The 57,671-nt window shown below is 60.9% G+C and carries 48 protein-coding genes and 5 pseudogenes (2 of these 53 cut by a window edge); 12 read left to right on the top strand and 41 right to left on the bottom strand.

What is annotated here, in order from left to right; genetic code table 11:
* Positions 1-1,298, top strand: the 3' portion of a protein-coding gene (locus NUH86_RS24550; protein ID WP_267253233.1) for an AAA family ATPase. 958 nt of this gene lie to the left of the window's left edge; the window shows 1,298 of its 2,256 coding nt (coding positions 959-2,256); its start codon lies off the left edge, out of view; its stop codon occupies positions 1,296-1,298.
* Between the two features lie 46 nt (positions 1,299-1,344).
* On the opposite strand, the gene NUH86_RS24545 is transcribed toward NUH86_RS24550, so the two are convergent.
* The 3 genes from NUH86_RS24545 to NUH86_RS24535 are packed head-to-tail and all read right to left on the bottom strand — an operon-like array spanning position 1,345 to position 5,809.
* Positions 1,345-2,655 (bottom strand): McrC family protein, encoded by a 1,311-nt coding sequence (locus NUH86_RS24545; RefSeq protein WP_267253232.1) that lies wholly within the window; start codon positions 2,653-2,655, stop codon positions 1,345-1,347.
* Positions 2,655-5,456 carry an AAA family ATPase gene (locus NUH86_RS24540; protein WP_267253231.1) on the bottom strand — a complete coding sequence of 934 codons (2,802 nt, stop codon included), beginning with the start codon at positions 5,454-5,456 and terminating at the stop codon, positions 2,655-2,657. Before NUH86_RS24540 ends, NUH86_RS24545 begins: the two co-directional genes overlap by 1 nt.
* Before the next feature lie 8 nt (positions 5,457-5,464).
* Positions 5,465-5,809, bottom strand: a complete 345-nt coding sequence (locus NUH86_RS24535) for a DUF4268 domain-containing protein (RefSeq protein WP_267253230.1) — start codon at positions 5,807-5,809, stop codon at positions 5,465-5,467.
* A gap of 208 nt (positions 5,810-6,017) precedes the next feature.
* Between NUH86_RS24535 and NUH86_RS24530 the strand changes: the two are divergent.
* The 9 genes and pseudogenes from NUH86_RS24530 to NUH86_RS24490 form a co-directional block, all read left to right on the top strand.
* Positions 6,018-6,107, top strand: a pseudogene (locus tag NUH86_RS24530) (DUF3768 domain-containing protein); the annotation flags it as partial.
* Positions 6,108-6,292: 185 nt separating this feature from the next.
* Entirely contained in the window at positions 6,293-6,469 is a 177-nt protein-coding gene (locus tag NUH86_RS24525; RefSeq protein ID WP_267253229.1) for a hypothetical protein, read from the top strand.
* Between the two features lie 13 nt (positions 6,470-6,482).
* Positions 6,483-7,247: a ParA family protein gene (locus NUH86_RS24520; protein ID WP_267253228.1), complete on the top strand. Its 765-nt coding sequence runs from the start codon at positions 6,483-6,485 to the stop codon at positions 7,245-7,247.
* Positions 7,247-8,179, top strand: coding sequence for a ParB/RepB/Spo0J family partition protein (locus tag NUH86_RS24515; RefSeq protein ID WP_267253227.1), 933 nt, complete (start codon positions 7,247-7,249; stop codon positions 8,177-8,179). Before NUH86_RS24520 ends, NUH86_RS24515 begins: the two co-directional genes overlap by 1 nt.
* Before the next feature lie 250 nt (positions 8,180-8,429).
* Positions 8,430-8,966, top strand: a complete 537-nt coding sequence (locus tag NUH86_RS24510; protein ID WP_267253226.1) for a plasmid mobilization protein — start codon at positions 8,430-8,432, stop codon at positions 8,964-8,966.
* Positions 8,959-10,065, top strand: a complete 1,107-nt coding sequence (locus tag NUH86_RS24505) for a relaxase/mobilization nuclease domain-containing protein (RefSeq protein ID WP_267253225.1) — start codon at positions 8,959-8,961, stop codon at positions 10,063-10,065. The genes NUH86_RS24510 and NUH86_RS24505 overlap by 8 nt, the downstream gene beginning before the upstream one ends.
* A 145-nt stretch (positions 10,066-10,210) precedes the next feature.
* Positions 10,211-10,813 (top strand): DUF6088 family protein, encoded by a 603-nt coding sequence (locus tag NUH86_RS24500; RefSeq protein ID WP_267253224.1) that lies wholly within the window; start codon positions 10,211-10,213, stop codon positions 10,811-10,813.
* Positions 10,814-10,938: 125 nt separating this feature from the next.
* On the top strand, positions 10,939-11,172 hold the full coding sequence (locus NUH86_RS24495) for a helix-turn-helix transcriptional regulator (protein WP_017503541.1): 234 nt from the start codon (positions 10,939-10,941) through the stop codon (positions 11,170-11,172).
* A complete protein-coding gene (locus tag NUH86_RS24490; RefSeq protein WP_267253223.1) occupies positions 11,169-12,443 on the top strand; it encodes a type II toxin-antitoxin system HipA family toxin in 1,275 nt (424 codons plus the stop codon). Before NUH86_RS24495 ends, NUH86_RS24490 begins: the two co-directional genes overlap by 4 nt.
* Positions 12,444-12,639: 196 nt before the next feature.
* Here NUH86_RS24490 and NUH86_RS24485 read toward each other — a convergent pair.
* From NUH86_RS24485 to NUH86_RS24445, 9 genes and pseudogenes are all read right to left on the bottom strand, one after another.
* Positions 12,640-14,048: pseudogene (locus tag NUH86_RS24485) on the bottom strand (ISNCY family transposase).
* Between the two features lie 193 nt (positions 14,049-14,241).
* The gene (locus NUH86_RS24480) at positions 14,242-15,243 is read right to left on the bottom strand and encodes an IS30 family transposase (protein WP_267253222.1); all 1,002 of its coding nucleotides are present in this window, start codon (positions 15,241-15,243) and stop codon (positions 14,242-14,244) included.
* A gap of 261 nt (positions 15,244-15,504) precedes the next feature.
* A complete protein-coding gene (locus NUH86_RS24475; RefSeq protein WP_267253037.1) occupies positions 15,505-16,920 on the bottom strand; it encodes an ISNCY family transposase in 1,416 nt (471 codons plus the stop codon).
* Between the two features lie 231 nt (positions 16,921-17,151).
* Positions 17,152-20,163 carry a type III restriction-modification system endonuclease gene (locus NUH86_RS24470; protein ID WP_416365409.1) on the bottom strand — a complete coding sequence of 1,004 codons (3,012 nt, stop codon included), beginning with the start codon at positions 20,161-20,163 and terminating at the stop codon, positions 17,152-17,154.
* Positions 20,096-20,929, bottom strand: a complete 834-nt coding sequence (locus tag NUH86_RS24465) for an IS5 family transposase (RefSeq protein WP_267249579.1) — start codon at positions 20,927-20,929, stop codon at positions 20,096-20,098. Before NUH86_RS24465 ends, NUH86_RS24470 begins: the two co-directional genes overlap by 68 nt.
* 54 nt (positions 20,930-20,983) lie before the next feature.
* Positions 20,984-21,178, bottom strand: coding sequence for a hypothetical protein (locus tag NUH86_RS24460; RefSeq protein WP_267253220.1), 195 nt, complete (start codon positions 21,176-21,178; stop codon positions 20,984-20,986).
* A 10-nt stretch (positions 21,179-21,188) separates the two neighbouring features.
* Positions 21,189-21,677 (bottom strand): annotated as a pseudogene (locus tag NUH86_RS24455) (site-specific DNA-methyltransferase); the annotation flags it as partial.
* 224 nt (positions 21,678-21,901) lie between these two features.
* Positions 21,902-23,251 carry an IS1380-like element ISSp1 family transposase gene (locus NUH86_RS24450; protein WP_013039775.1) on the bottom strand — a complete coding sequence of 450 codons (1,350 nt, stop codon included), beginning with the start codon at positions 23,249-23,251 and terminating at the stop codon, positions 21,902-21,904.
* Positions 23,252-23,351: 100 nt separating this feature from the next.
* Entirely contained in the window at positions 23,352-23,747 is a 396-nt protein-coding gene (locus tag NUH86_RS24445; RefSeq protein ID WP_323749051.1) for a DNA methyltransferase, read from the bottom strand.
* Positions 23,748-24,034: 287 nt separating this feature from the next.
* Here NUH86_RS24445 and NUH86_RS24440 point away from each other — a divergent pair, with 287 nt between their 5' ends.
* Positions 24,035-25,384: an IS1380-like element ISSp1 family transposase gene (locus NUH86_RS24440; protein ID WP_013039775.1), complete on the top strand. Its 1,350-nt coding sequence runs from the start codon at positions 24,035-24,037 to the stop codon at positions 25,382-25,384.
* 55 nt (positions 25,385-25,439) lie between these two features.
* On the opposite strand, the gene NUH86_RS24435 is transcribed toward NUH86_RS24440, so the two are convergent.
* From NUH86_RS24435 to NUH86_RS24395, 9 genes and pseudogenes are all read right to left on the bottom strand, one after another.
* The gene (locus tag NUH86_RS24435) at positions 25,440-26,483 is read right to left on the bottom strand and encodes a site-specific DNA-methyltransferase (protein ID WP_267253219.1); all 1,044 of its coding nucleotides are present in this window, start codon (positions 26,481-26,483) and stop codon (positions 25,440-25,442) included.
* Positions 26,476-27,243, bottom strand: a complete 768-nt coding sequence (locus NUH86_RS24430; RefSeq protein WP_267253218.1) for a DUF4391 domain-containing protein — start codon at positions 27,241-27,243, stop codon at positions 26,476-26,478. The genes NUH86_RS24435 and NUH86_RS24430 overlap by 8 nt, the downstream gene beginning before the upstream one ends.
* Positions 27,240-28,244: pseudogene (locus tag NUH86_RS24425) on the bottom strand (C-terminal helicase domain-containing protein); the annotation flags it as partial. The gene NUH86_RS24430 and the pseudogene NUH86_RS24425, both read right to left, overlap by 4 nt.
* 21 nt (positions 28,245-28,265) lie before the next feature.
* A complete protein-coding gene (locus tag NUH86_RS24420) occupies positions 28,266-29,099 on the bottom strand; it encodes an IS5 family transposase (protein WP_267249579.1) in 834 nt (277 codons plus the stop codon).
* A gap of 37 nt (positions 29,100-29,136) precedes the next feature.
* A pseudogene (locus NUH86_RS24415) lies at positions 29,137-31,443 on the bottom strand (SNF2-related protein); the annotation flags it as partial.
* Positions 31,430-32,284 carry a WYL domain-containing protein gene (locus NUH86_RS24410; RefSeq protein ID WP_267253217.1) on the bottom strand — a complete coding sequence of 285 codons (855 nt, stop codon included), beginning with the start codon at positions 32,282-32,284 and terminating at the stop codon, positions 31,430-31,432. The gene NUH86_RS24410 and the pseudogene NUH86_RS24415, both read right to left, overlap by 14 nt.
* A gap of 228 nt (positions 32,285-32,512) precedes the next feature.
* The gene (locus tag NUH86_RS24405; RefSeq protein WP_267253216.1) at positions 32,513-35,143 is read right to left on the bottom strand and encodes an AAA family ATPase; all 2,631 of its coding nucleotides are present in this window, start codon (positions 35,141-35,143) and stop codon (positions 32,513-32,515) included.
* Positions 35,140-36,249, bottom strand: coding sequence for a metallophosphoesterase family protein (locus NUH86_RS24400; protein WP_267253214.1), 1,110 nt, complete (start codon positions 36,247-36,249; stop codon positions 35,140-35,142). The genes NUH86_RS24405 and NUH86_RS24400 overlap by 4 nt, the downstream gene beginning before the upstream one ends.
* A 3-nt stretch (positions 36,250-36,252) precedes the next feature.
* The gene (locus tag NUH86_RS24395; RefSeq protein WP_267253213.1) at positions 36,253-39,552 is read right to left on the bottom strand and encodes a TM0106 family RecB-like putative nuclease; all 3,300 of its coding nucleotides are present in this window, start codon (positions 39,550-39,552) and stop codon (positions 36,253-36,255) included.
* Between the two features lie 104 nt (positions 39,553-39,656).
* Here NUH86_RS24395 and NUH86_RS24390 point away from each other — a divergent pair, with 104 nt between their 5' ends.
* Complete coding sequence (locus NUH86_RS24390; protein WP_267253212.1) at positions 39,657-40,640, top strand: helix-turn-helix transcriptional regulator; 984 nt, start codon at positions 39,657-39,659, stop codon at positions 40,638-40,640.
* Between the two features lie 36 nt (positions 40,641-40,676).
* Here the strand turns inward: NUH86_RS24390 and NUH86_RS24385 are convergent, their stop codons facing one another.
* From NUH86_RS24385 to NUH86_RS24295, 20 genes are all read right to left on the bottom strand, one after another.
* Positions 40,677-41,510 carry a DUF3883 domain-containing protein gene (locus tag NUH86_RS24385; RefSeq protein WP_267253310.1) on the bottom strand — a complete coding sequence of 278 codons (834 nt, stop codon included), beginning with the start codon at positions 41,508-41,510 and terminating at the stop codon, positions 40,677-40,679.
* 3 nt (positions 41,511-41,513) lie between these two features.
* Positions 41,514-42,206 (bottom strand): HEPN domain-containing protein, encoded by a 693-nt coding sequence (locus tag NUH86_RS24380; protein WP_267253309.1) that lies wholly within the window; start codon positions 42,204-42,206, stop codon positions 41,514-41,516.
* Between the two features lie 45 nt (positions 42,207-42,251).
* A complete protein-coding gene (locus tag NUH86_RS24375; protein WP_267253308.1) occupies positions 42,252-43,115 on the bottom strand; it encodes an LPD7 domain-containing protein in 864 nt (287 codons plus the stop codon).
* Positions 43,105-45,066 carry a type IV secretory system conjugative DNA transfer family protein gene (locus NUH86_RS24370; RefSeq protein WP_267253307.1) on the bottom strand — a complete coding sequence of 654 codons (1,962 nt, stop codon included), beginning with the start codon at positions 45,064-45,066 and terminating at the stop codon, positions 43,105-43,107. Before NUH86_RS24370 ends, NUH86_RS24375 begins: the two co-directional genes overlap by 11 nt.
* Positions 45,050-46,054 (bottom strand): P-type DNA transfer ATPase VirB11, encoded by a 1,005-nt coding sequence (gene virB11, locus NUH86_RS24365; protein WP_267253306.1) that lies wholly within the window; start codon positions 46,052-46,054, stop codon positions 45,050-45,052. Before virB11 ends, NUH86_RS24370 begins: the two co-directional genes overlap by 17 nt.
* Positions 46,055-46,057: 3 nt before the next feature.
* Complete coding sequence (gene virB10, locus NUH86_RS24360; protein WP_267253305.1) at positions 46,058-47,281, bottom strand: type IV secretion system protein VirB10; 1,224 nt, start codon at positions 47,279-47,281, stop codon at positions 46,058-46,060.
* Positions 47,282-47,284: 3 nt separating this feature from the next.
* Entirely contained in the window at positions 47,285-48,142 is an 858-nt protein-coding gene (gene virB9 / locus NUH86_RS24355; protein WP_267253304.1) for a P-type conjugative transfer protein VirB9, read from the bottom strand.
* Positions 48,139-48,837 (bottom strand): virB8 family protein, encoded by a 699-nt coding sequence (locus NUH86_RS24350; protein WP_267253303.1) that lies wholly within the window; start codon positions 48,835-48,837, stop codon positions 48,139-48,141. Before NUH86_RS24350 ends, virB9 begins: the two co-directional genes overlap by 4 nt.
* A gap of 334 nt (positions 48,838-49,171) precedes the next feature.
* Complete coding sequence (locus NUH86_RS24345) at positions 49,172-50,116, bottom strand: type IV secretion system protein (protein ID WP_267253302.1); 945 nt, start codon at positions 50,114-50,116, stop codon at positions 49,172-49,174.
* Between the two features lie 16 nt (positions 50,117-50,132).
* Positions 50,133-50,351, bottom strand: coding sequence for an EexN family lipoprotein (locus NUH86_RS24965; RefSeq protein ID WP_416365408.1), 219 nt, complete (start codon positions 50,349-50,351; stop codon positions 50,133-50,135).
* Positions 50,348-51,061, bottom strand: coding sequence for a type IV secretion system protein (locus NUH86_RS24340; RefSeq protein ID WP_267253301.1), 714 nt, complete (start codon positions 51,059-51,061; stop codon positions 50,348-50,350). The genes NUH86_RS24965 and NUH86_RS24340 overlap by 4 nt, the downstream gene beginning before the upstream one ends.
* Before the next feature lie 3 nt (positions 51,062-51,064).
* Positions 51,065-53,476, bottom strand: a complete 2,412-nt coding sequence (locus NUH86_RS24335) for a VirB4 family type IV secretion/conjugal transfer ATPase (protein WP_267253300.1) — start codon at positions 53,474-53,476, stop codon at positions 51,065-51,067.
* Positions 53,469-53,819 (bottom strand): type IV secretion system protein VirB3, encoded by a 351-nt coding sequence (locus NUH86_RS24330; RefSeq protein ID WP_267253299.1) that lies wholly within the window; start codon positions 53,817-53,819, stop codon positions 53,469-53,471. The genes NUH86_RS24335 and NUH86_RS24330 overlap by 8 nt, the downstream gene beginning before the upstream one ends.
* Positions 53,816-54,154, bottom strand: a complete 339-nt coding sequence (locus tag NUH86_RS24325; RefSeq protein ID WP_125723801.1) for a TrbC/VirB2 family protein — start codon at positions 54,152-54,154, stop codon at positions 53,816-53,818. The genes NUH86_RS24330 and NUH86_RS24325 overlap by 4 nt, the downstream gene beginning before the upstream one ends.
* Positions 54,151-54,819, bottom strand: a complete 669-nt coding sequence (locus NUH86_RS24320) for a lytic transglycosylase domain-containing protein (RefSeq protein ID WP_267253298.1) — start codon at positions 54,817-54,819, stop codon at positions 54,151-54,153. Before NUH86_RS24320 ends, NUH86_RS24325 begins: the two co-directional genes overlap by 4 nt.
* Positions 54,816-55,157 (bottom strand): hypothetical protein, encoded by a 342-nt coding sequence (locus tag NUH86_RS24315; protein WP_267253297.1) that lies wholly within the window; start codon positions 55,155-55,157, stop codon positions 54,816-54,818. The genes NUH86_RS24320 and NUH86_RS24315 overlap by 4 nt, the downstream gene beginning before the upstream one ends.
* A gap of 50 nt (positions 55,158-55,207) precedes the next feature.
* Positions 55,208-56,152, bottom strand: coding sequence for a phytanoyl-CoA dioxygenase family protein (locus NUH86_RS24310; protein WP_267253296.1), 945 nt, complete (start codon positions 56,150-56,152; stop codon positions 55,208-55,210).
* A gap of 10 nt (positions 56,153-56,162) precedes the next feature.
* Positions 56,163-56,768 carry an acyl-homoserine-lactone synthase gene (locus tag NUH86_RS24305; protein ID WP_267253295.1) on the bottom strand — a complete coding sequence of 202 codons (606 nt, stop codon included), beginning with the start codon at positions 56,766-56,768 and terminating at the stop codon, positions 56,163-56,165.
* A 72-nt stretch (positions 56,769-56,840) separates the two neighbouring features.
* Positions 56,841-57,584, bottom strand: a complete 744-nt coding sequence (locus NUH86_RS24300) for a LuxR family transcriptional regulator (RefSeq protein WP_267253294.1) — start codon at positions 57,582-57,584, stop codon at positions 56,841-56,843.
* A gap of 16 nt (positions 57,585-57,600) precedes the next feature.
* A protein-coding gene (locus tag NUH86_RS24295; RefSeq protein WP_267253293.1) for a helix-turn-helix transcriptional regulator crosses the window boundary here: on the bottom strand, positions 57,601-57,671 show its 3' end. The gene runs 691 nt beyond the window's last position; only the last 71 of its 762 coding nucleotides appear in the window; its start codon lies beyond the right edge, outside the window; its stop codon occupies positions 57,601-57,603.

Here is a 57,671-nt window from a genome sequence, read left to right as displayed (position 1 = left end):
ATGCGCTTGGCAGGACGGCGCTGCCCGATCGTCTGATGTTCTATTCCGAACTTCGAGCAGATTACGACGCCGCGCAGACATCGGTTGAAGCTGAGCTCGCGACCCTGCAGCTGAGCCTGGAGAAGATCGATGGGATCCTGACCGAAAAGCTGACCTTGCGGACCACGGCTTATGAGCCGGAAATCGCCTGTGATACGATACAGCTGACCGCAGCGCTGGGCATGATTAAGGCGCTCATCGCGCGCCATAATGACAAAACGGCAGGCTTCGAGCGAGAGAAGCGGGCGGCCCGCGACGCCATTGAGGCGCATCATCTTCTGTCCATCAAAGCCGATGTCGAAGAATTAACTGACAAGGCTGCAAAGCTGAATGCTGAAATCGAACTGTGGCAAAACGGCGGTGAGGATCTTGAGGACAAACGCGGGATCGAGGCTCTGTCTCAGTCAATTCGAGAGAAGCAAGCCAAGGTTTCAAGTGCACATGCGGGCGGGCTTGGCCTGACCGACCTTCTCAAACAGTTCCTTGGCAGGACGGAGCTACGCTTTGAGTCCGGCGATGAGGGCTATCGCGTCCTGCGGCGCGGCAAGCCGGCCAAGCGCCTGAGTGAGGGCGAAAAGACAGCCGTCGCCTTCATCTATTTCCTCGTGCAACTTAAGGATCAGGATTTTAACATTGGCGAAGGAATCGTCGTCATCGACGATCCGATTTCCAGTCTTGATGCTTCGGCGATCTATCAGGCCTTCGCATTCCTCAAGAACGAGACCCAGCGCGCGAAGCAACTATTCATCCTGACCCATAATTTTGAATTCCTTAAGTTAATCATAAACTGGCTGCAGAATGTGCGCGGCCAAGAAAATACGAAATCCTATTCGATGGTGCTATGCACGGAGACTGAAGAAGGTCGATCTGCGAGGATAACTCCGTTGGATAGGCTTTTGATCGATCATGCGACCGAGTATCACTATCTCTTCAAGGTGCTCCATACATTCAAATCAGATGGAACGATTCTCGGTTGTTACCATGTTCCAAATATTTCTCGTAAAGTACTTGAGACGTTTCTCGACTTCCATGTTCCATCGCGCAAGTCGCTTTATCAGAAAATGGATGACGTGGATTATGACCCGATCAAAAAGACGGCAATTTATAAATTTGCAAATGACCTGTCGCACCATACAGGAAAGAGTTTTGATCCTGCCCTCGTGGCAGAGGCGCAAAAGAACGCAGAATATTTATTGGATATGATTAAGTCTGTGGCGCCGCTTCACTACGAAGGCTTGAGAAAACTCTCCGAGACGTAATCTGGTTCTCCGTCCCCATCTGTTGAAGTGCATTGTCTGTCAGCGTTTAGGATGCGCTGAGGGCGGCATCTTCGCACAGGAGCAGGCGGCGCAGGCGCGCAAGCATGTCGACGCTGCTCGACACATCGACGGTCGCTGTCTCTAAAAGGGTTGTGTGGCCGGTGATGCGGTGCTGGGCGTGGACCGCCTCTGTCATGCCCAAGCCTGGATGGTGCGGATATAGCAGCGTTAGCCGCGGAGCATGATAAAGCTGCGCATAGGCCATCATCTGATAGATGTCGGCTTGGGAGACCCCCTGCTTGGGATCATCCATTCGTGATGCGATCCTTTTCCATTTGGTGTCGATCACATGTACCACGACGCCCGAACGACGGATCAGAATGTCCGGTTTGGTCTGGAACAGGCCGCGGCCGCTGTCCTCGGCAGAGAGGCAGAACAATCGCCCGCCCTGCAGAGATACGGTAAACTCCGTTCCGGCAAGCGCGCGTGCTATCAGCCGCCCGACATACTCCTCAAACAAGGTGTTCATTTCGAAGAGGAGGGCGGTCCCCTGACCGGTGCCGCCGGTCGTTGTTTGGTAGCGGCTCTGGAGGAGAAGCCGGGCCATGCCGAACAAGTCTCGCCAAGGACGATTGGTGCGATCGATGACCGCTTCATCCCATCGTAGGCCCGACACCGGTACATCGGTTATGTCCGCGTAGACGAAGGCGAGTTCGCGCAATCGCTGTTGGTTGGCCGGACGACGCGATATGCGGGACACGTGCGAAATGGCCGCCTTCATGATGCGGTTGAGCGCTATGTCCTCCGACAGAAGATCGAAGCGGCAGGCCAGGCGGGATGGGTTGACGGCATGGCGGGTGAACTGCCGGGTAATGTCGAGCCTGCCGCGCAGTGTCGGCAGATCTTCCTCATGCCCGACATAGCGACGCGGCGTGCCCTTGCGCAGGGCTTCGGTCAGCTTGTCGCAGAAGATGCGGATCAGGATTTCAAGCAGCGTTTCGCGCTGCCAGGCAAGATCAGTCACCGCACCAAGGTCGATTTTGAGATCGAGCGCGACAGCCAGCATGTGGATCAGGCGTTTTCGGATCGCCGCATTTTGATGATCGATCGTTTCGCCTGGCGCTACGTCTATCTTGGGTAGAATCTCCAAGCTGCAATCGCGGGCCGCCAGAATTCCTACCACGCCCCGCGCGCGCAAGGCGTGTCGACCGTGGTCGAGCACGCCGCCTCCGCCCCGCCCGGCAAATGCCGATTGGGCGGCTAGGCTGGCCAGCTTATCAGCGTGGTGCGGGGGAATCTGGACCGCGCCGTCGCCATAAGTGAGTTTGTCCCACTCGCGAACGATGTAGGATGGCATCAGATTTCGAATTCCGAAAAATCGAAGCTTGCCTTCACGCTCCAGCGCAGCTTGTCGCCCCCAAATTCATCTTCAGCAAAGCTCGCCGGCGTGGAAAGCCTTTTTGCCCCAATGAACCGAGCACCCGCCGCGCCGTCGCTGTCGCCGAGTACGGCAGCGACCTTTGACCAGTCCTCATAGAAATACTCGGCCAGAAGCGGGATGACCTTGTGGCGCATGACGTCCTCGACGTCCGCACGTCTGCGGCATCCTGTGAAATAGGCGTGACCGATTTGGTGTTCTCGATCGAAAAGATACTCGATCCGTTCATTGATGGTTCGCATCAGTTTGCACAGATCGATTCCGTCGACATTATTGGCGTCGATTTGCTTTGCCGCCAGCGCTCCGCGAAGCGCTTCGGTGTCTGGCATCAACTCGCGGAACGTGAACCGGCGGCGCAGCGCGGTGTCGAGCAGCGCGATTGAACGGTCAGCGGTGTTCATGGTGGCGATGATGTGAAGGTTCGACGGTACGCCGAAGCTTGTTCCGGAATAGGGTAGCCGGACCCTTACTTCGTTCTCGCAGCCCAAGCGTTTGTCCACTTCGAGCAACGTAATCAGCTCGCCGAACACCCGCGAGATGTTGGCCCGGTTGATTTCGTCGATGACCAGCACATGTGGCCGTGCGCCAGCGACGGGGCGCTCCGCGTTGGGGCCAATGACGACGGTTTCCAGCGCATCCCAATCGATCTCGTCCGGATCCAATCGATAGGCGGACTGCCGCCGAAAGTTCCGCGGGTAGAAGGCGCTTCGCTCTGCGCCCTCGTCATCGCGCCATATCCATTTGACGCTGCGGCGGTGGGGATGGAAACTGGCATCGGGATCGAACCGATATTCGCCGGTCACCTGCCCAAAGGCGCGATAGCTATCCCGTCCATCAGAAATGACCACATAATCATCGATCTGAAGGCCCGATCGGAAAGCGTAGGTCATCTCGATATTGGGGTCCTTGCCGGAGGCATCGGGATCCTTTTTCTCGTTCCACTCCTTCCGAATTTCTTCGAAATCGTCGAAGCGTTCGTCGGACCAGTCGATATCGCCACCCCAGCCCAGATGGATCAGCGCGCCGTCGAGCCCTTCCTTAATGCGATCCTCTTGATTGCCGCGCTGTCCGAGGGCGATCTTATAAATCGATCTCGAGCGGTCGAGCCGGCGCGTGGGCGCATCACCCGTGTCGAGCCGCGCCCTTTCGCTGATGAGCTTGAAGACACCGGCATGCGGCTTGAGGCTGAAGCCGCCTGATGCGGTAACATCCTGCTCCTGGTCACCCTCCAGCTCGGTTCGGGTCGTCGGCCTCAATCCTTCGACGAAATCCTCATAAGAGAAGGACTGGTGGAAGGTGACGAACTCGATCTGCCCTTCGCCAGCGAGGCGGCGATATTCGGCCATCAGGCGATCCCTGTCGTGGCGCAATTGCGCCGCCGCAGCGTCTCCGAGACAGAGCCGCACGGCTTCCCACGCCGTGGCGTAGGTCTTGCCGGTTCCGGGCGGGCCGTACAGGATCAGGTTCGTGGTTTGCGGCAGTTGTTTTTCCGGTAGCAACGGCTCGTCCGACGGTGTTGTATCTTCCTGGGCGTTGCGGTCGATCACGAGAAAACCAAGCCGCGTAAGCATGTCGCGCGACCGGGTTGCATCGACGATTTTCGTTGATGGCCCGAGGATCGCGCGTAACCCGACATTGGCAATCGCCTTTGCAGGATAATGCCTGCCCTTTTCCTCCACCCAATAGCTGTTGGGATTTCTGAAATCATGCGTGGTGAGAAACTGCTGAACGCCTAGCGCATCGCATTCAGCCATTGCCTCAATGACGGCCTCGCGGGTCAGTTGCATAATATCCTCGTGGATTGCCTCGTACCAGTCCAGCACGGCGGTCAGCGTCGATAGCTGGGGAATAACTGCTTTGATGACACGTCGCGCTTGCATGTCGCCCGGCGGATTGTGCCGCAAGCGGCTCGGAAGATTGGTTTGACGGCCTTGGCTCGGAAGATAGGTGTCGAATTTCTCGCAAGGCGGCGGCGGTGCGTCCGCATCGTCCTCTAGCCACAGGCGGACGCTTTTCCCCTCTAGTTCAAGAGCAATCTGTCTTTCATCATGCAGGGCGAAGCTGATGATCTTCTGGTTGCCTTCGGGTTTGATCGTGGGAATGGGATCGCCATAGCGTCGGCGTAGCTCTCGATCGGCTGCGGCGATGTCAAAATTGCCGTCTGGGTGAAAGGCAAAGGTAAATTTGACCGTCGAGCTATTGGTGGGACCTGCGCGCTCGGCAAGCTCGGCATCAATCATCGCAGTGAATTTCTTGGACCCAAGCGCGCTGCAGATAGCGGGCATGGCGTTGTGAAGATTCATGTCACGATGCACCTGACCTGAGATCACCGTGAAGTGCTTGCGCCCCTCCTGGCGCGCGCTATCGGCATAATGTCTCGCAACAAACTGGCGGATGCGGTCAGCCTGGGATTCATCGACATTAGTCTGTGATGCGTTCAAAAAACGAATATAGGCCGATAAAGCCGATCTGTAGCTGCTCAGGGAATCATAGAGATTTCCCTCAATGGGCATGCCCGAAGGATTGGCCCTACCTGCCGCTTGGTCCGAAGTCGTATAGGTCAGCGCCTGCATGATCGCGGCGCAGCCATCTCGGGCAAAGGCGGCATCAAGATCACCGAAATGCTTTTCTATACGACGCGCATCGGAGAGCCGGGTGGAGATGCTGGAGGTAGCTTGTCCCTCGGCACTGAGCGCAGCCTTGAACGCATGGTCCTGCATAAAGTCAGTCAGCCGAAGCGCGCAAGGCGCGGACCGAATTGATCGATGAAGGCCTTCATCATCGTGATGGCCCATTCATGCTGCTCGTCCCAGTCGGAAACGTCATATCCTCCGTCACGCGTCGCGCGGATAACGGTCTTTTTGACGCTGCCTTCCTTCTCCCATTTCAAACCCATGCCGATGGCCGTATCGATTGTGGCGCGATCAACGACGAGCGCGTTGTAGCGCTGCCGATCTTCGTCGCGATCATTATTGAGATTCACCTGGACCTTATCCTTGGTGACGCTGGTGCTGATATGTGTACCGCGAATCAGGGGTCGCATTGGCGCCCAGTTTGAACCGGGCTTCGCCATGTCCAGACCGGCGGCTTGAGCTTTTTGCGTCAGTTCGCTCAGATAGCGTTCGATTGGTCTTGTCATTCCGTGTCGCTTTCCTCCGCATGAAACTGAAGTTCGAGCAGATTTTAGTTCTGTCGATCTTTCATCTTTCTAGATAGGCAAATTATAGCTCAATGGGGTGACAAACTCTGTCGGGGTCAATGGAGCGCGCGGCTCGTGACGTGATCTCGAGCTTGCCTGGGGCTCACCCGATCCAGCCAATCCCGACGTCACCACTCGGGTTCTGACGATCCTACTCGCCGAGGAATACTGATCGGCACGGCCTCCCCCCGACCGGGGGGATGGCCGTGAAAAGTCTGCTTGAGCAGACTGCGCGCAAAGGATGTCCACGCACCAAGTGCGCTCGGGGAGGGGAGGGTGCACCGGAGCATCGCCCCCGTGCGGCCGATGCAAAGCTGTGAACCGGCGCGGGATCAGACCATTTGAGGAGTTAACGCCATGTCCGCCTATTTCGCCGCGCATCCCGATCACGCGATCCTCTTTGCGTTCGGCTGTTTCGCGCTCACCGTCTACCTGTTCCGCTATGTCGGTCCCGGCATCGGCGGCGGCGGCGACTGGTTATCGCGCGACCATTATGAGCGCAATCTGCGCGACGGTCCGGACGACTATTGCTGAGCTGGCCGCACCGATGAGAACGATCGCCGTGAGCCTTCTCAAGGGCGGGGTAGGCAAGACCTTTCTCGCCACGCATCTCGCCTGGTATCTGGCCGAAGCGGCAGGGCGCCGGGTCGTGTTCGTCGACCTAGACCCGCAAGGCAGTTCGTCGCGCCGTCTAGCCCGCGAGCGGCCGGGTGGCTTCGCGGCCGATCTCTTCGATCCGTCGGCGGCGCTTGCCGCCGACGGTCGGGTCGGTCTCACTTTGCTCGCCGCCGATCAGCGTTTGCAAATGATCAAGGCGGCGCAGGATGTGCGCGACTTTCTCGGCCGCTTTCCTGCGCTCGCGCCCCATTTCGACCTGTGCGTGATCGATACCGGTCCCAAATGGGATGAGCTGACCCTGAGCGCTCTCGCGGTCGCCGACGCAGTGATCGCGCCCGTCCAGGTCGCCGAAGATTCGGTCGAGTGCGCCAAGATGCTGCTGACCGCGCTGCGCAAGGCCGAGGCGGCGAGGGCAGGGCGCAAGATCGATTTCCTCGGATTGCTGCCATCGATGGTCAACCCGTTCGACCGGCGCGAAATAGACAATGCCGTCAAGCTCGCGCACGCGGTGGGCGAGCGGCTGATGTTCCCGGCCTTTATCAAGGCGCGACCGACCTACAAGCATGCCGCGGAAAATCATCGGCCGGTCTGGATGGAGGGTGGTGGCGGCGCCAAGGCGGCGGCCGAGGAAATTCGGCCGATCCTCGCCGAGATCGAACGGCGGCTCGGTTCAGCGCCAGCGGCCGCCATCTGATGGGTAAGTTCGACGAACGCATCGAGGAGTTCGGCCTGCTCGTCGGCGCGCATGAAACAGCGCGCCGGATCGAGGAAATCCCTCTGGATCGAGTCATCCCCGACCCCGGCAATCCCCGGCGCAGTTTCGACGATGACGCCCTGGCCGAGCTTGCGGCCTCCATAGCGGCCCGCGGGCTCTTGCAGCCGATCACGGTTGCGCCCGCCGACGCCGCCGGCTTGCATCGCATCCGTTTGGGCGAGAGGCGCTTTCGTGCCTCCCAACTCGCGGGCCGGGTGACGATCCCGGCGATCATCGTGGCCGAGGGGGAGGGAACCCATCTGCTCGCCGATCAGATCGTTGAGAACGATCAGCGTGCGAACCTGTCTTCGGTCGAGCTCGCTCATGCGATTGCCCGTATGCTCAAGGGCGGCATGAGCCAGGTCGAGATCGCCGCTGCGCTGGGCCGCTCAAAGCAGTTTGTCTCGCTCTATGCAGCCTATGGGGACATGCCTGCCTATCTCCGGGAAGTGCTGCCGCGCGCGTCGATCCGGCTGCTCTACGACCTGCATCGCACAGCCAGGGATTATCCTGCGGAAGTCGAGGCCTATGTGGGCGCCTGGGATGAGAGCGGCGCGACATTGGCGGAAGGCGCACGATTCATTGCCGGACTGAAGGGAAAGACGGACGCTCCCAGTATCGAGGCAGCACAGGTGCAGGCCGCGCCGGTGCCCGCCGTCCGTCCCGAACCGCAGGCAGGGACTGAGCCAGTCGCGCGACCAGGGGCGCAAACGCCAGAGGCCAGCCTTCCCGTTGAAGTTGATGGCCGTCCCGCGCGTCTTGTTCTTGGCCCGCGTGTCGTCGTGATCTTTGGCGATGGTTCTCGGCAGGAGGTGGCGACCGAACGACTTTGCGCCGTGTCTGAGGGACGCCCCGACGCCGCGATGCTCTGACCCTCTTCCTCCGCGTTCGCATTTCCTGTTCGTGTGTATGTCGGCCGTGCCCCTTTTGGGGTGCGGCCTTTTCCGTAGATACGAGCCGGGGCGGCGCCGTCGGCGCCGCCCTCGTGGATCAGGCGTAAATGATAGGCGCATTTTGCCAAATATGGTCGAAGTCTGCTCAAGCAGACTATCAGATGAGTTGAGTGAAGGTGAGGGCCGGATAGGCGTGACGCCGGGGATGTATGACAATAGCCTTTGATGCATGTCCGTCTTCACCTTTCGTCTCGACGATGCAGTCGCTCAGCGCTTCGATGCTGTGGCGGAGAGCGCCGGTGGCCGCTCGGTTTTGCTGCGGCGCCTCGTCATGAATGCAGTGGACGCGGAGGAGGGCGAGCGGTCGGGGCCAGTCCGCCGGCGGGAGCGAGCAACACGGCGGTTTGAGATCCGGCTGAGCGATGCAGAAATTGCCGCGCTGGATGCCGAGGCTGATGCTTTGGGTATGAAGCGCACAGACTGGGTGACAAGGCTGGTGCGCCGCTGGCTGCATTCGGCGGCATCGCTGCCGCTTGAAGAGCGGGCGGCAGTGGCTCAGGCGTGGCGCGAGCTCAACCGGATCGGCATCAATCTCAATCAGGCGACGCGGGCGCTCAATGCCTCGGTGATGGTGGAATCCGGGCTCGATGTTGCCCGCGAGGCGGCGCGGGTGGCAAGCTTCCGGGCGGAAATCGGGACGGCGCTTGCCGGTCTCGGCGCCGCGCTCAAGGGCGATCTTGCCTATTGGGACAGCCTCGATGCTTGAGGAGGAGGGCATCCTGCCGCTGCCCAGCCTCATGGAGGCATGGCGGCCGCCCACCGGCGGGAAACGGATACTGCGGGGGGCTTATGTCCGCGTCGGGCGAGGCGGATCGGGCCGGGGAGGGCCGGGGCGGCCCGTGCCGCTGAGCCAGGCCGAGGCTCGGGCCAAGCTCGAGCGGATCGTGCGCAAGGCCCCGGAGGTCATGGTCAAGGTCTCGGGAAAGCAATATGGCGCGCATCATCTATCCGAGCATTTCGGCTATGTTGCGCGGCACGGGAAGCTTGCGGTACGCTCAAGCGAAGGCGAGATCATTGATGATCCCAAGCGCCTGAAGGAGATCGCGCAGGACTGGGCTATGCTCGACGAGGCGATGAACGAGCATGGCCGCGATCGGCCGACCTCGCTGTCGCTGGTCCTCTCCATGCCCGGCGGTTCGACCGATCCCGAGACGCTGCAGGACGCCGTCCAGGCGTTCGCCCGGATCCTGTTCGAGGACAATCACGCCTATATGCTGGCGCTCCACACAGATACCGATCATCCGCATGTCCATCTGACGGTGGCCACAGAAGGTGCGGACGGCACGCGGTTCAATCCGCGCAAGGCCGACCTCCATCATATGCGAGAGACATTCGCGCATGAGCTACGGGCGCGCGGCATCGCGGCTGAGGCGACGCCCAGGCGGGCGCGCGGTCACGTTCAAAAGCGTGTGCGCTCTGCAGCGCTGCATCTCGATGCTCGGATCGGTCAGGAGGGGCGCCGGCTCAATATGGATGAACTCAACGTGCTGCGCGCCCGGGCCTTTGCGCACGCGCGCGATGAGGAACGGCGGCCGCAAGACGTGATGGCGCTGGTTCGCCAGAAGCAGATACGCGGTGCTTATGCCGAGGCGGCGGTGGCGCTTGCACGTACCGGCGAGGCCGACGACCAGGCGCTTTCCGACGAAATTGCGGGTTTCTTGGCGGCTATGCCGCCGGCGGTCTCCCGACGTCTCGCCCTGGCCCGCGAGATGATGCAGGGGCGGCAAGCGACACAGCCGACGCGCGAGCTGGAGGGTGGAGCTGGTCCCGAGCGGCCAGCGCCGGAGCGTGGGCGGGAGCGTTGATTCGCATGGGGCGGTTTATCTTGCGAAGGGATGCTCCCAACACCAAGTGCTATAATATCTTGGAAAGTCGAGGGAATTAGCGCTTTTTGCGGCCAAATCTTGTTAGAAAAAACCATGTTATTACCTAACAGATAGGAGCATCGACATGCCTGCGGTGGCTGATCGGATTATGAAGCGTGTGCGCGGCAAGGGCCGTGGCTGGGTGTTTACGCCCAAGCAGTTCGTCGACTTCGGTACACGCGGCTCGGTCGACATGGCGCTGTCGCGTCTCGCGCATGCCGGCGACATCCGCCGGATCGGTCGCGGTCTCTACGACTATCCCCGCCAGCATAACACGCTTGGTGCCCTGAGCCCGGATCCCGGGCAGGTGGCCCAGGCGCTCTCCGCGCAGAGCGGCGATGCGCTCGCGCTGTCGGGAGCGGCGGCGGCCAATAGCCTTGGTCTCTCGACGCAGGTGCCCGCCCGGGTAAGCTACGCCACCAGCGGCCGTACGCGCACCGTCAGGGCGGGTGGCCGCACCGTCGCCTTGAAGCACAGCCGCGCGCCCGTGCTTGACGCGCCGGAGTCTGTGAATGCGATCGTTCAGGTGCTCGCGCATCTGGGGAAGGGCAATATAGACGCGGATGCGATCGGGCGCATCGCCGCGCGGCTTGACGATGCCGATACGCGCGTGCTCGTCGCGGGCCGTCCGGCCATGCCGGGCTGGATGGGCGACATTGTCCTGAAGGTCCAGGCAGTGCGCGGTTAAATTTCCCGATAGGGAAAGTTCGAAGACTTAGCGTATGATCGTGCCTTAAATACCCCGATCGGGAAACTTCGGACTTGAATTCTTGTGGCCAGCCGAATATTTCCCGTTCGGGAAAGCGAGGGCATATGCTCGATATGACGATGATCGGCCAGATTGTTCGAGACGAGCGAAAGGAAATGGGGCTGCGCCAGGACGAATTGGCGGCTGCCAGCGGAGTGGGCTTGCGCTTCATCGTTGAACTTGAGCGCGGCAAGGCAACGGCACAGATTGGCAAGGTTATTACGGTTCTTGCGGCTTTAGGCTGCGAGCTTCAGATCCGTCGTCCCGACGGGATCGTGATCGCGGGACAGCCAACATGACCGCCGACATTCTTGAGCGGCTTGTCGTTTGGTCGGATCAGCGGATCGCCGGTGAACTTTCCATCGACCGGGGCGGCGCGATGCATTTCATCTATGCCGACGATTGGCTGGCCGATCCAGCGGCAGGCCCGCTTTCGCACGCGCTTCCCAAGCAAGCAGAGCCATTCGGCGATGCGTTATGTAAGGCCGTCTTTGGTGGACTCCTGCCCGAAGAGGGGCAGCGAACAGCCATCGCGCGGGCGCTCGGTGTATCGCCTGACAACCCCTTTCGATTGTTGGCTGCGCTCGGCGGTGATGTTGCAGGCGCGCTCGCCTTTCTGCCCGAAGGGGAGAAACCGCCGCTGCCCCCTGAAGGTGAGCCGCCCCCTGCGCTGGATGATGCTGAGCTCGCGGTTTTGATCGGTCGCCTGCCGCGCGTACCGATGCTGGCCGGGGAAGGGGGCGCACGACTCAGCTTGGCTGGCGCCCAGGGCAAGCTCCCCGTCGTGCTTGCCGAGGGGCGGGTAGCCGTGCCGCGCGTAGGTGAGCCATCTACGCACCTCATCAAGCCGGAGCCCGATCGCTTTCCCGGCCTTGCCGCCAATGAAGCCTTCTGCCTGGCACTGGCGCGCGCAGTGGGTCTCGATGCTGCCATGGCAGAGTGGCGAGAGGTCGCTGATAAACCCTATTTGCTGGTCACTCGCTACGATCGTCTGGATCGCGAGGGCCATACGATCCGGTTGCATCAGGAGGATTTTGCGCAGGCGCAGGGCGTACCGTCCAACCGCAAATATGCCAGCGAAGGCGGGCCAACCTTCCGCGATTGCTTCGCGTTGGTGCGCCAGGCGACCACCCGGCCGGCACGCGAGGTGCTGAAGCTCGCCGACGCGGCAATCTTCAATGCGATCATCGGCAACGCTGACGCCCATGCGAAGAATTACAGCCTCCTTCGCCAGAGCAAGGGCGAGGTCGTGCTCGCACCGCTGTACGATCTGGTTGCAACCCACATGTGGCCAGAGCTGTCAGCGAAGCTCGCCATGCGTTTCGGCCGTGCCGCTACGCTGGAGGAAATAGATGCCGGAAGCTTTGAGCGCTTTGCTGGCGATACGGGATTGGCTCTACCGTTTCTTCGCCGCCGCGTGGCGGCGCTCGCAGCCCGGGTCCAAGAAGTCATTTCAGGTGGCGTCACCGTGCGAGGGTTAGATGACAGCGCCTGCCTCGGTGAACTCCCGTCAATTGTCCTCGACCGTGCTGCTCGGTTGGCACTGAAGGCACAGTCGCTGGCTTATTAAGATATTGATATCAAACAGTATGTTCGCGCCGGATAGAGAAGACACTATCTGGCCCCGATAGAAATGACACCTCTTGATCACAGCAGGGGCTGCGTGGAGCCCTCGGGATAGCGCAGCGCAGACCCTGCTGATGGCGTAACAGTGGTGGGGAAGGGCACGGACCCGCTGCGCAGCAGCGGGCTCGGTCAGAACCGCTTTAGCGCGCCTTCACGAACTCGAGCGTGCCGCGCGCCCGTAATTCCGCCTGGCTGAGCCGGGGGCCGCGCTTGAGCTTGGCCCCACCCAACCGACGCCCATCGATCTTCACCGGCACCTCCGGTTCCGGGAACAGATGCATTGGCTGGTCGCGGCGAGCAGGGGCATAGTTGTTCCGCTGCCGATGATGCGGCGCGATCGCTTGGATCTCTTTTGCTAGCGCCAGTGCCGCGTCGAGATGCTTGTTATCGACGATGGCCGGTTGATTGATCCGGGGCATCTTGTCGAACAGGCTATAGGGAAGGGAGCGCCCCTCGTGGCGGATCTCGACTGTGCCGTCAGGATATTCACAGACATCCACGCGCTTGCGCACCAGTTCCTTGCTGATCGGATTCGGCTCCAGAAGGAACAGCACTTTGTTATAGTGCAGCGTCAGCGCGGCCGTGACCGTCCGCTGTTCGCGCCAGACCATGACGGAGTGCAGATCATCCCGCAGTGCCAGAGGGCGGTGTAGATCACGACTGTCTGCGGCCGGACGAGCGAAGCGCGCATTGTGCCCAACCATGTAGCTCGGCAGAAAGACGTTCGCTTCTTCGATCGACGAGATACCTTCCAGGCGCATCGCTTTGATCAGGCGGTCCTGCAATGTGCCGTTCGCCCGCTCGACCCGGCCCTTGGCTTGGGGTGAGTTGGCGCAAATGATCTCGATGTTCAGCGCATCGAGCGCGCGCCCGAAATGCGTCATGCCGTCACCCTTGGCGGTCGCTTTAGCGTTGCGGAAGACCGTGTGCTTGTCGGAATAAAAGGCCACCGGCTTGCCGTGCCGCTCGATATATTCGCGCGTCGCTTCCATGTAGGAGAAGGTGCTTTCGCTCTCGACCATCTTGAGGTGCATCAACTCGCTGGTCGCGTCGTCTATGTAGACGAGCAGCGTGCATCGCGGTCCGCGATCCTCAAACCATTCATGATCCGAGCCGTCGATCTGGATCAGCTCGCCACGACACTCCCTGCGGTGGCGCGTGGGCGAGACCGGCGAGCTGCGCGATCCTGCCACAGACCAGCCTCAATCATCATCTGCCGCAATGTCTCACAGCCCACCGCGATATCGTGGCGCTCCGCCAGATACTCACGCGCCAGGGTCGGTCCGAAATCCCGATAATGCTCGCGGACCAGTGACAGGATCTGCTCGCGAAAGGCATCGCTGTGACGCCGGTTGCTCGGCCGACCACGCTTGCGCGACACCAGGCCTGAAGCGCCTTCGGCGCGCAGACGCTCGAGCAACCGGAAAATCTGCCGGCGCTTCAAGCCCAGCAGCGTTGCCGCATCCTTAACCCGAAGCGCGCCGCGCTCTACGCGCATCAATGTGTCAAACCGCGAAAGCTCGCCATGGCTCATCGCCACCACCGTCATAAGCGCGTCCTCCCGAACTGCCAGGAGGATCATGCCACCAAGCTCTGCTAAGGACGCCCGAGGGTGTCATTTCTATCTAGCAGAGGGGTGTCATTTCTATCCGGCGCGGCGGTTTCGATTTGAAGTGCGACACCTAAGGTGATGCGTAGCATTTCATCCGGGGTGGGGCGAGCCCCACCCCGGATGGCCAAATTTATCCGGCTTTGAGGAGGGCGATTTGCTCCCCCAAAACCTCATGCGGGGTGCGATAGCCCAGGCACTTGCGGGGTGTGCTGTTGAGGCGATCGGCAACAGCCTGGATTTCGTTGTCTGAGAGCAGTGCAAGGTCGGTGTCGGAGGGTAGGAAGCGCCGTATTCGCCCATTGCAATTTTCCACGCCGCCTTTCTGCCAGGGCGCTGAGGGAAGACAGAAATAGCTGGTGATGCCGAGCCTGTTTCGCAGGGTCGCAAAGGCAGCAAATTCCGTGCCTCGATCGAAGGTGATGCTGCGCCGGAGGGGAGGAGGCATATCGCGCAAATGTCGATCGATGCCGGCCATGACACCGGCGGAATGGCGGCTCGGATTACGCGTCAGGAAGGTGAAGCGGCTGCAGCGTTCGACCAGCGATGTGAGATTGGCTTTGCCATATTCTCTCCGGAAGATCAGGAGATCACCTTCCCAATGTCCAAAGTTGCTGCGATCCGCGATTTCCTGCGGCCGCGCGCCGATCGTGTTGGCCACGGGTATATGGAGACCGCGCGGTTTGCGGCCATAACGTTGCCGGCGCGAACGGCGGGCAACTGGCAGATGGCGCCAAAGCTTATGGTGCCGTCCCTCAGCGCCGTAGACATACTGGTAGATGGTTTCGTGGCACACCGCCTCCCGGTGACCGCGATGACGCCGAAGATAACCTGCAATCTGTTCTGGCGACCAGGCCGCCAACAAGCGATCAGCAATGTAGGCGGCGAGTTCCGGCTTGCGAGCAATCTTGCCTCCGCGCACGCGACGATTGCGGGCCATGGTCTGCGCAGCAGTCGGGAAATATCCTCGGAACAGCAGTTCTTCATCAAAATGCCGGTTGCGCTTAATCTCTCGATAAATCGTCGAAGGATGCCGTCGCAGCGCATCCGCAACTTGCTTCACTGAGCGTCCGGTTCCGATCAGTCGATAAATATCGCGTCGCTCATCCAGACCCAAATGCTGATAGCCTTCCATATCGTGCCTTCCTTGAAGGGGATCAAACCCCTATAAAACCAAGGATTTCGCACTTCGAAATAGAATCCACCCGCTTACAGTCAATGTTCGCACCGGATAGAGAAGACACTATCTGGCCCCGATAGAAATGACACCTCTTGATCACAGCAGGGGCTGCGTGGAGCCCTCGGGATAGCGCAGCGCAGACCCTGCTGATGGCGTAACAGTGGTGGGGAAGGGCACGGACCCGCTGCGCAGGCAGCGGGCTCGGTCAGCGCCGCTTTAGCGCGCCTTCACGAACTCGAGCGTGCCGCGCGCCCGTAATTCCGCCTGGCTGAGCCGGGGGCCGCGCTTGAGCTTGGCCCCACCCAACCGACGCCCATCGATCTTCACCGGCACCTCCGGTTCCGGGAACAGATGCATTGGCTGGTCGCGGCGAGCAGGGGCATAGTTGTTCCGCTGCCGATGATGCGGCGCGACCGCTTGGATCTCTTTTGCTAGCGCCAGTGCCGCGTCGAGATGCTTGTTATCGACGATGGCAGGTTGATTGATCCGGGGCATCTTGTCGAACAGGCTATAGGGAAGGGAGCGCCCCTCGTGGCGGATCTCGACTGTGCCGTCAGGATATTCACAGACATCCACGCGCTTGCGCACCAGTTCCTTACTGATCGGGTTCGGCTCCAGAAGGAACAGCACTTTGTTATAGTGCAGCGTCAGCGCGGCCGTGACCGTCCGCTGTTCGCGCCAGACCATGACGGAGTGCAGATCATCCCGCAGTGCCAGAGGGCGGTGTAGATCACGACTGTCTGCGGCCGGACGAGCGAAGCGCGCATTGTGCCCAACCATGTAGCTCGGCAGAAAGACGTTCGCTTCTTCGATCGACGAGATACCTTCCAGGCGCATCGCTTTGATCAGGCGGTCCTGCAATGTGCCGTTCGCCCGCTCGACCCGGCCCTTGGCTTGGGGTGAGTTGGCGCAAATGATCTCGATGTTCAGCGCATCGAGCGCGCGCCCGAAATGCGTCATGCCGTCACCCTTGGCGGTCGCTTTAGCGTTGCGGAAGACCGTGTGCTTGTCGGAATAAAAGGCCACCGGCTTGCCGTGCCGCTCGATATATTCGCGCGTCGCTTCCATGTAGGAAAAGGTGCTTTCGCTCTCGACCATCTTGAGGTGCATCAACTCGCTGGTCGCGTCGTCTATGTAGACGAGCAGCGTGCATCGCGGTCCGCGATCCTCAAACCATTCATGATCCGAGCCGTCGATCTGGATCAGCTCGCCACGACACTCCCTGCGGTGGCGCGGTTGATATGGGCGAGACCGGCGAGCTGCGCGATCCTGCCACAGACCAGCCTCAATCATCATCTGCCGCAATGTCTCACAGCCCACCGCGATATCGTGGCGCTCCGCCAGATACTCACGCGCCAGGGTCGGTCCAAAATCCGCATAATGCTCGCGGACCAGTGACAGGATCCGCTCGCGAAAGGCATTGCTGTGACGTCGGTTGCTCGGCCGACCACGTTTGCGCGACACCAGGCCTGAAGCGCCTTCAACTCGGAGACGTTCAAGCAACCGGAAAATCTGCCGGCGCTTCAAGCCCAGCAACGTCGCCGCATCCTCAACCCGAAGTTCGCCGCGGTCCACGCGCGACAATGTGTCAAACCGCGAAAGCTCGCCATGGCTCATCGCCACCACCGTCATAAGCGCGTCCTCCCGAACTGCCAGGAGGACCATGCCACCGGACTCTGCTAAGGACGCCCGAGGGTGTCATTTCTATCTAGCAGAGGGGTGTCATTTCTATCCGGCGCTTACAGTCAAATAGTTCGATAATAAGTATTATGTTAAATGCAAAGTCCGGCTTCAGAACGGTATCGCCGCGGGATGGGTAAGTGTGGAACTGGCGCACGAAACTGATCGCCAGCCCCTCACAGGTCAATTCACGCCAACGATTTCCATCAGCTTTCCGTAATCCGTGACCACGTCATATTTTATGCGATCGTTGGAGATCTGCTGGCTGATTTCATCGAAGAATTTCCGGGCGCACTCGATCTTCGTCTTTTCGATCTCGCGCAGCTTCATCGAGGACATCGTCCCCTTCGTTTCAGCCACGAAGTAGATGTGCCTGACGCTGCCAGCCTTAAACGATATCGCCCAGTCAGGGTTGTAATCCCCGACTGGAGTGGGGATAAGGAACCCGCGTGGCAGCTTGGCGTAGACGACGACCTCGCTGCTCGTGTCCAGTTCTTTGACGAATTCCCTTTCCACGTCCGAATCCGTGATCGCGTAATCGTAGACATGGTTCTTAAGCTTCGCCGAGGCGCGCGAGAAATCCTGACCGGTCTGGTTGGCCGTGAAGATGTCGACGTCGTATCGCTCAGCGACCTCATCGTAGGCCAGACGCTCGATCACCATGGCGGCCTTCTGTTCGGCGATGATCCGCGAGGCTTCGGAAATGAAGTGTTCGGGGTTCATTTTGAACTGCCCGAATACCGCAGCTTCGGTCTGGCCCAAGATGACTGCGGTCGTATCTCGCGTCAGCTGTGCACCTTCGGCAACCTTACCGACTAGGTCATATTTAACTAGCGAATGGATCGAACCGCCCTGTTCGGTCGTCGTGTTCGTGATCGTGAAGCCATCGCCAGCGCGGAGCTGGTCATCCCGCAAGCCGTCATTCTGGAAGCCCTCTTGGATGGTGTATTGCAGCGGTGTGACGCGCAGCTGGCTGTTAAGGGCGCTGACGCATTTCCTGATCAGCTCCGCCGAGTCAAATTCGACCCGGTAGACCGCCTTGCGGTTGATCCGCGCCCACAACTCCTGGAACTCTTTCTTCTCAAAGTTCGCATTGAGCGGATTGGTCTTGGGCTTGCGGCCATCATCCACCTTGGGCAGCTGCGCGTCGCTGAACACACTGTCGATCAGCTGGAACACCTGATCGGCATACGGCTTTAGCTCCTCGGGCAATTCCGCCAGTGCCCCGGCGGCTTTGGCCTCGTGGTAGGTGGCGGCAATCTGATCGGTATCGTCGGTGTAATCGTTCTTCACCAGATAGCGGTAGATTTGCTTTGCGATCGCGCCGGTCACCTCGACCGGCCCCTGCTCAGTGGTGATCGTCTTGCCGGTGAAATACTGCTCGGTGGCCTGACGCGGACGTGAGGACAGGGTTTCCGCGATTTCCTTCTGCAGGCCCGCCACGAAGACTTTGTAACTTTCGCTGGCTACCACCGTCAGCACGTTGATATCATGCACCACTGCGGGGTGATCCATCCGGTCGCCATGCTGGTCGACGCTCAACCGCAGCCCACGGCCCACTTCCTGGCGGCGCGAAATGGTGTTGTCGCTGTGCTTCAGCATACACATGACGAAGACGTTCGGATTATCCCATCCTTCGCGAAGCGCGGAGTGGGAGAAAATGAACCGAGTTGGTTCCGCGAAGGACAGCAGACGTTCCTTGTCCTTCAGGATCAGGTCATAGGCATCGACGTCGTCGGAATCGACCGCACGGGCACCTACCGCCGGATCCTTGAGGCGATTGGTTTTCTTGTCGATCGAGAAATAGCCGTTGTGGGTTTTGGCCCCGTCGATCGCGGTAAGGTATTTCCGGAACGCCTCGTTATCGATCGCCAGCTCGGACAGGTACTCATCCTTGAGAAGCTGATATTCTTCCTCGAAGATTCGAGCGTATTCGCCTTGCTCGTCCGGCTGGCTGTAGTCACGATACTTCACCACCTCATCGATGAAGAACAGCGACAGGACCTTGACCCCCTGCGCGAACAGCTGCTTTTCCTTGTCGAGGTGGGCCTTGATCGTCTCGCGGATCTGGATGCGGCGGATATCGCGCTCAGACACATCACCGTTGGCTTCGCCTGCATGCAGCACGATGCCGTTTGTGAACTCGACCGTGTCGGTGTTGTAATCAATCTGGCTGATCGTGAAGCCGCGATACTGATCCAGATCGCCGGACTCAACGAACAGGTCATCGCGGAATTCCAGCCGCCGAATCTGGCGCTTGATCTCGCCGGACTTCAGCTTCACCTCGAGCTCGATCCGGGCTACCGGGGCCTTCGTCGAGATGTCGATGCCTTCGAGATAAAGGTAGGCATTGGTCCCGGCGAGCCCGCGAGTCTGGATGCCGCGCACGGCGATCTTCTTCACCAGCTTCTGGTTGTAGGCGTCCAGTGCGTCCAGCCGGTGAATGCGGTTGTGTTGGGTCTTGTGCGTAGCGGAATAGCGCAGGATCATCAGCGGCTTGAACTTCGGCAACGCCTCCATCGTCGCCGCACCTTCCATCTTCTGTGGTTCGTCCAGGATCAGGATCGGCCGGTTGGACGCGATGACGTCGATGGGTTTGCGTGACTGGAAGTCGTCCAGCTCTTCATAGATGCGCCGGTTGTCAGCCCCGCGTGCGGCGAACGCCTGGATGTTGATCACCATGACGTTGATACCGGCGTCGGAGGAGAAACTTTCCAGCTCGTGCAGGCGTTTGGAGTTATAGATGAAGAACCGCGCCTTCTTGCCGTAGCTTTCCGTGAAGTGATCGGCGGTAATCTGCAGGGACTTATAAACGCCTTCGCGGATGGCGATCGACGGCACCATGATGATGAACTTCGACCAGCCGTAGCGCTTGTTCATCTCGAAAATCGTCTTGATGTAGCAATAGGTTTTCCCGGTGCCGGTTTCCATCTCGACGTCGAGGTGAATGCGGGTCGCGGCCAGAGCATCGCGTCGATAGGTCGCTGGCGCGGCCACGCGCTGGTTGTTCCGGTCGAGCACCATGAACTCGTCCAGTCGCTGAGCAACGGGCAGGTTCTGACGGCATTGAACAGCCTGGATGTTCTCGAGGATTTGGGCTTCGCTCAGTGTCCGATTCAGAAGTTTATCAAGCATAGCAATACCTTGCGGTTCGTCGAGTGACCATGCGTATGGAGGCAATGAGGGTCCAAGCAGTTGATGAGGCGATGGATGCCTCCCAGTCTTTGGCGAGGCGACGACATCTGCCGAGCCATGCGAAAGTGCGCTCGACCACCCACCGGCGGGGTAGGACATGGAAGCCCTTGGCAGCGTCGGACCGCTTGATGATTTCGACAGTCCACTTTCCCATCGAGGCCAGTGCGTCTCTGAGTTTGTCCCCTGCATAGCCGCCGTCTGCGAAGACGTGTCGTAGCCAAGGAAAGCGTTGGCGCACTGCTTTGAGGACATCGACGGCACCGTCCCGGTCCTGGATGTCTGCGGCATGGACCAGGATGAAGATCAGAAAGCCGCAAGTGTCAGTGAGGATATGGCGCTTCCTTCCCTTGATCTTCTTGCCTGCATCATAGCCCGTGGGGCCGCCGGATTCTGTGGTCTTCACACTCTGGCTGTCAATCACCCCAGCGCTGGGCGAGGCGTCGCGTCCCTCGATCTCACGCAGGTTCATCACCAGAACCGTGTTGATCGCCTCGAACAATCCAGCATTGCGCCAGGCGTAGAAATAGCGCCGCACCGTCGAGACCGGCGGGAAGCATTTGGGCAGCATGCGCCACGCACACCCGCCCCCGGCAAGATAGAGCAGCGCATTCAACAATTCCCGCATGTCGGTCGTTCGGCGGCGACCGCCGGATTTGGCTGGAGGAATAAAAGGCGAAACCAACGCCCATTCCCGATCCGTCATATCGGTTGGATATCTCAATCCTTCCCGGCTATGCTCCCGCCGGGCAATACCAGTCCATGCCATGGGGCACTCCATCTCTTCGCAAGGACGGCGTGAATCACAACAGGCTGGTATTGCTCAACAACTTTCGGATCTGGCTCTCAGCGCGAAGTCGGCATTTTTGAACCCTTCCTCGAAAGCGGTCGCCTGTGCCTTCTGGCCAGGGTCGATGCGATAGGTCAGACCATCGACCTTCGGCTGACCCGCGAAACAATCGACCACCGCTTCGACAGCATTAGTCTGATAGGGCTGGACCTTGAATTTCAGCTTCATGGGTGCAGCCTCAGATTGCTTTGACGTCGGTTGAGGGCGAGAGCTGACGGAAGATCTGTTCGACGTTGATCTTCACCGCGTCCGAGACAAAGCCGTTGTCGCGGAAGACGACGCGCAGAGGTTCGCGCTTCGCCAGCTCCTTCACCAGCTCCTCGGTCACGCCACGGTCGAAGCAGGCGACAAGGGCGTTGTCGTCGACGAAGAACACGGTCTTGCCTTGCACCGTCTCGCGGCGGATCGGCAGCGTCAGGTCAACGCCCCAGTCGACCAGCACCTGAAAGAGCAGGTCCTCGGCCGAACGGCCGTCTTTCACATTGTCGACCATGTCGAGCAGGTCGGACTGCTTCAGTTCGTCGGGGCGGTAGTAGACGTCCTTCATGTTCGACGTGTCCACCTTAAGCACCCGGAAGCCGACATCGCGGTTCCAGTCAGAGTGGCATTCGCCTTCGAGGATTTTCTTGCCGACGCGGCGGATGCGTTCTTTGGAGATCTCGGAAATCAAAGGCGGCAAGCCGACTTTTTGACAGAAACTGTAGGCTTCTTTCGCGTCTTTAGCCTCTCTTATTCACGACGCTCGGTTTCGGGCCCGCTCTGGGCATTTGCTGCGGCTGGCTGTATTGCGCGGACGACCGGCATCGCTGGCGTTTGTTTCACCGCATTCGGATTGATGGGCTTTTCGGGTTGAAGGGCTGGGCTCGGAGTTCTGCGGCGCTGCCGCATGGGCTACGTCGGCGCAGGCTTCAGCCGGAGAACGAGGGCGCGGAACAGGTCGGCATCCGGACAGGCGGAAGCGAAGGCAATGCGGATGCGGCTAGCACTTTCTACGACGCGCGCAGCGACCTTGAGCAGCCGCAGGCGCAAGGTGGTAAACTCCGCGCTTGCCAGAGCAGCGGTCCTGGGCATCGCCTGCTGGATGCGCCATAGCAGCCAGTATGCGGCAGTGTGCAGTATCAGGCGCATCTGATTGGCATTGGCCGAGCGGCACGAGGTTCGGTCGCTGGCGAGCTGGGACTTGTGGCGCTTGATCAGGTTCTCGGCCTGACCACGCGCGCAGTAGAGCGTGTCGTAGATGTGCTCGGCCGATCCTGTTGCCAACGAGGTGACGACATAGCGGATGTCCATGCCCAGCGTGCTGGCCTCGATCCGTGCAACGACGCGACGCTGGCACTTCCAGGTCTTTGCCCCATAGCGGGTCTCGGCATAGTTGCGCAGGACGGGACACTGACGCTGGGCGCGCTTGACCGCGCAGGCATCGGCGACCGCAACAATGGCGGGATCGGCGCGCAGCGCTGAATTGGTGGGCAGGCCGAACACGTAATCGACGCGGGCCGCATCGCAGTAGGCCATGACCTCGGGTCGACCATAGTGCCCGTCGCCGCGGATAGTGATGTGGGTATCGGGCCAATTACGGCGCAGGTGACGCACCAGGCGTCGGATGTGCCCCGCCGCCTCCTTTCCAGAAGGCGTCTTGCCTGTGCGCAGCAGCATGGCCACCGGCCTGCCGGTCGCGGTGTCGTAGATATGGATCGGTAGGAAGCAGCGCTCCCCATGATGCCCGTTCCAGAACGAGAGCTGTTGATAGCCATGCACGACGTCGCACGTGTCGTCGATATCCAGCGTGACCGCTGTCGGAGGGGCGGGATAGCTGGCGCAGTAGATGTCGATCATCGCGGCCATCATGCTGGCCAGTTCGCGCGTAGTCGGTGCATTTTCCCACCGGCTCATCGTCGGTTGGCTGGCCAGCCCCGCGCCCGATTCCGGCAGCTTGCCGAGCGCCAGGCGGAAGCCTGGATCGTCGCGCAGAGCATCGAGATCATCGGCATCCTCATAGCCGCACGCAATCGCGAACACACGGGCACGCAGAATGTCATCCAGGCGATGGATCACCCGCGCTGGATCGCGCGGATCGGCAATACAAGCCGCCAGGCGCTGGCAAATCCCCATCGCGCGCTCGGCCTGTGCAAGCAGTAGAACACCGCCATCCGAGGTAAGCCGGCCACCGTCGAACGCAGCTGTGATTTTCTTGCGGCCGACTGCTGGGAATCCAAATGAGCTTGCGATATCATCGTTCATGGCGGGTGTGGCCCGTGGCATTTTCTGCCCTGCGGCAGGTTCGGCTTAGACACCCAGTTCCTAATTCAGATCAGAGGCTTACGCCACTCCCGCCAACCCTTCAGGACACTTTTGGTGAATAAGGCGGGTTAGTGCCTTGCCCAATCTCTTCCGGGTATTGGACGCTAATAAATCGTCGGGACTTTCCTTCGCGGGACGCGAGCTCCAACACAGCGTGCGCGAGGGTGGACGACCCAGCAAAGAGATCGACACAAATGTCGCCGTCGCCGCTTGCGAACGAAACAAGTCGCTCCATTAGCGTAACAGGTTTTGGGTTGGAAAAGACCTTTTTTCCTTCGGGGAAGAGATTTTTCAAGTCATAAGGGCCAGTCCGACCGTCCAGTTCAAAAACACTGGAGAGCTTATCTTCAAATTCATGTGCATACACTTTTAGTTCAATGATCTTGTTCTCATCATCACCAAAGAGAATTCTCTGATCATCGAGAAGGCGATCCATAGTGGTTTTTGGAAACCTGTACCCCATGAGCGGCTCTTTGCAAGGTCGACCGGTTTCGGGGTGAAGGACGTCGTAACGATACCCTTCTTTGCCAGGGTTGTGGACGCTCTGACTCCCAGTATAGACGCCGCCTTTGTCGATGTACTTATACCGGTCTAGCCCGCCTTATTCACCAAAAGTGTCCTGAAGGGTTGGCGGGAGTGGCGTAAGCCTCTGATCTGAATTAGGAACTGGGTGTCTAAGCCGAACCTGCCGCAGGGCAGAAAATGCCACGGGCCACACCCGCCATGAACGATGATATCGCAAGCTCATTTGGATTCCCAGCAGTCGGCCGCAAGAAAATCACAGCTGCGTTCGACGGTGGCCGGCTTACCTCGGATGGCGGTGTTCTACTGCTTGCACAGGCCGAGCGCGCGATGGGGATTTGCCAGCGCCTGGCGGCTTGTATTGCCGATCCGCGCGATCCAGCGCGGGTGATCCATCGCCTGGATGACATTCTGCGTGCCCGTGTGTTCGCGATTGCGTGCGGCTATGAGGATGCCGATGATCTCGATGCTCTGCGCGACGATCCAGGCTTCCGCCTGGCGCTCGGCAAGCTGCCGGAATCGGGCGCGGGGCTGGCCAGCCAACCGACGATGAGCCGGTGGGAAAATGCACCGACTACGCGCGAACTGGCCAGCATGATGGCCGCGATGATCGACATCTACTGCGCCAGCTATCCCGCCCCTCCGACAGCGGTCACGCTGGATATCGACGACACGTGCGACGTCGTGCATGGCTATCAACAGCTCTCGTTCTGGAACGGGCATCATGGGGAGCGCTGCTTCCTACCGATCCATATCTACGACACCGCGACCGGCAGGCCGGTGGCCATGCTGCTGCGCACAGGCAAGACGCCTTCTGGAAAGGAGGCGGCGGGGCACATCCGACGCCTGGTGCGTCACCTGCGCCGTAATTGGCCCGATACCCACATCACTATCCGCGGCGACGGGCACTATGGTCGACCCGAGGTCATGGCCTACTGCGATGCGGCCCGCGTCGATTACGTGTTCGGCCTGCCCACCAATTCAGCGCTGCGCGCCGATCCCGCCATTGTTGCGGTCGCCGATGCCTGCGCGGTCAAGCGCGCCCAGCGTCAGTGTCCCGTCCTGCGCAACTATGCCGAGACCCGCTATGGGGCAAAGACCTGGAAGTGCCAGCGTCGCGTCGTTGCACGGATCGAGGCCAGCACGCTGGGCATGGACATCCGCTATGTCGTCACCTCGTTGGCAACAGGATCGGCCGAGCACATCTACGACACGCTCTACTGCGCGCGTGGTCAGGCCGAGAACCTGATCAAGCGCCACAAGTCCCAGCTCGCCAGCGACCGAACCTCGTGCCGCTCGGCCAATGCCAATCAGATGCGCCTGATACTGCACACTGCCGCATACTGGCTGCTATGGCGCATCCAGCAGGCGATGCCCAGGACCGCTGCTCTGGCAAGCGCGGAGTTTACCACCTTGCGCCTGCGGCTGCTCAAGGTCGCTGCGCGCGTCGTAGAAAGTGCTAGCCGCATCCGCATTGCCTTCGCTTCCGCCTGTCCGGATGCCGACCTGTTCCGCGCCCTCGTTCTCCGGCTGAAGCCTGCGCCGACGTAGCCCATGCGGCAGCGCCGCAGAACTCCGAGCCCAGCCCTTCAACCCGAAAAGCCCATCAATCCGAATGCGGTGAAACAAACGCCAGCGATGCCGGTCGTCCGCGCAATACAGCCAGCCGCAGCAAATGCCCAGAGCGGGCCCGAAACCGAGCGTCGTGAATAAGAGAGGCTAGAGGGCCAAGTTGAGACTTATTCTCTCTGAACCAAGAGCTATACGCCGCCTGCAACTCGCCAAGTTCGTCAAATTGCGCGATTAGCTTATCACCGATATCCTTTAGGATATCCTTGATATCCGAGACGGGGCTTTTCCAAATGCTTTCGAGTGTAGTCTTATCTTTGGCGAAAACATGGATGGACTCGTGTTCGACCGCGATGTTTGTAGGATTATTGTCGGTCGCATTCTTCCATATGACCGTTCCGACAAAATTACTCTCTCCAAAAACCTCATTGCATAGGTGTATGACGTTGGCGGTTTCCGAATCGTCAATCGATATCATCACGACACCGGTAGGCGACAAGATGTTTTTGATTATACGGAGACGCTGATACAGCATGCCGAGCCATTCGGAATGAAATCGACCATTTGCTTCAGTATTTGAAACCAAACGATTATTTTGATCATCAAATTGATTGCTTGCAATCATGTATTCGTATGTGTTGCCTGAGAAGTCATCTCTATACACCAAATTCTCGCCTTTTTTTCTATTATAGGGCGGATCCAAATATACCAATTTTACTTGACCAAGAAAAATTTCCTGTAGAAGCTTTAACGCGTCAAGGTTGTCGCCCTCAATGAAGAGGTTCTTTGTGGCATCAAAGTCAATGCTCTCATCCCTCGCAGGGCGAAGGGTTTTTGCAATAGGTGCATTTGACAGTGCCAAGGCTTCCCGCTTCCCCGGCCAATCCAGCCGATACCGCTCCTGCGACCCTTCCACGATGTGGTCGCTCAACTCCTGACGCAGCTGATCGAAGTCGACCGCCAGACGCAGCTGGCCCGTCGCCTCGTCGCGCGCCTCGGTCACGCAGCCCGGGAACATGTAGCGGATCTTCGCAATGTTGTCCTGGCTCAGGTCGGGGCTATGCATCTTCAGCTTATCCATGGTCGTCCTCTTGGTATTTAGTAGCAGCAGTGCCGGCGGTGCCCGCCGTCAGCTGGTCCAATTCCTGTTTGGCTGCGCGCAGCTCGACGTTGATCGCCACGCGCTTGTTGAATTGCTTTTCGCGCGCCAGCCGCCCCTTGATCCGATCGACCTCTCGGGTTTTGGCTTTGATCGCCTCTGCCTGCGCGATGCGCGCTTCCAGCGAGATGGGTTCTTCGAGTGCGGTCGCACTGCCGGAAGTTGCCGGACTGTCGCCTGTGCCGGGGATCAGGCGGGCCGTCTGTCCCTCAACCAGCGGGCTCAGAAGCCGCTCATAAAGCGCCCCAAGGTTTAGCGCCACCGGCAGGGGCGCTCGGGAGGCATCCTCGAGTAGCCAGTCACCCTCAAAATAGTCGCCCACCACCCAGCGCGAGCTGTCCGCCTCACTAGGACGCTTGTAAGCGGCGACCAGCTTGACGCGGTTGCCGTAGACCAGCTCGAAAATCAGCGGGAACGGGATGGCCTTGTCGATGGCACGCAGCACCTCAGGGTCCAGCGTTGCCGTCCGCGCGGTGATGCGGAAAATCTGAATCTCCGCCACCTGCTTCGTGGCCGCCAGATTGACTGTCTCGGGGGCCAGCTTGTGGGACCAGACGATCTGATCCACCTCGCGCACGAAGAGGTCCTTCAGCGCGGTGTTGGCACTGGCGTGTTCGTAGATCTTGTTTTTGGGGATGACGCGCCCGAACGCCGCGGCCCGGGGCCATTCGTAGAGGATCATGATCCCCCCTCGATAACCAGGAACGCGATCAGCTCGAAATCGTCCAGCCCCTTGATGGTGTGGGTGAGCGCCGTGGTTCGCCCGCCGCTGAAAAGGCTGTCGATGTCCTTTTCTTCCTTTACCTCGATCATTGAGCGGATTGCGCTGGATAGCAGGTCGGAATAGCGCCCCATCTGGCGCCCATCATCGGTCCGCTCGTTGAAGATCCGGCAAACATCGCGGATGGGCTCGATATGCCCCTTGCAGCTGGTGCGGATCAGGTCGAGCAGCCGTTTAACCTCGGTATGGTCGGCGACGATTTCGCCGTCGTCGCCGATATAGACTAGGTAAAACGGATGAAGCCGGTTCTGCTGGTTCACATTCACGCTGTCATGGATGTTCTTCAGCGCGAAGATAACGCCGGGCTGCAATCCAGGCTCTGGCTGGGCCGGAACGATGGCATGCATGCCGAAAGGCACGTTTTCGAGCTCACCATGCTCCTTGACGTAATTGAGCAGGTCCATGCGGAAATCATTGAGGCCAAGGTCGGTGATCGAGATGCCGGCCTTCACATCCTCGAGTTCAATCACCTCGTCCTGGAGGCGCTTGAGCTGCTCCTTTCGGTAGGCGATATCGCTCGACTTGGCGGTGAGCACGTTATCATCGCCTGTTGCCGTGACGTCTGCGATCACCATCCGGTTTTCGACGCGTTCCTTCAGGTTGATGTATTCATCGAGCGTGATGTCCGGCCAATAGTTCACCAGCTGGATCTGGCTGTTGGGGGAGCCGATGCGGTCGATACGGCCGAAACGCTGGATGATCCGGACCGGATTCCAGTGGATGTCGTAGTTCACCAGGAAATCGCAGTCCTGGAGGTTCTGGCCTTCCGAAATGCAATCCGTACCTATCAGGATGTCCAGCTCGCCGGGCTCGTTGGGCAGGACAATGGCCTTTTCCTTGGAGCGCGGGGAGAATAGGGTCAGGACGCTCTGAAAATCGTAGGACTTCTTGAGCGTGGTCTTAGTGTCCGATTCAGAAGTTTATCAAGCATAGCAATACCTTGCGGTTCGTCGAGTGACCATGCGTATGGAGGCAATGAGGGTCCAAGCAGTTGATGAGGCGATGGATGCCTCCCAGTCTTTGGCGAGGCGACGACATCTGCCGAGCCATGCGAAAGTGCGCTCGACCACCCACCGGCGGGGTAGGACATGGAAGCCCTTGGCAGCGTCGGACCGCTTGATGATTTCGACAGTCCACTTTCCCATCGAGGCCAGTGCGTCTCTGAGTTTGTCCCCTGCATAGCCGCCGTCTGCGAAGACGTGTCGTAGCCAAGGAAAGCGTTGGCGCACTGCTTTGAGGACATCGACGGCACCGTCCCGGTCCTGGATGTCTGCGGCATGGACCAGGATGAAGATCAGAAAGCCGCAAGTGTCAGTGAGGATATGGCGCTTCCTTCCCTTGATCTTCTTGCCTGCATCATAGCCCGTGGGGCCGCCGGATTCTGTGGTCTTCACACTCTGGCTGTCAATCACCCCAGCGCTGGGCGAGGCGTCGCGTCCCTCGATCTCACGCAGGTTCATCACCAGAACCGTGTTGATCGCCTCGAACAATCCAGCATTGCGCCAGGCGTAGAAATAGCGCCGCACCGTCGAGACCGGCGGGAAGCATTTGGGCAGCATGCGCCACGCACACCCGCCCCCGGCAAGATAGAGCAGCGCATTCAACAATTCCCGCATGTCGGTCGTTCGGCGGCGACCGCCGGATTTGGCTGGAGGAATAAAAGGCGAAACCAACGCCCATTCCCGATCCGTCATATCGGTTGGATATCTCAATCCTTCCCGGCTATGCTCCCGCCGGGCAATACCAGTCCATGCCATGGGGCACTCCATCTCTTCGCAAGGACGGCGTGAATCACAACAGGCTGGTATTGCTCAACAACTTTCGGATCTGGCTCTTAGGGGCGTGGGATCCCGTGACCTTGCCGACATGCAGTCCCAGCTGCTGCGCGAAGGCCACCAGGTTATCGTACAGGTAGTTCGCCGTATCGGCGAAGGCCGTGAAGATGATGACCTTCCGGTTGCGGGGATTGAGCGGTGCATCGATCTTCTGCTGGAGCAGAGAGAGCAGGTGCTGGAGCTTGGCATCATCGGCTGGTGCGACCAGATCCATTGAAGCGATGAGAGCCTCGATAAGCACGAGGTCTGCGGACAGGTCATGCTTCCATGAGGGCAGATCCATGTCGCCAAGGCTGATCTGCACCTTCTTGCCGACGGTAAACTCGTCGAGACCGCCCAGGTCTTCATCTTCGGAGTCGAAATCGCTGATTTCTTCGATGTGGTCGCTGATGCTTCCACCGCGCCCGGTTCGCTCGAACTCGGCGATGGCATCGAGCGTGCGCGAAATATTGGTGGCAAGCGAACGAAGCGTCAGCCGGAACGCCGCGACCGAGCTTTCGAGACGCTTCAACAGATTGGTTGTCATCAGCGCCTGAAGGCTGCGCTCTCGGTCGGCCTGGCGCAGCTTGCCGCGGCCGCCTTCGACCTGCGTATCTTAGATGTCCTCGTACTTTCGCAGCCGGCTCGGCAGGATGTAACTGATCGGCGCGTAGACCGCGAGCTTCAGCACTGACAGCTGCGCGAAGATGTCGTTCAGCCCCATTACGTCCGGGCGTTGGGTGATCGGACAATGATAGGAGAGCGGCTTGCGGCGCTGCGGGAATTTGCCGATGTCCTTCGTGTCGTAGAAGGTCTCGATGTGCTTGCGGGACCGGGCGATGGTCACGGAATCGAGCAGTTCGAAGAAATCGAAATCGAGCGCCTTCAGGATCGAGGCCGCGGTGCGATCTTCAGGCGGCAGGGCCGTCCATTCGTTGAACGTCCTCTGGGCGCGCCGGAAGATTTCCTCTATGCTGGTTTCGGTTTTGAGGTTTTTGGCAAGTGCCTCGGACTGTCCTTCATATGCCAGCGCCAGCTGGTTGCGCAGGTCCGTGAAGCGGTTGTTCACAGGCGTTGCCGACAGCATCAGAACCTTGGTCTTCACGCCGGCACGGATGACCTTGTTCATCAGCTTTTGATAGCGGGTCTCCCGGTCTTTGAAGATGTCATTGTTCCGGAAATTATGGGACTCGTCGATGACGACCAGATCATAGTTGCCCCAGTTCACCCGGTTCAGCGGGATGCCAAAGGACTCTCCCCTGGTTCGGGACAGGTCGGTGTGGCACAGGACGTCGTAGTTGAACCGGTCCTTCGCAAAAATGTTGGTGGTCAGATTGCTGTTGTAGTTGCGCCAGTTGTCCGCGAGTTTCTTGGGACAAAGCACCAGGACGGATCGATTGCGCAGCTCATAATATTTGACCACCGCCAGCGCGGTGAAGGTTTTACCTAGCCCCACGGAGTCGGCCAGAATGCAGCCGTTATAGGTCTCCAGCTTGTTGATGATGCCGGTGGCCGCATCCTTCTGGTAATTGAACAGCTTGTTCCAGACCACGCTGTCCCGGTAGCCGGTCAGGTCGTTCGGCAGGACATCTTCGTCGACCTCCTCGAGGAAGTCGCGGAAGATATTGTAGAGCATCATGAAGTAGATGCGTTCCGGTGCATTCTCCTGATACACAGACTCGATGTGGTCGCAGATGGCGGCCGTGACGTCCTGCAACCTCTCCGGGTCCGACCAGATCTGATCGAACAGCTGGAGATATATCTGCGCGTGGTTCGGATCATCGAACCGCGTGACGAAATTCGAGACGGCATCGCCCTTCTGGTAACCCAGGTCGACCGCGGTGAAGCCGCTGATCGGCATGTAAGCGGTTTCGCCCTCAGCGGCCCCCACATGCATGAACTGCTGCATTGGCGCCTTTGTCCCGTTGGATCGGAATTTGGCCTTCTTGCGAATCCAGTCAGCGCATTCACGGGCCACTGCGCGCTGGGTCAGCTTGTTGCGGAGCTGAATCTCGAACTCAGTCCCGTAAAGGCCGTTCTCTCTCCGCGCCTTCGGAATGAAGAACTCCCTGCGTTCCTTGGTCAGGCGATCAGTCGCCCCGTTCGGGGTGAAGGTGGGCGCGGTGAAAATGAACTGGAGGCTCTCGACCCTCGAAAGCTCGGACTTGAGCGCCTCGAAAGCATAGATCGAAAAGCAGGAGGCGGCGATCTTTACGCGCGCACCCCGAGACAGCGACTGCTTGAGATCGTCGCCCCAAAGGTGTGAATTGTTGTCAATGATCTGCATAGATCGCTTCCCGGTTGAGCAGGACAATCTGCTGATCCTGTGGATTGCGTGCGGCGGGGTCGGTATCCAGACCGAGGCGCTTTAGGGCGTAGTAAAGGAGGGAGCGGCGCACCGGGATTGTCACCCGCCCGTCCTGCATCCCGTAATCAAGCTCGATAACCCGCCTCTGGTTGGCGCTGAGTTCCGGGTGAGGTCCGACCTCGAGTTCCAGCACCTGCTGCCAGGCAATGTCCGATGTTGCCTGCTGGCCGGCCGGTCGGGTCTGGCGCGCTTCGACAATCCGGGAAATCACGAAATCGCGATATTCTCCGCTCTTCTCGCAGAAAGACCGTGCGTGCCACCTGAACCCATCGAAGGCCAAGGCATGCGGCGCAATCCAGCGCCACTCCGGATCGGGGGACGACATCGACTGATAGAAAATCTCTATGGCCTCGTGGCGCCGGATGGCGATGATGAGCGAGCGCAGGACAGCCGGATCAATTCCGCGTGCGGGGGCCGGGGTCGCGTCGAAGGCCGGGAGGTTGCCGATCCATGCGTCCTCCTGGGCGACAATCCCTTCTGCTAAGGAGCGGACCTGCGACAGATATTGGGTCGCATTGGGCTTCAGGAAAAGCGGAGTGAAGACTGCCCCGCGAACGTAGGTCTTGCCGCTCTTATCATAGACCATGTTTTCCGGGGCGAGTGCGATATAGCGGTTGAGGTCGCCCGACGCCTGGTTCTGGGATACTCCGAACTTGTCGATCAGGTCGCTCCGGTTGACGTGGCCCTCCCAGAACAGGCGGAACTCGATGAACTGGAGCTTGTGCTCCACGCCCCACCTGAGATTTGAACTGTCATCCACGAAGCCACCCCCAACCGAATCCGAATGGGACCAGTTTATTGTTGGATCAGCTTAGGGGGAGCATGCTGCGGGAGCAATCGCAAAGCTGGTTAGCCGGCAATTTTTGAGTTGCAGGTTACGCTTTCAAATCAGGCGGGTGCGCAGGGTTACTTCGCAGGAGTTCGCTCGTAGACACTCGCGGCCGCAGTGTGGAAATCGTCTTCAGTTCTTGCGGAGCGCCACGGCTTTTCAAAGCTGCACGCGGTTTGCGGACAAATGCCGGAATGCCCGGTCCCGGCAGGTAAGCAAAATTACCTGCATACGCTGAGAGGCTTCCTCCAAGATCTCGGTCATCAAATCGAGCCGGCCGTCGTCGGAATAGACCAGCGGATCGTCGAGGATCAGCGAAACTGGTGTTCCCTGCTCCAGCAGCATGTCGGCAAAGGCGAGGCGGGTGAGGACCGCCAGCTGCTCCTGCGTTCCCTTTGAGAGCGTTCCGCAGGCTTCGCTCAGGCCGGATCGCGTGACCGAGGCCAGGCCTAGTTCTTCATCGAAGCTGAGGTCGGCGCCGGGGAAAAGGCGCTCAACATGGACGCGAGCGCGCTGGGCGACTGGACCAACGAAGGTTCGAGATGCCTCCGCGCGCGCCTCGTCCAGCACATCCTTGAGCATTTTGACCGTGGCCGCCTCTTCGTCGAGCCGAGCCAGCGCCTGCGTTGCGGCATCGGCTTCTTCGGCTGCAGCTGCGGCCAGGCTCGCCAGACCTTTGCCACCCTCGCTCTCAATGATCGCCTCAAGGCGGGCGATATCCTTTTCGAGGTCGCTCCGCCGGGTTTGACCAGCCCTTGCCCGGCTATCAATCGTTTCGATCTTGCGGTTGATCGCCTGCACATCATGTGCGGTGGCGTTGCGCTTCGCTTCGGCCAGCTTGACAGCGGCCTGGGCAACATCCTCCCGGGCTTTGGCGATGGCGTCGGCAAGCCCGGCAAAATCGGGCTTCCCTTCGAGCTGAGCGATGCGATCCGAGGCATGGGTCTGATCGCGCTCCGCGCCCGCCTGCGCGGCGGCAAGCGGGCGGTCCCTATCCTCTATTTCTCGCAGGTCCTGAACGGCTTGGTCGTGCAGGGTTTCAGCGCGCACTACGACCGTTTCCGCCTCTTCCAGGCGTCGGGTGAGCTGATCGGTCGAGATCTCGTCTTCATCGGCCGCCGGTGATTCCGCTGGAGCACCTGCCACGAACAGCTTGAGCGCATCAGGGCCTGCCGCAAGATCCAACAGCGGCTGTGTTGGCGTCAGGCCGGCGATCTTGGTTTCGAGCAGTTGGACGGTCCCCTGCGCGTCACGCGCAGTATCGTTTCGCGTTCGCGCCGCGGCGAGGCCGGCCACGTCCCATTCGGCCAGTTCCAGTTCCTGTCGCTCGAGCAATTCGGCGAGGCGGGCTTCCGCACTGGCTGCCGTTGCCGGCGGACGGATGACGAGGATGCCCCCGCCCAGGGCAATCTGCGTCTCACCGGTCAAGGTGCGCGGGCTATTTGGTGTCAGGGGCTCGCCGTTTATGGTGATGCCCGTAGCGTCGCCCGTAAGCTCGATAGTGGTAGCGCCGGCATTGACGGCTGCCCGCGCTTCCGCGACAGCACGGTCATTGGCCTCCAGGCGAGCGAACGCCTCAGCTGGAATGACCTGTGCGGCCTGATTGCGGGCATTGGCCAGTTGCAATTCTAAATCTAGCAGTTCGGTGTGCCGCTGGCGTGCATCGGTGATGGCCGCGTGGCGTTGACGCCTAGCGAGACGTCCCTCCCCTTCGCCAAGCGCCTGACGGGCTGTGGCGCGATCATCGCGCGCCTTGTCGAGCGCTGCCTTTGCCTCAGCCACCTTCGTGCGTCCCGCTTCCAGCTGATCTGCAAGCTGATCGCGATCGGCGGTGATTGCGATCAAAGATTTGCCAGCTGCCGTCAGCGCTTCCTTCGCCGCCTCATGCTGCGATTGCAGATCGTCGAGACGATCGAGGTTTGCAGAGAAATTCTCATGCTCGGCTTTGCGAGTCTCCAGGATCTGCGCAGCAGCCCTGGCGATCTCCAGAGACTGAACAAGACCGGCGCGCTGTTCTTGCTCGGTCTCGTCCGCCAGCTCTCGCTCGATAACTTTCAGTCGGCCCCGCGCGGCCTCCAGCTCGCCGAAGCTCGTTTCGAGCGCATCGAGCCGCTTGGTCGCATCCGCAGCGGTTTGCCGCGCCTGCTGGTCACGATCCCGCGCCGCTTGCCAGCGCCCCTTCGACTGGGCTTTTCCAGTCGGTGTCCAGTAAATGTCATATTGTTCATCGATCCGCTTTCGGACGCGCTCATAGGCAGCGCCGCCGACGATCGTCCCGACCTCTGCCTCCAGCGTCGCCTGGATGCTGCTGCGCACGATGCTGCCGGGCGCCGTCACTTCGAGCGCCTGCGCCTGCGGAACCCAAAGCAGACCGAGCGCGCCATAGGTGGTCGGGTCACCACGCTGGCTGCTATCCTTGACGAACCCTAGAAGCGCCTGCAGCCGATTTTCGGCATCCTCGCCCTGCGCTCGACCCTGCGGCCCCGTGACTTCGACTTGGGGGCCTTTGAGAAAGCGCTTTGCGACTTTCCAGCTTTCGGTGCCAATGTCGAAACTGACTTCGATTTCTGGCGCGACCGCCTCGCCATAAGGCGCAAAACTTTGGGCGAGCTGATTCTTCGTGGCATGGCGGACGAAGAAAGCCGCCCGCAGGGCCTCAAGGATCGTGGATTTCCCACTCTCGTTGGGCTCGATGATGATGTTGAGCCCCTCGCCCAGCCCTTCGATCGTCAGGGGCTCGCGGAACTTGCGGAAATTGTTGAGGCTGATCCGCCGCAGTTGGAGGCTCATGCTTGGCTCCACCGATGATATTCGACAAAGAGCCGCTCCATCGCGCGCCGCGCTAATATGGCTTCAGTCCCGCCGGCTGCGATTGTCTCGGTGAGTTTCTCAGCCGCTATGCCGAGCAATCCCTCGACCTTGAGATCCACCAAGTCCTGCTCGCCCGGCCGGCCGACAAGATCGTCCGCCCGGACATCCAGGAAACGGAGGCGATGCCGCAGGTCATCTTCGAGCCGCGAGAGGATCTCGACGCGGTCGGCAAGGCTCGTGATGCCTGCAAGCGAAAGGCGCAGCAGCGTTGCCGCAGGATCGATAGCCGAGAGCAGCACGTCGCATTCCGCGGAAAAGGCGGCCGTGTCCTGCAAGGTCCAATCCCTGAGCAGCCATTGGAATCGGCCGGTGCGCAGGGGCTCCACCTTCGGTTCCACTCCCGGCGCAAGCTCGACCATTAGGGCATGGCCCGGCTCATCGCGCTGAAAACCGTCGGTTTCGGGGGTGCCGGCATACCAGGTGCGTGGATCGACCTTGAGCGTGCCATGCCAATCGCCGAGCGCCAGATAGTCGAGACTGGACCGCTTCGCGCGATCGGGCGCGATCTGGTTCTTGGTCTCGCCGCGCGCGGTAAAATCGCGGATGGAACCATGTGCAAGGCCGATGCGCAGCTTCGCGCTTGGCGTTTCCATGCTGTCGAACAGCTCGGTCGGATCGTCGAGATTGTGACGGTGGATGAGAGGTGCGGGTAGCAGCCAAATCCCCGCTTCCATCTCCTGCGCGACGGGCTCAGTTAGCAGGATGATGTTGTCCGAGGCTTTGTGACGGACGCGGTCCCACAGTCCGCCGTTGCGGGCATAATCGTGATTGCCCGGGAGCAGCCACCAGCGGCAGGGATAGCGCTGCATGCGCGAGACTGCCTGGACGATAACCCTATCTTCGGGACCCTCGGTATCGAAGATGTCGCCTGCGACAATCACATGTTCCACCTGGTTAGCGACCGCGACTTCGCCGATCCGGTCGATGGCGTCGAATCGGGCTTCGCCAAGCGCCGCGCGCACCTCGGGATCGAACCGGCCGAAGGGCTTGCCGAGCTGCCAGTCAGCGGTGTGGAGGAAACGCATGGATCAAGATCCCGTATTGTGGGGCGCAGAACGCGGCGGAAGCGCACAGAGCGTGTTGACGAGCCGCATCTGCTCGATGCTGCTGCAGTTGGCTTCGCGCAGGCGGTCGCTGCCAAAAACGAGCGCGAGCGCTTTGGCGCGTGAAACCGCGACATTGATGCGGTTGAGCGAGAAGAGAAACTCCATGCCGCGGGCGGTCTCATCGGCCGAGGAAGCCGTCATGGAGACCAGGCATATAGGGGCTTCCTGGCCCTGGAACTTGTCGACCGTGCCGACGCGGATGCTGCTCGGCAGCCCTGCCCGCAGCGCGTTGACCTGTGCATTATAAGGGGCGACGACGATGATGTCGCTGGGGCCGACAGGGCGCATGGCGCCGTTCTTGTCGGTCCAACTACCCTTCAGCAAATCTTTGACCGCAGCACCGATCGCGGCAACCTCCTCGGCGGCGATCTGGGCGTTGCCGTCATGGACGACCGGCACCCAGAACGCGCCGGCCGTGGGCCAGGCCGTTCCGGTAACGCTCTGGCGCTCGGTATCGCTATGGCTGGCTAGCCGCCCCTCATAGACCTGGTCTGAAATGAAGTCACAGACCGCGGGATGCATCCGCCGGGTCTCGGCAAGGAATATGCCCCGATCGGGAGGGACGGTGGCATGCTCGCCCAGCATCCACTCCAGGCATGACAGGTTGGCCGGCGCAGGATGCGCGCCCTGGATGACCTGAGGCAACTGGCGCGGGTCGCCGACCAGCACGATATTGCGCGCGGCACGACCCATGGCGACCATGTTGGCGAGGCCCACTTGTCCCGCCTCATCGACAAACAACCAATCGAAGCCCTGCACATTCTCATCGCGCGCGAAGAAGAAGGCCGTGCCGCCGACCACATTGGCGCGGGAGAGGATCAAGTCGTCATTGGCCGTGGCGCGGTGAACGGGACAATCGCTGGCATAGCCATCATCGCCTCCGGAAACCTTGTGGGCAAACGACACGGGAAAGGTGCCACCTTCTTCCTCGCTAGCACGCAGGCAGCCGAGCAGGACATTGCGGATCGCTTCATGGCTGTTCGACGCCACAGCCACCCGGTGTCCCGCCTTAACCAGCGCCAGGATCACCCGGGCCGTGACGTGCGTCTTTCCCGTTCCCGGCGGTCCTTGGATCGGGAGCAATGTCTGGTCCATGGCTTGCGCAGCGGCCATGGCGCCCGCCACCGGTTCCCCGCCGCAGAGGATATCGCCGTCGATGCCGTTCAGGCGCGGGGCGGCGCCCGACAGCAGATCATCAACGGCAGACAAGCGCCGCGGCCCGCATTGATCCTCGATGACGTCGCGCACCGCTGCGGCCAACACCTTGGTATCGAGCGGCCAATCCGGATGCAGGGTCAGCCGATCGGTGAGGAGTTCGGCCCTTGCCACGCCGACCTTCAGGGTGATCGTGCACGCATCGCGATCCAGCGCCTCAATCGCGACGGTTGACGGCGGCCCGTCAATCCCGGGCACAGTGGCCTTGCCGCCTTCACGCAATTTGGTTTCCTGAGACGGAAAGCGATAAGTACGCATCACCGAGCGCTTGATGGGTTCGATCCCGGATATCGCCTCGAGTCCCGCAAGGGCGTCGAGATCGTCGACAAGCTCTTCCTCATCGCGCGCCGCGCTGTCGAAAACCGTCCATTGAGCAGGCTTGGCTTCACGCTTGTGGAACAGCCCCAGATTGAACAGCAGTTCCTGACGTGCTGGTGACAGAGAGGATGCGGCCAGGCGATTGCGCAGCGCCGTCGTTTCCTCGTCCTCGACGGACTCCTGCTCGGCCGCGTCCTGCGCAAGCACGGGCCACGGACCATCGGGTCGGATGCCCACTAGCCAATCGCGCAGAAGCTGGGTCGACTGGCAGTCGATCCGATTATAGTCCTCGATTTCGTCGAGTATTTGTTGATCGCCCGTCTCGCGCCAATTTTCATAAGCAACGACCGACCCGCCCGCCGTCTTGACCTCGCCCTCGCGCTTCAAGCCGTAAAAGGCCTCCAGTGCCTTGATGGAGTAGCTCGGTTCGGAAGCAATCAGCGCGCCGCGCACGACCGCATAGAGGTCGACAAAGCGGCGTTCGCGCATGAGCCGGTCGAGGAAGGCCTCTCCGATGCCATAGCGCGTGGTGAGACGCCGCAGCGCCGTGATCTCATACGGCGCATAATGATAGATGCGGGCCTCCGGATAAGCCGTGAGGCGATCGCGAAAAAAGGCAAGCAGCCGTTCGAGCGCTTGCGCTTCGGCGGCATGGTCATGAGCCCAGAAGGCATGGAAGCTATCATCGGCCCACACGCCGTGTAGATATTCAAGACCTCCCTCATAATGGGGGTCACCCTCGATATCGTAGAAGAGATCGCCCGCCTGCGGCCGAGGGAGCAGGTCAAAACCTTTGCCTGGCTGTGCCGGGCGCAACTCGAAGGCGGGTTCGCCGGTTTTGCGCGCGTGCTGCAATCTTGCCTGGCCGACAAGTTTCTCCGCCGTCGCACTCGCAACGCCGCGCACCGGGCCGTCATGCCGGGCGAGCGCGGCCATAGTTTCGATGCCGGACGCCTCCAACTTCTTCACTTGGCCGCGTGTAATATTGGCGACCTGGAACAAGCTGTCCTGGCTGGTAAGGACAGAGTCGCAATGATTGGCCCACCGGCACAGCGAACAATCCGCGCAAGGGATCGGCCGCGTCGGCACAGGGGAAGCGACAAATGCCTCGAGCTTTGCCCGCGCATCGCGCGCATAATAGGCATAGTCGGCCAAGCGCAGCGTCGCGCGCGTCCCATCGCCTAGCTGCACATGTGCGTGCACCGGCATCACGCCCTGGATCTCCGCCAAAAGGTCGGAATAGAGCACGAGCTGCAGCACATGCTTGGGATGGGCTTTGCACTTGAGCTTGGTGTCGGTCACTTCGTAGCTGAATGGCCCCAGCAACGATGGTCGCTCGACCCGCTCGAGAAAATCGGACCAGCCCCCCCAACGCTCGGCGAGAAAAGCCCCTTGAAAGATGATCTGCGAGCCTTGTGCCAGGGCCGCTCGCGTCTCGTCCGCGTTCTGCGCAAGGTCGCCGCGCGCGATCTCGACTACGCCCTGGCCCGCGTCCTTCAGCTTCTCCAAATGAGCGGCCTCATGGGCATCGCCCTGTTTCTGAAGCAGCGCGGCATCCGCGGTATCTTCCCGGGGGGTGAGCGGCTCGCCGCGCATATAGGCAAGGTCGAGCGCTGTCGCATGCGCGCAGCCAACGAAGCGCATCAGGTCCGTCGCTGAAAACAGGATGGTGTTCCCGATCGTCCTCACTTGGCCCCCTTGATTGCCCAACGCCGCCCACGAGGGAATCACCTCGACAGGCTTTACCCTGTTCCTTAGCATGCAAGGGTGTCAATCTCTGACATGGACGTATAATGACTTTCGCCAAGGCCAACGATCTTCTGCGCCTCGCCCAGCTCGCCGCCTCGCGGCGTTTGGGAATCAGTCTTGAGGAAATCTCTCAGGAATTCGGCATTTCGCACCGCACAGCGCAGCGCATGACAAGTGCGCTGGAGGATAATTTCGCGAATGTCGTTGTCGTAGAAGATGACGATCGCCGCCGGCGCTGGCGCATCCAAACTCCCATCCCCGAGCGACTGCAACCGCGCCAGGAAAACACCATCGAGGCTTTGGAAATCGCCGCCCGCGCGGCCCGCGATGAGAACCGGCTCCGCCATGCCCGCGCCTTGGAAGATCTCAGAGACAGCCTGATCACGCGCCTCTCGCCGCGAGATGCGCTGCGCTCCGAAGCCGATGCGGAGGCGGTGCTATCGGCTTTGGGCCAAGTGGCGCGGCCAGGTCCAAAGGTCGCGATGAAGCCGGAGGTCACCGACGTTCTGATCGAGGCGCTGCGCGGACCGTTCAAGATGCGCATTGTCTATGGCGAGACTGACGCAGAGACCCGGACGGTCGAGCCGCATGGGCTGTTGCTGGGATTACGTAGCTATCTCGTTGCGCGCCAGGCAGATCGAGGTGAAAATCTCCGCCATTTTCGTCTCGATCGCATTCACAGCGCTGAATGTCTCGATGAGAGTTTTCCCATCCAGTCCGGGTTTTCCTTGAACGATCATGCGGCGCAGGCCTTCGGCGCTTATCAGGACCCCGCCCAATATGGTGAGATCGTCTGGCGGTTTCTTCCCGAGGCAGCGTCGCGCGCGGCGGAGTTCCAATTCCACCCCAACCAGTCGGCCGAGTATCGGGACGACGGTAGCCTGATTGTCCGGTTCAAGGCCGCAGGCTGGCTGGAAATGGCCTGGCATCTTTATCAATGGGGCGACAAGGTCGAGGTGCTGGAACCGGCAGGACTGCGGGCGCTGGTCGAAGGCCATGCGCGTCCCGACTTCCCGGCCCTGCCCTGATTGACCAATTTGTATCGCCCTTCGTGGCGGCGGTTTTCAATTGAGCTCGGCGAGGAAGCTGGTCGCCGTCAATTGGGCATGATCGCTCAGGGGCGAGCGTAGCGTGAAGGCGCTCGGCGCCCGGGCGAAATTCCACAGCCGCATGAGACACCATTCCTCGCGCCTTGTATCGGCGACGGACAGCTCATTGCGAGAGATATGAAAAGGCGTGCGCTCCCATCCGTTGGTGGTCTTGACCTCGATCAGCTTCTCGCGCCCGTCCGTTTCAAAGCTCCGGATATCGAAGCCAAATCCATCGCCATCCTGCACAGATGTCCAGCGGACTTTGTCCGCGAGATCGTCGCGGCCTGCGGCAGATAAATGGCGGCGCTCGTGATGCAGCACGCATTCTTCACCCGCCTTGCCAAGCGCCCGGTTGCGCGCATCGCGCTCGGCGACATCATATTTGCGGCCGATCGCGGCCATGAACGCTGGATCGATCGGCGACGGTTCGTTGCGCAACGTGGGCGGCGGCCCGATCCGCAGCGATCCTTGCGCTTCCGGTACATTAAGGCCAGCTCGTGAGAGCCTGTCGGGAGCCAGCCATTCGGGCCGCGCCTCCAACCACCGCAGGACGCCATCGACCAGTGCATTCTGGAAATTGGCGGCCGGCTTGTAACCCTCGATCCAGGGCTGGCCGAGGCCGAGCAAGACTGCGCTGATATTCTGATGCTTGAACTCGATCGAGCCCTTGCTGCGGTCAATCACAGCCTGAAGATCGCGGTTTCGCGCCGCTTTGTTGAAGGCGCGACCAACCAGCTCGTCGGTGAGCATGGCGAAATAGTCGGCGACGATGTGATCAATTTCCTGATCGGACCAGATTTCCGCCACGCCCTATTCCACCACCGGGTAGTTCGGCATTGGCCATTCATGCCCAGCATTGTCCATCATGAGATCGATGAAGATCGGCAGCAAGCAGCCGAGCAGCGCGGCGCCATCCCTGACCTGGGCGCGATTGACATCGCTGTTCCATGTCGAGCCACCATGCACCAGTTGGTTGCGCAGTACATAAAGCCGGTCGAACAGGATCGAGAGTATCTTCGCCGTGTCATGATCGCGCAGTGCGGCGCCTATCGCTGTCCGCGACCGCTCGAGCCTTTCAGCCCAGTCGGCATAGCCGGGCGCACCATTGTGGTACTGCCAAAAGGGATGGAAGACATAGCGGTTTGCGAGCAGCACCCGGATTTCCTGAGGGAAGCGTTGCCAGACCATGTCGTAGATCCGGTGTTTGCCATCAAAGCTCACCAGCGTCGTGAAAAACGTCTGGAATAAGCCCCGTTCGCCCTCAGCGGCGCTTGAAGAGCGCGAAGCTTCGACGTCACCGGCATAGGCAGCGTTGAAGCCGATCCAGAGCAGAATGAAGCGCACATCCTCATCGGTCTTCTCGGCCTCGGCACGGCGCAGCCACGACAGCGCGCGATGCACCCTGAGCGTCAGCGGCTCCGGAAAATCGCCACGCAGCTCGCGCCGCTTGGCCTTCAAGGTCTCATGGTGCAGCGGGCTGCCGGGCGGATAGCGATAGGCCATGCCCGATATGGTAAAGCCTTGCTGGTCAGGCTCAATCCCTCTCGATCAACGGGCTCGAGATCGTTGCAGCGGCGCTCGTTCCCTGCCGGGTTCCCGCCGGTTCCGGCCTGACGGCTCAACGGCCCGGACCGAGGTGTCCCGCACCTTTGCTGCCTGAAACTGCCGGCCCGCCTGCAAATGCGTTTGCACCTTGTCGTTTGCCACCTTCATCACCCTGGCAACGGCATCGGGATTGTCGAATAATGCCGCGCGCACCACTGTCTCGATCACGCGAAGCTGGCTCTGGGCCGCCCGCGCATTCTTCTCCCGGCTTTGTTCGGACGGTGTTTGTCTAGACGCCTCATCGGGCTGGCCTCGATTCCGCCCGGGTTCGCGCGACGCCGGCGCCGTGACGGCAGGGGCAATGCTGTTGCGACTAGCATCGCGCCGGACTCGGTCCAGCTCCTGCAAATCCCGTTCGCTCGGCCGATATCCCCGCACCTCCAAACCTTGGCGACTAGCTTCGAGCCAAGCCGCCCTTCGGAACGTCTCACTGCCGGTAACATGGACGTGCGACCACCCGCGATGGCGAGCGATGGCAACGAGATCGCGCACAACCTCGTCGCTCTCGCTAGAGGTGATGAGCCGTCTGCCCTGGTCGCGGAACGCCGGTTCCTTTGCCTGTGCCGTCGTGAAATATGCGGGCTCGCCCGACCATTTGCTCGTCGTGGAGAAATAGCGCTTTCGCAAGGCATCGGGAATGTCACCGGGCGACGCCGCTTGGAGGACGGACGGATCAATCGACTTCACCTTCTTGGTTGCTGCGGGCGACGGTTGCGCCCCAGTCCTCGGCCTGGCTCCCGTGTCCTGCCCGATCGTATTGTTACGCTTGCTCGCACTACGTGGCGCCACAGGTTTTTCATCGGCCATGATCTGCTCTTTCCTGGATGAGGGATGAAGATGACGGCTCTGCCGGCTGCACCAGCGCCCGCTCGATCATCGCCGACACAAAAGCGATGGCCGCTCCTTCATCGCCGGGCGGCGGCAAGTCGGTCAGGTCGCCCAGGACGAGCATGTCATCGGTAATCTCGATCGCGCCCGTCCGTTCACCGTCGGTCATTTCCCGCATCTTGGTTTCCTCCAGCAAGGCCCCGCCCGTACTCTTCGCCGTTGGTCCCTCCGCGTCATTGCTAGGGGACACCACCTGATGCCTACCTGGCGGCAGAGCGGTTGGGGGCTCAGCAGCGGGGATAGGCCGCGACGGCAGAATGGGCGGCGCCAACACGCGCTTTGTGAAGCGCTGCATTCGGTAAAAGGCGATCTTCCTACCCCGAACCGGCGCGATCCCGCCGCGCAGCAACAAGAGTTCGGTCTTGGGCATCTGCATCAGTTCCTGCGGCAGCAGCAGCGCACGGCGCTGATCGGATTCCGATATGCTGCGATTGGCCAGCAGCCCATGGATCGTTCGGCTGCGCGATTTCACATTCATCGTGAAGAAGCCGAGCCGCTCCGAAAGCTCGTTCGCGACCTTCAGCTCCTTGGGTGTGAACACCACCTCAAGGCCGCAATTGGCGATAATTTCGTCCGTAACATCGGGACCGTAAATGGCCCTCAGCTGCGCCCGGCTCTGGATCACCGGTAGCAGGCGCAAGCCGTATCCAGCGACATAGGAAAAGCCGCCTGCAATGACCGAGGCCTTCCCGAGCCTTGCGAATTCATCAAGCAGGATCAGGACTGGGACATTGCTGGCAGCATCGGGCAAATCGCGCGTGTTGAGATCGACCAGCTGTTGCAGGAAAAGACTGTAAACTGGCGCGATCCGGTCGATATTGTCGGGCGAGACCCCGAGATAGATCGACATGCGCCGCGACCGGACTTCGCGCAGATCGAAATCGCTCTGTGAGGTCGCGGCATCGACCACAGGGTTGAGCCAGAGATTGAGCCGCGCCGTGATCGTCTGCTTGATCCCCGAAAAGGTATTGTCCGAAGCCGAAGCGAAATCCTGGATTGCCGAAACGCATGCCTGACTTAACCGCTGTCCCGCTCCCCTCGCCTCTTCCAGGGCCTTGGGAAGATCGCTCTTGGGATCCCCAGTGGTGAGCCGTCGATAAATCTCGCCGATCGTGAAGGGCATGCCAGGATTGGCCGCAACGAGTGCGCCGACGCCGATGAAGGCCGCCCGCGCCGCCTCGGCCCAGAACGGGTCCGACCGTTCCGGCGCAGGGAAGAGCATGACCGCGATTTTCTGAAGCTCGTTGACGACGTCGGTGTCATCAGCTCTCCGGATATGGGCCAGGGGATTATACCGTGCCGTCCGGCCCTCCGGGTCCAACGGATCGAAAAGGTAAACCGATTGACCGGCACGTTGACGATAACCGGCGCTGATACTCCAATTCTCCCGCTTCACATCAAGCACGACGACTGAATCCGGCCAGGTCAGCAGATTGGGGATGACAACACCGACCCCCTTGCCCGCGCGCGTTGGCGCTTCGAGCAGGACATGCTCGTTCCCGCCGAAAATGAGGAAACGTCCTGCTTTGCGTCCAACGACAATGCCAGATGGGGCGCGCAGCCCCTCGCGTCGGATTTCGCCCTCGCGCGCAAACCGCGCCCCGCCGTGCAGGGATGGGCCTCGCCGCAGGATCGTAAGGACGAGAAGCGCGACTACGGCGGCACCAGCCATCGCGCCCCGCTTGATCCAGTCTCCGAGCAGCGGATCCCAGCGATAATACCAGAGCCAGGCCGGCAGAGTGCCGAGATCGATATTATGCCCGATCTGGCCGAGTCCGAACAGGGCAACGAACAGGGTGATAAGGGCCCACAGCAGAATTGCGCCAATGGCGCAGAGGCCAATCGCCCATGGACTACGCTGCGCCAGCATCGCCCATCCTCGGCTCGAAATAGATCTCTTCGACCTCAAACCGCCCGCCGTGACGGCGTGTCTGCACAACGACGTCGACAAGCATGCGAAGGAGCCCGCGAATATCGTCGCGGGCGAGATCGCGGCCGCCTTCCGATTCCTTGACGAGCAGCGTCAGCTGTTCAAACGCGCCGGCGGGTGAACCGGCGTGGACGGTCGTGATCGATCCGGGATGCCCGGAATTGACGTTCCTCAGATAGAAGAAGGCCGTGCCATCACGCAGCTCCTGCAGCAGGATGCGGTCGGGCCGCATGCGCAGCGCGCTCTCGAGCAGCTGCTTGGCGCCAACCTTGGCCAGGCCCTGCCCTTCGCTCGAATAGACCATATGGACGACGTTGCGATGAGGCACGACGAGTTCTCGGGTGTCCTCGATGGTGAGCAACCGCTCCTCCGGAGGGATAAGCTGGATGAGCGCTTTCGCGAGGGTCGTCTTTCCCGAACCCGTGGCGCCACTGACCAGAATGTTCTTGCGGGCAGGAACGGCGACCTTGAAGAATTCTGGCCAGTCCCCCGCGTCGCGCAGCGCCACTAACCGCGCATCGACATCGGAGAGACCCTTGGCGCTGGCGCGCGTCGCGCGGAACAGCCCGGCCCCAGCCAGTTGGTCGATCGGCAGGGTCACGGTCGACGGCTTGCGGATCGTGAAGGAAGGACAACCGCTAGTCGTAACCGACGGGATGACGATCTGGCAGCGCTCTCCGCCTGGCAGGACCGTCGAACAGATCGGGGACTGACCATCGATGTCCTGGTGCGTAAAGCTCGCCGCAGCAACGGCGAGCGTCCCCAGCCAGTCGCTGTCCAGCTCCGGCATCTCCTGCCAACGCCACCCTTGGCGATCCTCGATTCCCGCTTCCCCCGGTCGATTGACCACCAGCTCCGTCACATCATCCGGCTCCAGGAGCGGCAGGAGCGGCGCGAGATAGTGACGGAGGACGGCGGTATCGCGCATGGCTTACCGCTGCAGTTCCAGTTTGTAGACGTCGGCGAAGTTGAAATCCTTGGCGACGAAGATGCCGACCTCCTCGCCTTGGTTCTTCTTCAGCACCGGCCGGATATTGATATTGTTCTGCAAGGCGATCGCCGCGCCTTCGCTCGGCGCCCGGGTCACATTGTTGAAATTGCCATTGCCGCTAGAGGCGGCTTGCCCGGCGATATAAGCGGCATCATCGACGAGCGAGAGGAGCAGGGCGCCGCCAAAGCGCGCCCAGAAAAAGCTGTCGACCGCGCCGGCAAGCCCGGCTCGGCCGAGCGCATCGGAGCCAGGCGAGGCAAGATCGATCCGCACGCCCTGGGGCGTGACCGCCCGCGTCCAGAGGACGAACAGGCGATTTTGCCCTTGCTGGATGCCGCCGCGATATTCGCCGAGAACGCGCGTGCCCTTTTCCATGAGTACGACCCGGCCATTCTCGGAATAGACGTCCCGCGGGATCAGGCAGGACGTGTAACCGGGCTGCGCGGAATTGATCGCGGTTTGCAGGATACAGGGGATCAACGTGCCCGCTGTAATCAGGAAGTTGCGGTTCGGCAGCATCGAGGCCCGCGCTTCCCCAATCGACGAACTTTGCCGCAAGAGATCGAGCGCGTTGGGCGTCCTTCCCTCGCCGCTCTCTGGCGCCCCGGCAGCGTTGTCAGGCATTTCGCCCACAGCCCCTGCAGCTGTGGGAGCGCCAGCCCCAGCGCCGAGATCGCGACCTCCATAGGCAATCAGTGTGGACCGCCGCGCCTGCTCGGCAAGTGTTGGCCGGGGGGCGCTGGTCCCGCTCGGTGCCGCGCCCGGCTGCATGGCGGGAACAATTTGGCCGTCAGGGCCGGGTACGCCAGCTGCAGGATTGAGCACCGGCGCATTGGGGTCTGCGCCGGCTGCCCCGAGCGACCGAGGTTGAGGCGCGACCGCGGCATAATCGACGGTTTCCCGAGCGACGATATCAGGTCGTTCCCGGGCTGAACCTGCCGGCGCGGTGAGGTCACGAGACGAGGACTGCTTGCCCGTGCCGGAATTCACCCAGAGAATGCCCAGGGCCATTGCCGTGCCGGCGAACATCAGCGCGGTGTTGCGCCGCGCGGACGTCATGCCGCCGATCGGTTCGATTCCCCGCTCGTGAAGGATTTCGTGCCTTTCGGGCATTGGATCGCCACCGGGCAGCGGGCGCGCAACAGGGGACGGTTCATCGGCCATGGTTCATTCCTGCGGATGGGTGATGGTGCGCTCGACGTGGGGCGATCCGGTATTCGTCCCGTGATCGACGCCATAAGGTTCTGGCGCCTGGTTATAGATGCACAGCACCTCGCCGCCCCGGCGCAGGCGCAGTTGACGCGCCACTAAATGAACGACAACGAATTCGTCGCGAACGTCGAAGGGGACCAGCGTTTCGGACCCGTCTGGCCTCACCAGATAAATGGCAGGAACTTCCCGGTTCGCCGGAAACCGCAACACCGTGAATTGGCCATTGTCAGAGACCTCTGACGGCTGCAAATCGCTCGAGCCCTGGACCTTGTAATTCATGTTGCGCGGCCCCTCGATCACCGCATGATCGAGGGCACCGCGAACAGCCTGGGCCTCCAGCGCCGCCGCTTGCATCGCGATCTGTGCTGCTCTCAGTCGTTCGGCCCGCGCCGCCTCGTCCCGCGGATAGCGGAAGCGCACCTGGAAATAGGCCTGGCCGTTGCGGCCGGTGATCGGACCGCTGCGAGCAGTGAGTTCAAAGGCATAGCTTCTTAAGGTTCCGCCGCGAGACGTGGTGACGATAAGGTTGGTCGGTCCAGCGCGTTCGCGCGGCTTGAGGAACAGGATGTGGCCAGCCACGGCCACCTCCCAGGAGACGGTGTCGCCCAGCGCGACGTGCTGGATCGTCTCGTCCTCGCTCAGGACTATCTGGGTTGCTGTCCGGAAGGTCCCGACGATGCGATAGACCTGCGCCTCCGCATAATCGACGAACTTGACGCGCGGGTCAGACGCAGCGCCACGCGGGACCTCGACCGCATGGGCAGCAAACGGCGAGGCCCACGCGATGATAGCCGCAGCGACCAATGTTTTCATCGGACCACCTCCGGATCGGAGCGGTAATTCTCGACCTGGAAGCCGAGCGGGTTCCGATAACGGTCGCCTTCGGCCATTGGGGCATTGGCATAAGCGAATGTGACCGTGGCGATCCAATCGCTGCTCTGCGTATCCGTCTCTGTCTGGATCTGCCGCGTAAAACGCACGTTAGCGACCCGATCATTGATGAAGGCGATGTTGCGCACTCGTGCTTGCACAACGACGTTCTTCCCCCAGGCGTTCTGGGGACTTGCGGCATTGTTGTTGCTGAAGAAGCGCGCCCAGCGCTGCTGCTCCGCAGGCTGCGACAGGATCGTCACGAAGCGGAAATTCTCCTCGGCAGCTGCCGGTATCCAGCTTTCGCGTGTGCGTACATATTGCGCGAGAAAGTATTTAGTGACCGCTTCATCATAGCGCATCGGCCGCTGGGTCAGCGCTGTCTGGACATCCACCGCGCCCGTCGTCTGATTGACCCGAATGACATAGGGCACGACGGTCTTGAGCGGGGCCAGCGCGGCGACAGCAAAAATGGATGCGGCCGCAAGCACCGAGGTTAGTGCCGCCACGGTCCAAGCAATACGTGTCGATCGCAATGCCGATCGAACCCTGTCCTGGTCCCAGCTTCGCGCTTCCTGGAAATAGCGTTTGAGCCCGGAACCAGGCACCGCCTCCGCGCCATTGTCAGCAACTCGCATAACGAATGTCCCTTGGCGCAAAGGAAACCTTGTCGTCCGGAGGCGCTGGCACTGCGGGCGGAGGCGGTGGATCTCCCACCTGCGGATGAGACAAGGGAGGAATGGGCGGCGCAGGGCGCGGCGCTGTAGTCGCCGGCACCGGCGATCCGGGCAGAACGCTCCCATAGATATTCACGTCACGCAGATGGTGCCCGTTACAAACGGCCAGCTTCTTGGGTCCGGAAGCGCATGCCGCGAGGCCAAGCAATGGAAGACTGCCGATCAGGCAGAAAGTAACCTGGCGGATGGTGAACGTCGATTTTTGAGGACAGGGCAAGGTCATGGTGATGTCTCGCTATGCCGTTTCGATGGAGCCGCCCCGACGAGCGGCGCGCTCCAGATTGCGGCTGTTGCGCGCAATGCGGCGTTGTCGGAAGGGAGATGCCATTGTCCCCCATGCGGTCCCAGCGAAGGCACCCACCCCGGCGGCTGCCCCGCCCGCAATGCCGGTGGCAATCGCAGGAGCCTGGAAGAAGAAGATTGTGCCAAGAAATATGTATGCAGCAAACAGAACGGCACCGAATGCCGTATCCACGACTCCTTCAGATGCTGCCGTTGCAGCGGCTCCGAGATCAGTAATCAGGGTCGTGACCGCAATGATTACAGCAAGCAAGACAATGTAATTTATGGTTTGGCCAAGCCATCCATGAAAGAAACGCCTTGTCGGTTCGAACAATGCGAGGGCGATGAAAATGGGGCCGAGGGCTATAATGATCGCGAGTGCAACTTTGGCAAATATCGTAATTGCGAAGCCGATAGCCGCCGAGAGACCTGCGAGCGCCTTAAGCCCCAAGCTCAACGCATAAAGTACCAATTTATAAGGATTGATATCGCTGTAAGTCGCCGCCTCGGTCTCAATGCGCGCTATAATGACATCGCTTTGGGCGTAGTAATCGTCAAAAGCTTGGCCAGCTGTCCCGATCGTCTTCCCCGCGAGAGCCTGCGAGATCGCGTCCGGCATCCCATGAAAAAGCGGCGTGGTGATCCACTCAGAATAGGCGACCGTCGTTGCGGCAATATACAGCAGGCAAAGCTTGACCATCCGGTAGAACAGCTCGCCCCAAGGCTCGCTGATGATCCCACGCATCACCATGTAACCAAAAAGGGCGATATAGATTACAAGGCCGAGTGCCAGCGGCCCGCGCACAACCTCGACCACATTTTGAAGACGCTCATTTAGGAAAAGGTCCAGCTTTCCATCAATGTTCGTGTAAAGTGAGCTGAACAAGTCCGTAGCCATGCCGAATTCCAACGCGCTACCGTGAAAGCGACTGCATTTTATTGTTGAGTGTTCGAAGGCTTTCGGCGTTCGAGCACTCTTGCTGGTTCTGGTGCGAGCCATCGGCGCAAGCCTTAGTAAGCTCGCTCAGTTCCTCAGGATGGGAATTCAGATAGTCCTTCCCGCGCGGCGCTCGCTCACACCCGGTTAAGACAGCTGTCGCCAATGCCGCCAGCAAGAAAACCTTGCCCGTCATTGTGATAGGCTCCCGAGCTTTGAAGCCAATATTGTCTCGCTCTCGCGCTGCGACCGTAGCCGAACGTCGGCTTCCTGCCGCATCCGCAGCGCCTGCAATTGCAGGGCATCATTTTGGATGTGGACGTTTTCGACCCCTACCCTTGCCTGGATGTCCATGACCTGTTTCGCGTCCGAAGCGGTATCGAGTGAGGTGCGCAGTTCTTCCAAGCCCGTTGTGCGTTGGGCCGAGACGCCATAGGCTGACTCCGCGATCGCGGCATCGCGGGCGGCTAGATCGCCATTTCGCAACAGAGTGTCGCGCGACGCGCGCTCATAGGCTGAGGCGCCTGGCCGCAGGTCCGGCAGCGCAATGCGGTTGGCATCGCGAATCCGGGTCGCGGCACTGCCAAGCGATCCCAGCCTGGCATTGTCCGACGACATCAACCTGCCGAGGTCGCGGGCCTCGCGCGGCAGCAGATGGCGCATCGTGTCGGTGGAAAGCGACGGGGCAATGCCGTTGACGTCGGTGACCTGATTGAAGCTGCCGTAGAGCTGCTTGGCCTCGGCGATCTGCTCCTTGCCCTGCTCGATCATTGACAGGGTGTTCTTGACCGTGGCGAGCGCCTGCAAATAGCCAGAGCTGTCATAGACCGGTATGCCTTGGGCGGCGGCCGGACCTGCTGTTCCCAGGATAATCGCACCGATCGCTGCGGTTTTGCCTTTACGCATAGCTCATCCTTTCCTGCTCGATGGAGACCGACGCTGCTGGTGAAAGAGGGGCAGCCAGTTTTCGGGATCGTCGCCGACCTCGGCGCGGATAGCGTCGAGCAGCGTCACCGTTTCAGTAGTGCCCGAGAGAACTGCCAGCTCGTCGGAGAGACCGCCAAGATCGAGCTCGACGATGATTGAGTCATGGCCTTGCTTGACCAAGAACCGGCGGGATTCCGGATTCAGATCGTGGCGGATGAGCTTGAATTCCGCCTGGGTCAGACCCAGTCCATCGACATAGTCCGTTTCGCGGCCGTAGGGGTTGGGAAGCAGTATCTTGGTCGCAACCTGCTCCATGATGCTGTGCGAAATGTCCGAACGCAGCGCATCCGCAGGGCTTTGCGTGCCGAAGACAAGAAAGGCATTCTGCTTGCGGTAGGTCTTGAGGCCATCCTGCGCAAAGGCGCGGAAGGCGTCGTCACCCAAGGCCTTCCAGAATTCGTCGATGTCGATCACAAGCCGCCGACCGTCGAGGAGACCGTCGATCCGGTGGAACATGTACATCATGAGCGGCGTGCGGACTTCAGGGTTGTCGAGAAAATCGGTCATGTCGAAGCCGATAAACGCCGCCTCGAGCGATAGGGCATCGATCTCATTGTCGAACACCCAGCCGAGCGAACCGCCCCGCGCCCATTTCTCCAGCCGAGCTCCGATGCCTTCAGGGTCACGCTGGCCGAGCAGCTGGCGAAGCGCGAGAATGGAGCGATCCTCCGGCGCGAGGCGCCCGAGCGAGGCCAGCCCCTCGTCGATCATGCGTTCCTGCGTGACCCCTAGCTGACCTCCGACCGGCGTCACGAGCTGGCGGATCAGGCGCCCCAGGAAGGCAAGATTGCGCGGACCATAGTCGAGTGCCCGCAGAGGCGCGAAACCTGTAGGCACGCCATTCTTCAGCGTTAGATAGATTCCGCCCGCGGATCGGACATAGATCTCCGCGCCGCGGTCCTTGTCGATGAAGATCTGCTGCGCGCCCGTCTTCTCGAGCTGCGCCATCAGAAAATTCTGGACGACGGTCTTGCCCGCGCCAGAAGGACCGATGATCAGTGTGTGGCCCAAATCGCCGACATGGAAGTTGAAATAATAGGGCGATTGCGCGGCCGTCTTCATCATGGCGATCGCAGGCCCCCAATGGTTCCCCTTGGCACGGCCCGCGGGATAGGTATGGAACGGCGCCAAGGCGGCAAAATTGCGCGAGGTGATCGCCGCCGGCCGCGCCCGCCATGCGAAATTTCCGGGCAGTTGCGCCCAGAACGCCGCTTCGAGCGCTGGTCCTTCGCGCGCCGCCACCAGGCCGGCATCGGCCAGCGCCGCGCGCGCGGCCGAGAGATTATCGGCAAGCCGCCTCTGGTTCTCGGCGAATACGGCCAGTGAGAAATGATGCTCACCAAGAACGAAGCGGTTGCTTTGCAGATCGTCGGCGGCATCAGCAAGATCGAGCGCCTGGCTCGCGGCCGCATCCTCGGTCGAGGCCATCTGGTTCTGCCGGCGGCGCAGACGTTCGGCTGCCCGCGCCTTGCCCATGAAGGTGAAGGATTGCGAGACGACGAAAGCGAAATCCTGGCCGAGCAAGGCATTCATCTGGCCCGGGCGCGTCAGCGCGGGATACTCTCTGATCCCCAAGATGCCCTGCCAGCGGCTCGCGTCATGGGCACGGATCTCGACCGTCTCGCGTCCGAAGATCACGCGCTCGCCATAAAGCGCCGATCCCAGATGACCGCGGACGAGCGGAACCCTGGATCGCGCGCCCATCATCAATTGCTCGAGCACCTCAAGCGGGGCGGAGAAGATCAGGCCATTATGCTCGTAGAGGGCGAGGCGCGTCGGGCTGCAGCGGCGGAGCAGCTTCTCGATGTCGCGCGCCTTCTCCTCGAAGCGCGCCAGTTCGTCGGGATCGACTTCCTTCTCCGCTGCCCTGGCTTTCGCGATCCGCTTGAGAAGCAGCCCGGTTCGATCGGCCGATCCGACGGCCGGACGCATGAGAAGCGTCAGATAATGCTCATTGACGAACATCCGCTTGGCGGTGACGCGCGCCCGATATTTACCGTCGAGCTCGGCGGCGAACTTTGAACGAAACTGCCCTTCGGGATAGTCCCCTACGGCTGAGCGGACGATGTGGGTCCAGATCGCAAGCCGATCGTCGGCGATGTTGCGCCAGGTGCCGTTGAGCTTCTCGTGCCAATCGTTGAGGTGGATCGGATCAGCCGTCTCGAAAGCCAGCCCTTCGAGACGGAACATCATCATGAGATCGCCGCTATCGAGCGCGATCACTTCGGGCGTCACATGGCGGGCATAGGGGAGATAACGCGCGGGCTCCGCCTCTCGGGCCAGAACCCGCCAGGGCGTCTTGCGCGGCGGCAGCTGGGCGGCGGCGCTAGCCACGCGCGAAGCCCTTGCGCTTCATCCCCGCGACCGGCAGCGGTGAATAGGAACTGCCGCCCCACCAGCCGCGGTTCCGGCAGCGCGCCTTGGTCAAAGTCCATAACCATAGCAGACGAAAGGCATTGGCGTCGTGGCGCACGATGAGGCGCGCCACCGCCAGGCACGCGCCGCCGATCGCCCCCGCGTAAAGCGGATTGCCGCTGACGATCAGGGTGAGACAGGCAGCAAACGCAATCGGCAAGGACGCTTCGAGCGGCACGCCCAGCCACATCGTCGGCCGGGTCACCGCAAGGAAAAGCGTTTCCTCGCGCAGCCGCTCGTTCGAGGGCGCGGCCTCCCTCACGCGCCACCCGTGATGGTATCGACGATCCACTGCGCGCTGAAGACGATGAAAATGCCGACGATGACCGTCACCAATAGGCCAAGACTCGCCCGTCCGGTGAAGAACATGAAACCGACGATGACGACGGCGATCACCGCAATCGTCTTGGCAAAGGTGCCCGTCAGCCAAGTCTTGATGTTCTCCGCCATGGAGGTGATGCCGTCCGCGCCTTGCGCATGGGCAGGATCACTCAGCAGCAAGGAGAGAAGTACCGCCAGGCCAACGATGCCGGCGATGCGCAGCAAAAGACGCGCCCATTGGGGCTGGGAACCCAGGCGGGCGGTGATCGCTGTCATGGATGCTGTCCTTTCTGAGAAGTTACCCCGTCCCCGAAGACCATGAGCGAGGCTTGCTGGGTTTCTGCGGCGGTGTTCCACCCGGCGGCCTGCCTCGCCGCGAGCGCAGCGGGTAGCGGTTTGGCGATCACCGCATCGGCAGGCTGGACAGGCGCGGTCGTCACAGACGCTGGGAGCCTGCCGCGGATCAGGGGAATGACGGTTGACGCGCTGGCATAAACCCGAGCGACATAGCCGTTGCGAAATCCGCGGCGCCGATCGCCGGTATTGTAGAGCGAGAGCGCTGTTGCGATCGCATGGTCCGAACTCGGCGCGAAACGCGCCACCGACTGATAGTTGGTCGTCAACACCCGCGCTGCGGCTGCGAGGTTGCGGCACGGCTCAAAGGCATCCTCCACCGACAGACCCAGCCATCCGAGGTTGGCGCTGTTGATCTGCCCCAAGCCCAGGTCGATGTTGTAGCCTTGGTGGATGAGGCTACGCGCCGCAGCAATCGCCTGTGCCCTCGTCGCCGGCGTCGGCTTACGCGCACCCGGACTGTTCACCCCGATCGCCAGTGTGTTAAACCGGCTTTCCGTGTGAACGATCGAGATTAGCGTCTCAGGCGCCACGCTTGGCGCGCATGAGCCCGCAAGGACGAGAAGACTGGCGACGTCGAGGATCATCGAACGCCGTCCTGCAGCCGCTCGATTTGGGCCAGCGAGTAGGTTTCGCGGCGTCCATCGCTGAAGGTCATGACAACCCGGCGCCGCGTTGCGGAATCGCGATCGTAGACCTTGGTACGAGCGACACCACCGCCGCTACAGCCGGGAAAAGAGCCGCCAGTGCCCAAGCGCTGCCACAGCTTGGTCATGGGCGCGACCCACTGGGCATATTGCGTCGCGCCACCGGGATTGGAAAGGAATAGGAGAACCTGGCAGCCCAAGTCATTCGCTCGCGCGGGAGTCGGTTGAAGAGCGGTGCCCATGGCGAGCACCGCCAGGCTGAGAATCACACGTTGCATCGGGTCATTCCCCCGCGAGAGACACCTCCCGCGTTGGGAATTGGCGTCGGCTATCCGTTGGATTTCACCTCTCTTTTGTTCCGCCCGGCTCCGATTTCGGCAATCCCCCCAGCCGGGGGGAGTTGGCCTGCTCTTTGCTGGTCTAGGAATTCAGCCAGCGCACCTTCCTGATCGGGGCGCAACGCGTCGATCGCCGCCAAATATTCGGGTGGATTACCCTCGAGCAGGATGGACGGGCATTGGCCATCATAATTGCCGAGATTGGGGCGGTGCTGCTGGTAACCGACGAGCGCGGCAAGCTCTGGATCGAACGCACGGGCCGCATCGGGCGGATAGGTCAGCCATTGATTTTCGTAGGGCTTCAGCCAGCCCAGGCAATAGCTGACGATAATGCCACGCCGGATCGCGCCGGTCATGTTCGCGCCGGCGCCATGCAGCGTGGAACCGAGAAAGAGGATCGCCGAGCCCGGCTCCGCCTCAACCGCCATGGGCTGCGCGTCCTTCGCAGAACCGGCATTATGGCTCTCGGGCCAGATCAATGTGGCGCCGTTTTCACCCCTGAACGGAGAAATCGGCCACATCACGTTGACGAGATACTCGATCTGGCCTGTCGGGCCGCGCCACATATCCTGATCCCTGTGAGGGAACTGCGCCAGCGCGCCGGGATGCAGTTCGAGCGCCTGCGTCAGGTTGAGCTGGATGGTATCGCACCATGGGTTGAGGACCGACTGCACCAGGCGCATGATCGCGGGATGACGCACCAGCCTCTCGACAGCGGGTACGCGTTTCAGAAGGCCGCCGAAGCGCTTGGTGCGCGGACCGTAGAAACCGCCCTGACAAAAGGGTGTGGCGGCAAAGCGCGGATCGAGGGCGTGATCGATCTCCGCGATCTCTGTCGTGGATATGATGTCCCGCAACACGCTGAAGCCGTGCCGCTGCAGATCGTCATCGACCGTAGGGTCAACAGCTTGGCCATAGGGGGAGAGATTCGTCATGGCGCCCTCCTCAAGCAGCCTTGGCAAATTCGGCGAGACCGACCGGGCGCCAGATGCCACTGGCCTGCAGCTGCTCACGCGTGCGGCCATCGATGTCGATCTGCAAGGCGACAAGGCAGCTTGTCGAACCGGGCAGGCCGAGGGGGCGGCAGGCCCAGCCAAAGCTCAGGATCTGCTGGAACCAGGGCCACTCAGCGACGCCGGTGTAGCTTTGGATTCGATTTCGCAGCGCATATTCGACGAGCGCGGACACCAACCGGTTGCGCACCTCCAGGCGCTCACGTGCGCGCAATCGTCGTGCAAGACAAAAGCGCGTGATCTCGAGGATCGCACCACCCCGGGGAGGCGCTTGTTCACATAGCTCGGGGAAAATGGTGCCAAGAATATGGTCACCGGTCGTAGGAAGCAGCCGCGCCGAGGCAAGATGCTCGCCCTCGGCGTCGGCTATCACGATGTAGACGGCAGCGTCATTGTCGAACTGGTCGATTTCATAGCGGCCGGCGAGGACCGGCACGTCCCAGTGCAGAAGATCGACGAATATCCGTTTGCGTTCCTCGAACATCGAACGGAACAGGCGGGTTTCCATGGCGCGGGCAGCGCCGGTTTCAATATGCATGACAGCCTCCTTTGATGAGGCGGTCAGTCGATCAGGCCCGCGTCCTTTCGGTTATCCCCAGTCCTGGGGAGATCATCGGCCGAAAACATCCGCGAAGCTGATCTGTCCATCGAACAAGGCGCGGATCGCCAGAAGCGTGCGCTTCGTGACACCGTAGCGGTCACGCGCATCCTTGACATGCTGGATCACCGTTTCCTGCCCAATGCCGAGGATCTGGCTGATCTCCCAGTCGGTCTTCCCGCGCGCGACCAGCGCCACACATTCAGCCTGCCGCTCAGTCAGGCTGGGGCCTTCGCATCGAGCTTGGGTTTGCCGGGACAATCTGCGCGCAGCTTCGAATGCGAAGCTGCCAATCAGCTGGACGAGCGGGAGCTGTCGTTGATCGAGCACGTCGCCTGACCCCATGGCGAATGAGCAGGACCCATTTACCTCACCAGGAATGTGGGCAGGAACCGTGAAACCATCGCCCAGCCCGGCGTTGTGCGCTTCCGCCAGGATCGACCGATCAGCAGCACTGAGCGTGATGAGTGATTGAACCGCCGACCAGGCAAAGCCGACATTGGTGCGGTGGCTGGCACGGTGGATCGGGTCACTGGCATAGAGGCGACGCGCCTGGAAACGCTCCACCCAGTCCGGTGGATAATCGACGATATGGACAGGGCTCACCGCCGGCTTGCGGTCGATATGGTGGACCAGGGCAAAGTACCGAAAACCCATCTCACGCGTGATCTCGGCCATCAGGCCGGCGAGCGCTCGACTGTCCTTGATTGTCGCGGCGACCGCGCAGAAGTCCTGAACTTGGCCAAGCCCGATCATCACGGCCCAAGCGAGATCAGAGGAGCGCGTCCATGTTGAGATGACCGTCGCGAACCGCGCGCAGCACTAGCTGCGTTCGGCGCCGAA

The organism is Sphingobium sp. JS3065 (genome assembly GCF_026427355.1).
Taxonomy (GTDB): Bacteria; Pseudomonadota; Alphaproteobacteria; order Sphingomonadales; family Sphingomonadaceae; genus Sphingobium.
Note: the sequence above shows the minus strand (reverse complement) of the source record. Positions and strands in the feature narration are given on the sequence as shown.

Excerpts from the sequence above, each read along its gene's own strand:
- NUH86_RS24545 (WP_267253232.1), bottom strand. The coding sequence starts at position 2,655 with ATGCCATCCTACATCGTTCGCGAGTGGGACAAACTCACTTATGGCGAC.
- NUH86_RS24540 (WP_267253231.1), bottom strand. The coding sequence starts at position 5,456 with ATGCAGGACCATGCGTTCAAGGCTGCGCTCAGTGCCGAGGGACAAGCT.
- NUH86_RS24535 (WP_267253230.1), bottom strand. The coding sequence starts at position 5,809 with ATGGCGAAGCCCGGTTCAAACTGGGCGCCAATGCGACCCCTGATTCGC.
- NUH86_RS24525 (WP_267253229.1), top strand. The coding sequence starts at position 6,293 with ATGTCCGCCTATTTCGCCGCGCATCCCGATCACGCGATCCTCTTTGCG.
- NUH86_RS24520 (WP_267253228.1), top strand. The coding sequence starts at position 6,483 with ATGAGAACGATCGCCGTGAGCCTTCTCAAGGGCGGGGTAGGCAAGACC.
- NUH86_RS24515 (WP_267253227.1), top strand. The coding sequence starts at position 7,247 with ATGGGTAAGTTCGACGAACGCATCGAGGAGTTCGGCCTGCTCGTCGGC.
- NUH86_RS24510 (WP_267253226.1), top strand. The coding sequence starts at position 8,430 with ATGTCCGTCTTCACCTTTCGTCTCGACGATGCAGTCGCTCAGCGCTTC.
- NUH86_RS24505 (WP_267253225.1), top strand. The coding sequence starts at position 8,959 with ATGCTTGAGGAGGAGGGCATCCTGCCGCTGCCCAGCCTCATGGAGGCA.
- NUH86_RS24500 (WP_267253224.1), top strand. The coding sequence starts at position 10,211 with ATGCCTGCGGTGGCTGATCGGATTATGAAGCGTGTGCGCGGCAAGGGC.
- NUH86_RS24495 (WP_017503541.1), top strand. The coding sequence starts at position 10,939 with ATGCTCGATATGACGATGATCGGCCAGATTGTTCGAGACGAGCGAAAG.
- NUH86_RS24490 (WP_267253223.1), top strand. The coding sequence starts at position 11,169 with ATGACCGCCGACATTCTTGAGCGGCTTGTCGTTTGGTCGGATCAGCGG.
- NUH86_RS24480 (WP_267253222.1), bottom strand. The coding sequence starts at position 15,243 with ATGGAAGGCTATCAGCATTTGGGTCTGGATGAGCGACGCGATATTTAT.
- NUH86_RS24475 (WP_267253037.1), bottom strand. The coding sequence starts at position 16,920 with ATGACGGTGGTGGCGATGAGCCATGGCGAGCTTTCGCGGTTTGACACA.
- NUH86_RS24465 (WP_267249579.1), bottom strand. The coding sequence starts at position 20,929 with ATGGCATGGACTGGTATTGCCCGGCGGGAGCATAGCCGGGAAGGATTG.
- NUH86_RS24460 (WP_267253220.1), bottom strand. The coding sequence starts at position 21,178 with ATGAAGCTGAAATTCAAGGTCCAGCCCTATCAGACTAATGCTGTCGAA.
- NUH86_RS24450 (WP_013039775.1), bottom strand. The coding sequence starts at position 23,251 with ATGAACGATGATATCGCAAGCTCATTTGGATTCCCAGCAGTCGGCCGC.
- NUH86_RS24445 (WP_323749051.1), bottom strand. The coding sequence starts at position 23,747 with ATGGATCGCCTTCTCGATGATCAGAGAATTCTCTTTGGTGATGATGAG.
- NUH86_RS24440 (WP_013039775.1), top strand. The coding sequence starts at position 24,035 with ATGAACGATGATATCGCAAGCTCATTTGGATTCCCAGCAGTCGGCCGC.
- NUH86_RS24435 (WP_267253219.1), bottom strand. The coding sequence starts at position 26,483 with ATGGATAAGCTGAAGATGCATAGCCCCGACCTGAGCCAGGACAACATT.
- NUH86_RS24430 (WP_267253218.1), bottom strand. The coding sequence starts at position 27,243 with ATGATCCTCTACGAATGGCCCCGGGCCGCGGCGTTCGGGCGCGTCATC.
- NUH86_RS24420 (WP_267249579.1), bottom strand. The coding sequence starts at position 29,099 with ATGGCATGGACTGGTATTGCCCGGCGGGAGCATAGCCGGGAAGGATTG.
- NUH86_RS24405 (WP_267253216.1), bottom strand. The coding sequence starts at position 35,143 with ATGAGCCTCCAACTGCGGCGGATCAGCCTCAACAATTTCCGCAAGTTC.
- NUH86_RS24400 (WP_267253214.1), bottom strand. The coding sequence starts at position 36,249 with ATGCGTTTCCTCCACACCGCTGACTGGCAGCTCGGCAAGCCCTTCGGC.
- NUH86_RS24390 (WP_267253212.1), top strand. The coding sequence starts at position 39,657 with ATGACTTTCGCCAAGGCCAACGATCTTCTGCGCCTCGCCCAGCTCGCC.
- NUH86_RS24380 (WP_267253309.1), bottom strand. The coding sequence starts at position 42,206 with ATGGCCTATCGCTATCCGCCCGGCAGCCCGCTGCACCATGAGACCTTG.
- NUH86_RS24375 (WP_267253308.1), bottom strand. The coding sequence starts at position 43,115 with ATGGCCGATGAAAAACCTGTGGCGCCACGTAGTGCGAGCAAGCGTAAC.
- NUH86_RS24370 (WP_267253307.1), bottom strand. The coding sequence starts at position 45,066 with ATGCTGGCGCAGCGTAGTCCATGGGCGATTGGCCTCTGCGCCATTGGC.
- virB11 (WP_267253306.1), bottom strand. The coding sequence starts at position 46,054 with ATGCGCGATACCGCCGTCCTCCGTCACTATCTCGCGCCGCTCCTGCCG.
- virB10 (WP_267253305.1), bottom strand. The coding sequence starts at position 47,281 with ATGGCCGATGAACCGTCCCCTGTTGCGCGCCCGCTGCCCGGTGGCGAT.
- virB9 (WP_267253304.1), bottom strand. The coding sequence starts at position 48,142 with ATGAAAACATTGGTCGCTGCGGCTATCATCGCGTGGGCCTCGCCGTTT.
- NUH86_RS24350 (WP_267253303.1), bottom strand. The coding sequence starts at position 48,837 with ATGCGAGTTGCTGACAATGGCGCGGAGGCGGTGCCTGGTTCCGGGCTC.
- NUH86_RS24345 (WP_267253302.1), bottom strand. The coding sequence starts at position 50,116 with ATGGCTACGGACTTGTTCAGCTCACTTTACACGAACATTGATGGAAAG.
- NUH86_RS24965 (WP_416365408.1), bottom strand. The coding sequence starts at position 50,351 with ATGACGGGCAAGGTTTTCTTGCTGGCGGCATTGGCGACAGCTGTCTTA.
- NUH86_RS24340 (WP_267253301.1), bottom strand. The coding sequence starts at position 51,061 with ATGCGTAAAGGCAAAACCGCAGCGATCGGTGCGATTATCCTGGGAACA.
- NUH86_RS24325 (WP_125723801.1), bottom strand. The coding sequence starts at position 54,154 with ATGACAGCGATCACCGCCCGCCTGGGTTCCCAGCCCCAATGGGCGCGT.
- NUH86_RS24320 (WP_267253298.1), bottom strand. The coding sequence starts at position 54,819 with ATGATCCTCGACGTCGCCAGTCTTCTCGTCCTTGCGGGCTCATGCGCG.
- NUH86_RS24315 (WP_267253297.1), bottom strand. The coding sequence starts at position 55,157 with ATGCAACGTGTGATTCTCAGCCTGGCGGTGCTCGCCATGGGCACCGCT.
- NUH86_RS24310 (WP_267253296.1), bottom strand. The coding sequence starts at position 56,152 with ATGACGAATCTCTCCCCCTATGGCCAAGCTGTTGACCCTACGGTCGAT.
- NUH86_RS24305 (WP_267253295.1), bottom strand. The coding sequence starts at position 56,768 with ATGCATATTGAAACCGGCGCTGCCCGCGCCATGGAAACCCGCCTGTTC.
- NUH86_RS24300 (WP_267253294.1), bottom strand. The coding sequence starts at position 57,584 with ATGATCGGGCTTGGCCAAGTTCAGGACTTCTGCGCGGTCGCCGCGACA.